Genomic DNA, 53,222 nt, shown 5'->3' on the forward strand with positions numbered 1-53,222 from the left:
CACCACGTCGCCGCCCTCCCCGGCGACGCCGAGGTCGGAGACGGTCGCGGCGTCCGCGGCGGTCGCGGCGGTGGGCGTCTGGGTGACGAGCAGGGCCGCCGCCAGGAGCAGGGGCCCGGCCCACGCGACTAATCGGCGGGGCAGATGAGCACGGGCAGAGGTCGATGTGCGCACAGGCACTCCGTTCTGGAGACGTCCCGGCATGACTGCAGGGCTCGCCTCCGTTGACGATCTTCGACAATCGAACACATATTCGCATATTGGTAGGCTGTCGTCCAGAACACTTCGATCACGGTGCTCCTCGAAGCAGGCGCTTGACTTACCAGGGCACGCGTCGGTTACTGGACATGACAACGGCGAGCGCGGGTGCGTCAGGCGGGAAGTCGATGAGCGCCGTCCGGGCCAGGCAAGGGGAAGGAACACCGTCATGACGGCCGCCCCAGATCAGGACATGTCCGGCTCGTTGCCCGAGTTCCCCGGCGTCAGGGCGGCGGCGTGCCCGTTCGACCCGCCGCCGGCCCTGCAGGCGCTCCGGCAGGACGCGCCGCTGACCCGGGCACGGCTGCGCGACGGCGGCACCGTGTGGCTGGTCACCGGCTACGCCGAGCAGAAGGCGGTGCTGAGCCATCCGCAGGTCAGCTCCGACGTCACCCGGCCCGGCTACCCGCTGCCGGTCCTGGCGCCCAACCGGCCCGACAGCGCGATCAGCTTCGTCTTCATGGACGACCCCGAGCACCACCGGCTGCGCCGCATGGTGCAGGGGGCGTTCACCGTCAAGCGGGTCGAGACCATGCGCCCGGCCGTGCAGCGCATCGTCGACCGTCTCATCGACGACCTGCTGGCGGGGCCGAGGCCGGTGGACCTGGTGGAGGCGTTCGCGCTGCCGGTGCCGTCGCTGGTGATCTGCGAGCTGCTCGGCGTCCCGTACGCCGACCACGGCTTCTTCCAGGACAACAGCCAGATCATCGTCAAGCGGGACGTGTCGGTCGAGGACCGGACGGCCGCGGGCGGGCGGCTGCGGCAGTACCTGGACGGGCTCGTCGGCGACAAGCTCGTCCGCCCCGGCGACGACCTGCTCTCCCAGGTGGCCGCCCGGGTCACGGCCGGTGAGCTGACCAGGCAGGAGGCGGCCCAGATGGGCGTCCTGCTGCTCGTGGCCGGCCACGAGACCACCGCCAACATGATCGCCCTCGGCACCCTCGCGCTGCTCCGCCATCCCGGCCAGCTCGCCCTGCTGCGCGGGAGCGACGACCCCGCGCTGATCGCGGGCGCTGTGGAGGAGCTGCTGCGCTACCTGAACATCACCCACGGCGGACGCCGCCGGGTGGCCAAGGAGGACATCGAGATCGGCGGCCAGGTCATCCGCGCGGGCGAGGGCATCATCGTGGCCAACGACATCGGCAACCGCGACCCCGGGATCTTTCCCGCGCCGGACGAACTGGACGTGCGCCGCGACGCCCGCCGGCACGTGGCCTTCGGCTTCGGCGTCCACCAGTGCCTGGGCCAGCCCCTGGCCCGGCTGGAGCTGCAGGTCGCCTACGGCACCCTCTACAGGCGCATCCCCACCCTGGCCCTGGCCGCCGAGTTCGAGAAAATCCCCTTCAAGCACGACGGCCAGGTGTACGGGGTGTACGAGCTCCCCGTGACCTGGTGACCGCACCAGCTCCGCGCCACCCCGTCAGGGAAGGGCGTCAGCCCTTGCGTTCTCAGGAACGAGACCTCACGGCCGACAGGCCGCCTCGCAGGGCGACGACCAGGAGCACGGTGGCGGCGACGTACAGGCAGAGCTCCACGGTCGAGCGGAGGCCGGCAGCCGTTCCCATGACTCCACCGGCCGCCGCTCCGATCGCCGTGCCGAGCTCGAGAACGAGAGCGCCGACGGCCATTGATCTCGCGACCGCGTCCGACGGGACGGATGCGGGTATCGCCGACATCATGAGGACGACGAAGACGCTGCCGCCGGCGCTGCCGACCAGTTCGTTGGATGAAGTCGTCGATCTGGAACCTGAGCCGGCGTCGGCGGGCCTCGGAGCTGTCATGCAGAGCGCTGTTCACGTGCGGGGCCAGTGCGGCGGCCAGCAATGTGGTGGTGACCGAGGCCAAGGTGGAAACGTCGTCGTGGGTGAAGTAGCCGGGATCCCGTACGAGTCCGGTCACCCAGCGGGCGAAGACCGCGCCCATGCCGTGCCGCGTGTCGAAGGCGACCGCGGTCAGCCGGTCGGCCACGTTCGACGGGAGGGGCATCATCAGGCGGGGGATCTGGAGCGTGAGCGTCGAGTGCGGTGCGCTCGACCGATCGCACCTGCGCCAGCCCTCGTAGGGGCGTGAGGTGTCGAGCACCACGAATTGCCCGGCGGTCATGGCGGCCTGCCGTCCCGCCTGGGACAACCCCCCGTCACCGGCGAGGAAGAGATTGATGTTGTACGCCTCCGGATCGAACTGCCTGATCAGCGACGTCGGCCGGCGTACCTGGATGGGGCCGTGGTTGAGCATGGCCACCTGCACGCCCTGCAGCTCCAGCACCCGCCCGGGAAGAACAGGTTCACCGGGTTCGTCGCTGTGAATGAGTGAAGGCGCGAGGTCCAGGACCCCTTGCTGCTGCCAGCGCGCCTGCGCGGCACTCGCGGAGCGGCTTTCTGCGGACCTGTCCGCGCCGAAATCACCAATGTGCACGCCGTTCCCTTCCGGTTAATCGGTCATGACATTCACGGAATCGCACACGTAGAAGCTGCTGGGCCCAGCGGGCGTCAGTCAAACAAATATGTGCGCGAAAAGGCGTGGCGCCGCGTAATCGGCTACCTCTGTTCATCGTCCTGAGCACGACGCCCCCGCCGGCCGCGACCAGCTAGCCGAGATACTGCTCAAAAACAAGCGGACGCGCGCAAGGAGCCGGGCGCAACGGCCCGCGCTGCATCCCGCCGACGTGCCCGCGTGAGCCGTGCCGGCTGCGGCGCGGCCCCGGTGCCCGTGGTCATCCGGTGGCCGGGCAGGTGGTGCCGGGCGGCGGGAGTCTCAGGCTCGTCAGGTAACGGTTGACGTGGGCGGTGACGCAGCCGGTGTCGCCGTAGAGGTAGAGCATGTGGCCGTGCCCCTCGTACCGGACGCTGGACGAGCCCGGCACCGGGCGGACGACCTCCGCGACCTCGTCGTGGTCCGTCCAGCTGCCGACCCCCAGGAACGGCGTCAGGCCGCGGGCGGGCAGCGGCGCCGGCGGGTTGGTGACGGGCGCGGGCCAGCCGACGCAGGCCAGCGGCCACCAGGCCCGCTGCCCGGCGAAGTCCGGCGACAGCTCCGCCGCCCTCCGGAGCGCCTCGCGGTAGGCGGCGTAGCTGCCGTATCCCGCGCCGTCCAGGCAGTGCGTCATGTTCTGCCCGGCGAGCGAGGGCACCTTGGGGCTGCCCGACGACTGCCGCACGTAGTCGGCGAACCCCGAGGCGTCGCCGCCGGCGGCCTTGTCGATCGCGGCGGCGAGCTGGGCCCAGCGCGGCACGTCGGGTTCCCGGCCCGGCGAGGTGAAGCTGGGGGCGGCGGCGACCTTCAGGTCGAACCCGCTGTAGGCGGCCCCGGACGGATCGTTCTTCACCGGCACCGGTGAGCGGTCCGCGGCGGTCACCAGCCCGCGCCACACCTCGCCGACGTCCCGGCCGCGCAGGGCGCAGGACGTGGCCGTGCGGCACCAGGCGGCGAACCGCCGCAGCTGCCGCTCGGCCCGCGCGTACATGCGGGGCTCGCCGGCCGCGGTGTCCTCGGCGTGGCCGGCGGCGCCGTCCATGACCATGGCGCGGACGCGGGAGGGGAACAGGCGGGCGTAGGCCGTCGCGGGGCGGCCCCCGTAGGAGTTGGCGAGGAAGCTCAGCCGGTCCTCGCCCAGCGCGACGCGGACGGCCTCGATGTCGCGGGCGACGGAGGCCGAGTCCATGTGGTCGAAGAGCTCCGGGTCGGCGGCACGGCACCGCTGGGCGTGCTCGCGGTTCGTCCGGGCGAGGGCGGCGTACTCGGCGCGGTCGCGCGGCAGGGTGATCCACGGACCGGTGGTCAGGCATGCGTACGGCAGCACGCCGCCGGGTTCGACCGTGTTGCGCGGGGCGAGGCTGACCACGTCGAAGCGGTCACGCAACGGCGTGAACTTCCCGTGGAACTGCTTCAGGTCGTCGATGCCCGACGCTCCGGGGCCGCCGGGGACGGAGAAGAGCGTGCCGATCCGGCGTGCGCCGCCGGAGGCGGGCAGGAGGCCGAGCGGGACGGCGATCTTCCGTCCGGCCGGCTTGCTCCAGTCCACGGGCACCTGGACGGAGGCGCACCGCATGTCCCGGGGGGCGTCCTTGTCCGCGCACGGCCGCCAGACCAGGGAGGACGGTCCGGCGTCCGCCGAGTCGCCGACGGCGGGCGCCGCCACCAGGCCCGCCAGCAGCGTCGCGGCGGCGCCGACGGCCAGGACCCTGCGCGTGCCGCCCCTCGACGCGGTGACCGCGGCGCCCGCCGTCAGCGCGGCGGCGAGGTAGGCGAGCAGCAGCGCGGCCGCCGCCGGCGGGGACAGCAGGCCGCCGCCCACCCCGGCGATCTGGCCCGGCAGGTTCTCGATCATGTACGACCCGGCCCGCGCCCGCAGCGGCGTCGGCAGGGTCTGGGCGGCGACCGGGAGCACCAGGAAGATCATGACGAGCGCGACCAGGCTCCCGGGGGTGGACCGCAGCGCCGCGCCCACCCCCAGCCCGATCAGCGCCGCGGCCGCCATGGACAGCCCGGCGGCCACCACCGAGGTGAGCACCCCGGGGTCGGAGAGCGGTGTGCCCAGGGTCCGCCCGTCGAGCAGCACCTGACCGGCGCGCTCGCCGAGCACGGCCTGGGCGGCCAGGTGCATGGCGAAGGCCAGCAGCTGACCGGCGACCAGGGTGACGGCGGCCAGTCCGGGGACCTTGGCGAACAGGAACAGCTGCCGCCGGGGCACCGCCACCAGGCTCGTCCTGAACATGCCGGTGGCGTACTCGGAGGTGATGGTGAGGGCGCCCAGCGTGCCGAACACGAAGTAGGCGACCGGCAGGCCGGTGCCCAGGCCGTTGCCGTTGCCGGTGAAGCGCAGCCGCTCCTCGGCCGTCTGGTGGTCGAACCCCCGTCCCATCAGGTACGCCACCCCGGCGCAGGCCAGCACGGCGAGCAGCGAGACGGCCAGCAGGTACGCGTTCGAGCGCAGTGAGCGCAGCTTGAGCCATTCGGCGGCGACGGCGTCCGTCGTCGGGGCCGTCATCGGGCCGCCTCCGCGGTGACGGGGCGGGCGCCGTACTCGACGCTGTCCTCGGTGAGCTCCAGGAACGCCTCCTCCAGCGACGCGCCGCGCGGGGTCAGCTCCCGCAGCGCGATCCCGGCCCGCAGCGCCAGGTCGCCGATCACACCGGCCTCCAGCCCCCGAACGGACAGGCCCTGGACGGGCAGGCCGCCGGTCCCGGGCGGGTCGTGCGCGGGCGGCTCCGCGGGCTCGGGCGGGTCGTGCGCGGGCGGCTCCGCGGGCTCGGCGGTGACGGTCGCGCCGTGCCCGCGCAGGATCTCCGTCAGCCGTTCCGAGTCGGTGGCGCGCACCAGGACGTCGCGCTGGAACCGGGCGGCGAGCGCGTCCGTCGTGGTGTCGGCGATCAGCCGGCCGCGTCCGACGACGACGACGTGGTTGGCGGTGAGCGCCAGCTCGTTCATCAGATGGCTGGACAGCAGGACGGCACGGCCCTGGGCGGCGAGCGAGCGCAGCAGGTCGCGGATCCACCGGATGCCCTCCGGGTCCAGCCCGTTCAGCGGCTCGTCGAACATCAGCGCCTTCGGGTCGCCCAGCAGCGCCGCCGCGATGCCCAGCCGCTGCTTCATGCCGAGGGAGAACCCGCCGATCCGCCGGTCCGCGACGTCCTCCAGCCCGACCTGGCCGAGGACGGCGGCCACCCGCCGCGGGCCGAGGCCGTTGCTGCGCGCCAGGCAGCCGAGATGGGCGCGGGCCGTACGGCCGCCGTGCACCGCCCCCGCGTCGAGCAGCGCCCCCAGCGTGTGCATGGGCCGGCGCAGCGACGCGTAGGGGCGGCCGTCCACCAGCGCCGCACCGGCGGCGGGCGTCTCCAGCCCGAGCACGGCGCGCATGGTCGTGGACTTCCCGGCGCCGTTCGGGCCCAGGAATCCGGTCACCAGGCCCGGTCTCACGGTGAAGGTCAGGTCGTCCACGGCGAGTGTGCGGCCGTAGCGCATGGTCAGTCCTCTTACCTCGATCACGTCTCCCCCTCGTCGGCTGGTCTCGTCGAGCCTGGCGAGCCGGGGCCGCGGCCTCCATGGGTGCGCGCCCACCTGCCGGGGTGGGAAATCGCCACCCCAGGGGGTGGGGCCGGCCCCACCGCCTTCTCCTCGCCGATTGGGCAGACTGCACCTGTGATGGCAAGACGACCCTCGCCCGGCGGGCCGGCGTGGCGGGTGGTGACCGGCCTGGCGGCGTACGCGCTGAACGCGGTGACCGGCCTGGCGCTGAACGCCGTCACCGGCGTGGCCGCGCTGGCGCTGCTCGTCCTGGTGCCGGTGAGCGCCGTCCTGGTGCCGGTGGCCGGTCTCGGGCGGGGGCCGCTCGGCCGGCTGCTCGCGGCCGCTCGCCGCCTGGCCGGGTTCCAGCGCCGCTGGGCGGGCCGGACGCTCGGCCTCGACGGCGACGGCGACGGGACCAGCACAGGGAACAGCACAGGGACCAGCGACGGGAACAGCGACGGGGACGGCGAGGGCAGGTGGCGGGAGCTGGGCTGGCTGGCCGTGCACGGCGTCACCGGACCCGCCCCGTTGGCGGCGGTGTGGGCGATGTTGTCCGCCCTGGACTACGTCTTCCTCCGGCTGCGGCCGGCCGAGACGAGCCTGCTCAACACGTTCGCCCTGAGCATGTCCACCGTGGCCATCGCCGTGGTGGTGCTCCTGGCCGTCCCGCTGTTCCGTACCGGGCAGGCGCGGCTGGCGCGGCGGCTGCTGGACGCGCGGCCCACGCCGGACACGCGGATCCGGGAGCTGACCGCGTCCCGGGCCGCGCTGGTCGACGCGCGCGCGGCCGAGCTGCGCCGCATCGAACGCGACCTGCACGACGGCGCGCAGGCCAAGCTGATCGCCATCCGCATGCACCTGGGGCTGGCCCGCGGCTCCGGCGACCCGGACGAGACCCTGCGGATGATCGACGAGGCCCGCGAGATCGCCGGCCAGGCGCTGAGCGACCTGCGCGACCTGGTGCGCGGCATCCATCCTCCGGTGCTGACCGACCGCGGCCTGGCCGGCGCCATCGAGGCGTCCGCGCTGCTGTGCCCGATGCCGGTCGAGATCGACATCGACCTGCCCGGCCGCCCGCAGCCGCCGGTGGAGTCCGCCGTGTACTTCGCCGCGGCCGAGGCGCTGACCAACGTGACCAAGCACAGCGGCGCCTCCCGCGCCTGGGTGCGGCTGCGGCACACCGCCGGCGTGCTCCGGCTGACCGTGGGCGACGACGGCGGGGGCCCGGTCCGCCGCGACCGGGGCACCGGCGTGCGCGGCATCGAGGACCGACTGTCCGCCTTCGACGGCTCGCTCACCGTCAGCAGCCTTCCCGGCGGCCCGACCGAACTGACCATGGAGGTCCCGTGCGCGTTGTCATAGCCGAAGATCTCGCGCTGCTGCGGGACGGCCTGGTCCGCCTGCTGTCGGCGCACGGCTGCACCGTCGTGGAGGCGGTGGACAACGGGCCCATGCTGCTGGCGGCGCTGGTCCGGCACCGTCCCGACGTGTCGGTGATCGACGTGCGGCTGCCGCCCGGCTTCACCGACGAGGGGCTGCGCGCCGCACTGGAGGCGCGCGCCCGGGTGCCGGGGCTGCCGGTGCTGATCCTGTCGCAGTACGTGGAGCAGCTGTACGCCAGGGAGTTGTTGTCCGACCGCTCCGGCGGGGTCGGCTACATGCTGAAGGACCGGGTGGGCGACGTCGACCGGTTCGTCGAGGCGGTGCGCCAGGTGGCCGCCGGCGGCACCGCGATGGACCCGGAGGTCGTCTCCCAGTTGCTGACCCGCCGCGACAGGGACGAACCGCTGGCCGCGCTGACACCCCGCGAGCGCGAGGTGCTGACGCTCATGGCGGAGGGCCTGTCCAACCTGGCCATCGCCGCCCATTTCCAGGTCACCGACAAGGCGGTCGGCAAGCACACGAACAACATCTTCGCCAAGCTCGGCCTGCCTCCCTCCGACGACCACAACCGGCGCGTCATGGCGGTGCTGACCTACCTGCAGGCCGTGCCCGCCCCGCCGAGATCAACGGGCCTGGCCGCCCGTGAGAGGATTTCCCCGCAAGACGGGTGAATCCTGGACGGAAAGGCAGCAATGTTCGCGATCTCCCTGGGCGACGACGGCGCGGAGCTGCGTCCGCTGGAACCCTGGCGGGCCGAGGAGTTCCTGAGCCACATGGACCGCGGACGCGAGTTCATCGGACGGTTCATCTCCCTGCCCGACCTCGTCACCGACCTGGAGTCCGCCAGGTCGGTGCTGCAGGCGTACGCAGACAAGGCCGCGGCCGACACCGGGCGGATCTACGGCATCTGGAACGGCGGCAGGCTGGTCGGCGGCGTGCTCTTCCGGACGATGGACGTCCGGCTCGGCACCGCCGAGGCGGGCTGCTGGCTGGAGCCGTCGGCGGCGGGCAAGGGCCTGGTGACCAGGGCCGTCCGCGTGATCATCGACTGGGCCGTCGAGGAACGCGGCATCCACCGCGTGGAGTGGCAGGCCGCGGCCGGCAACACCGCCAGCATCGCCGTGGCCCGGCGGCTCGGGATGAGCAGGGACGGCGTCCTGCGCGAGAGCTACCCCCACCGGGGCGTCCGGCACGACGTCGAGGTCTGGTCCGTGCTGGCCCCGGAGTGGCGGGCCGGCCGCCGGACGGGCTGAACCGCTCGCGCGGCTACCCGGCCTCGTCCAGTTGCCTGGTGGTCTGGTCGATCCGGCGGATGCGGCCGTCCGGGGCCAGGCGGCCGAACATGAAGACCTCCGCCGTGAAGGTCCTGCCCTTGCGCAGCCTCGTGCGCAAGGTCCACCGGGCGGCGATCCGGTCGCCGGAGACCAGCGTCTCGTGGATCTCGACCCCGGTCCCGTCGCCGGCGGCCATCGCCTCCTGGTCGACCTGCCGCCGGACAGGGCGGACGTGGTCGATCATGCGCTGCCGGTCGATCACGAGCCCGTCGTTGCAGTACTCGAAGTCCGGCACGAAGTAGCGGTCGATGATCGTGGCGGGCTCCTCGGGGGAGACGGCCATGTCCCGGGTGTAGGCGGTCAGGAAGTCGGCGAGGTCGCGCTCGCAGGTGATGCCCATGAAGCGTCCTTGAGGGAGTGGGGTGGCTGCCGTCCTGATCCTCGCCGCCCGTGCCCGCCGCCGTCGTCGTACGGCCGGAGACGGTCCGCGCTACTCCCGCCGTCGTACGCTCCCCCGCGGCTACGGCGCCGGGACGACACGACTGCCCGTCAGGGCCGGACCGTCACCTCGTTCACGGGGCTGCGCGGCGCCTGCCCGGTCAGGACCCGGACGGCCTCCTCCGCGGCGAACCGCCGCACCGTCTCCACCGCCTGCTCGGAGTAGTAGGCGGCGTGCGGGGTGACGATCACGCCGGGCAGCGTGAACAGCGGGTTGTCCGGACGCCAGTCGCGCTGCTTGGCCGGCTCCTCCTCCAGGTCGTCCAGGGCGGCGCCGGCGATCCACCCCTCGGCGAGCGCCTGGTACAGCGCCTCGTCCTGGACGATCGGGCCGCGCGCGGTGTTGACGAGGATCGCGTCCGGCTTCATCCTGCGCAGCGTCGCGCGGTCGAAGGCGTGGTGCGTCCCCGAGGTGAGCGGCGCCTGGATAACCAAATAGTCGGCGCCCGCCACGAGCTCGTCGAACGACACCGGCCGCACGTGGTGCGCCAGGATCTCGGCGTCGTCCAGGAAGGGGTCGTGCGCCCAGACCTCGACGCCGAAGGGCCGCGCGCGGGCGGCGATGAGCTGGGCGATGGCGCCGAAGCCCAGCAGCCCGAACACCCGTCCGCGCAGCCGCCGGATCGGCTCGCCGGTCTGCCATCGCCACACGCCCCGCCGGGTGGCGCGGTCGTACTCGCAGATCTTGCGGGCGGCGGCCAGCCAGAGCGCGACGGCGTGGTCGGCGACCTCCTCGGCGCACCACTCGTTCGGCGCGTTGGTGACCTGGATGCCGTGCCTGGTCGCGGCCTCGACGTCGACGATGTCCACGCCCGTGCCGTAGCGGGCGATCACCCGGCAGCGGGTGAACGCCTCGACGGCGCGGGAGCCGATCCGGGCGTACTGGGTCAGGACGCCGTCGGCGTCCCGGCCCTTCTCGATCACCTCGTCCTCGCTCTTGCACTGCTCGGCGCGGAGCTCGAACCCGGCGGCCTCGACGATCGCGCGTTCGATGTCCACGTCGCCGAAGTCGGAGTCGGCGATCATGACGGTGCCTCTGGCGTCAGTGCGAGTCACGGGGAATCCCCTTGGTGTGTACGAGGTCCTGGTACGACAGGGCCAGCTCCAGGCATCCCCCGCCGTCGAGCTGCCCGACCGTGGCGCGGTAGATCTCCTGCCACGGCGTCTGGTTCTCCAGCGCCGGCGGCGTGTGACGGGCCCACCGTGCGGCGATCTCCTCCTCCGTCAGCAGCACGTCGACGCGGGCGTTGTCCACGTCGACGCGGACGAGGTCGCCGGTGCGCAGGATGGCCAGGTTGCCGCCGGCGGCGGCCTCGGGGCTGGCGTTGAGGATGGACGGCGCGTCGGAGGTGCCGCTCTGGCGGCCGTCGCCGAGCGTGGGCAGCGTGGTGACGCCCAGCCGCAGCAGCGCGGACGGCGCCTCCATGTTCACCACCTCGGCCGACCCGGGGTAGCCGATCGGCCCGGTGTAGCGGATGACGAGGATGCAGCCCTCGTCCACGCCGAGCTCCGGATCCTGGATGCGGGCGTGGTAGTCCTCGGGCCCCTCGAAGACGATCGCGCGGTAGTCGCGGACCACGCGGAACTCCTCGCTGAGGACGGAGGTCTTCATGACGGCGGAGTCGAACAGGTTGCCCGTCATGATGAGCAGCCCGCCGCGCGCGGCGACCGGGTCGTCGTAGGGGCGGATGACCTCCGGGTCGCCGGGCGGGGCGTCGGCCAGGTTCTCGGCCACGGTACGGCCGGAGACGGTCATGGCCTCGCCGTGCAGCCGCCCGGCCGCCAGCAGCGTCCGCATGACGGCGGGCACGCCGCCCGCGCGGTAGAAGTCCTCGCCCAGGAACTCGCCGGCGGGGGCGACGTCGGCCAGCACCGGGACGTCGGCTCCGACGCGCTGCCAGTCGTGGATCGTCAGCGGCACCCCGGCGTGCCGGGCGATGGCGTTGACGTGGATGGGCACGTTGGTGGAGGCGCCGATGGCCGAGGCGACGACGATCGCGTTCTCGAAGGCCCGCATGGTCATGATCTTGCGCGGGGTGAGGTCCTCACGTACCAGCTGCACCGCCCGCAGGCCCGTGTCGTAGGCCATCTGCGCCCGGCGGCGGTAGGGCGCGGGGATCGCCGCGCAGCACGGCAGCGACATGCCGAGCGCCTCGGCCAGGCTGTTCATCGACAGGGCGGTGCCCATGGTGTTGCAGTGGCCGATGCTGGGCGCGGAGGCGGCCACGCGCGCCATGAACTCGTCGTAGTCGATCTCGCCGGTGGCCAGCAGCCGCTTCGACTGCCAGATCACCAGCCCCGACCCCGACGCGGCCATGCGCCTGCCCTGGTGGTAGCCGTTGAGCATCGGCCCGCCGGACAGGACGATCGCCGGGATGTTGACCGTCGCCGCCGCGGCCAGGCACGCGGGCGTGGTCTTGTCGCAGCCCGTCGTCAGGACGACGCCGTCGAGCGGATATCCGTAGAGCACCTCGACCAGCCCGAGGTAGGCGAGGTTGCGGTCGAGGGCGGCGGTCGGTCGTTTGCCGGTCTCCTGCAGCGGATGGACGGGGAACTCCAGCGGGATGCCGCCGCCGTCGCGGATGCCGTCCCTGACCCGGTCGGCCAGGGCGAGGTGGTGGCGGTTGCAGGGCACGAGGTCGCTGCCCGTCTGGGCGATGCCGATGATCGGCCGGCCGGACTGGAGCTCCTTCGGGGTCAGCCCGAAGTTGAGGAAACGTTCGAGGTAGAGAGCGGTCATCTCCGGATTGCCGGCGTTGTCCCACCATGCCTGGCTGCGCAGGCCGCCGCTCTCGGGATGCCCGGTCGGGCGCATCAGCTCGCTCCTCACTCGCGCGGGGCCGCCGGTCGGGTGGTGTCATGGCGCACCCCGGACGGGCGATGACTGGCCTACCCCGCCACCGTCACCGCGCAAACGCCTCAGATCATCGCCGCCATCACCTGCTCGACGCTGCTGACCTCGGGAAACTCGATGAGGCACCACGTCGCGCCCGCGTCCTCGTACGGGCCGGGATGCACCCCCGGCGGGACGCCGACCGCGACCTCGAAGCCTTCGAGCCCGCCCCGGTGCTCGGCGACGACGGCCAGCATCTCCCGCACCCCTACCGGGGTGGCCTCCGGACAGAGACCGTCGAAGCGGGCGGCGCGGCGGAGCGGCGCCTGCCGGACCGACTGGGCGGCGACCCAGATGGGGATCCGCGGCCGCTGCACGGGCTGCGGCTGGAACGCCAGGTCGTCGACGCGGTAGTGGCGGCCCCGGTGGCGGACGGGCAGGCCGGTCCAGAGCCGGCAGATGACGTCGAGGCCCTCGTCGAGCATCTCCGCCCGGACGCGCGGGTCGCCGGTCTCGCCGAGCCTGCTCAGCTCCCCGCCGTCGTCCGCGCCGAGCCCGACGCCGAGCACCATCCGCCCGCCGCTGAGCTGGTCGAGGGCGGCGGCCTGCCTGGCCACCTCGTACGGCCTGCGCCGCGACAGCGGCGTGACCCTGGTGCCGATGCGGACGCGCTCGGTGGCGGCGGCGATCGCGGCCAGGGCGATCCAGGCGTCGCAGACGGCCAGCCCCGGGCTCAGCGGGCGCACGACGTGGTCCCACAGGAAGACGCCGTCGAACCCGGCGTCCTCGGCGCGGGCGGCCAGCTCGGCGAGCACCCGCGGATCGGCCAGTTCCCCGAACGGCGGCAGGTACAGCGCGCGGCGCATCACAGCAGGCCCTTCAGGTGCGGCCCGGTACGGCTGCGCGGGCTGGCGGCCACCTGCGCCGGCGTGCCCGCGGCCACCACCGTGCCCCCGGCCGAGCCGCCTCCCGGCCCGAGGTCGATGACGTGGTCGGCGGTCGCCACCACCCGCATGTCGTGCTCGGCGACCACGACCGTGCCGCCGCCGCCGACCAGGTCGTGCAGCCGGTCCATGAGCACGTCGGTGTCGTGCGGGTGCAGGCCGGTGGACGGCTCGTCGAGCAGGTAGATCGTGGACTCGGCGCGGCGGCCCTGCAGCTCGGCGGCGAGCTTGATGCGCTGGGCCTCGCCGCCCGACAGCTCGGTGGCGGGCTGCCCGAGCCGCAGGTACCCGAGCCCGACCTCGTGCAGCGTCTCCAGCGGGCGGCGTACCGCGGGGACGTCGCCGAAGAAGCCGGTGGCCTCGTCGACCGTCATCTCCAGGATCTGGGCGATCGTGCGGTCGCGATAGGTCACCCGCAGCGTGTCGGGGTTGTAGCGGGCGCCGCCGCAGTCGGGGCAGGGCGCGTACGTCGTGGGCAGGAACAGCAGCTCGACCGCGACGTAGCCCTCGCCCTGGCAGGTCTCGCAGCGTCCGCCGGGCACGTTGAAGGAGAACCGGGCCGGGCCGTAGCCGTGAGCACGCGCGCCGTCGGTGGCGGCGAACAGCTTGCGCACCGTGTCGAACAGGCCGGTGTAGGTGGCCAGGTTGGAGCGCGGGGTGCGGCCGATGGGCTGCTGGTTCACCCAGACCACCCGCCGCTCCCCGGCGGCCTCGGCGACGGCCGCCAGCAGGCTGCTCTTGCCAGCCCCCGACACGCCGGTGACGGCGGTGAACACGCCCAGCGGCACGTCGACGTCCACGCCCCGAAGGTTGTTGCGGGTGAGCCCGCGCAGCTCCAGCCGGCCCGTCTGCCGGTGCGCCGGCCGTTCCGGCACGACGGTGTGGAACAGGTAGCGGCGGGTCACCGACCCGGCGACCTCGCGCAGCCCGGCGACCGGCCCGCTGTACAGGACGCGCCCGCCGTCGCCGCCCGCGCCGGGGCCGACGTCCACCACCCAGTCGGCCTGGCGCACGACGTCCATGTCGTGCTCGACCAGGCAGACGGTGTTGCCGGTGTCGCGCAGGCGGCGCAGCAGGTCCGACAGCGCGGCGGAGTCGGCGGGGTGCAGGCCGGCCGAGGGCTCGTCCAGCACGTACACGACGCCGAACAGCCCGGCGCGCAGCTGGGTGGCCAGCCGGATCCGCTGCAGTTCGCCGCTGGACAGGGTCGGCGCGGGCCGGGCCACGCTCAGGTAGCCCAGCCCCAGCTCGTCCAGCACCTCGATCCGGTCGAGGATGTCGCGGGTGAGCGCCCCCGCCGGTCCTGGTTCGTCCCGGTGCGGGCGGAGCACGCCGGCCAGTTCGCCCATCGGCATCGCGGCCAGCTCGACGACGGTGCGGCCCGCGTACGTGACCGCCAGCGCCTCGGGACGCAGCCGCCGCCCGCCGCAGAGCGGGCAGGTGCGGGCGGTCATGAACCGTTCGGCGCGCAGGCGGCTCTTCTCGCTGGCCGAGGACGCGTACGCCTTGAGCACCAGCCGCCGGGCGCTGGCGTACTTGCCCTGGTAGGGGCGGTGGATCCGGCCCGCCTCGCGTACGGGATGGACGGTGACCACCGGCTCCTCGTCGGTGAACAGGATCCAGTCCCGCTGCGCCCGCGGCAGGCTGCGCCAGGGCGCGTGGATGTCGTAGCCGAGCGTCGCCAGGATGTCGCGCTGGTTCTTGCCCTGCCAGGCGCCCGGCCACGACGCGATCGCGCCCTCCGCGATGCTCAGCGACGGGTCGGGCACCAGCGACTCCTCGGTGACCTCGTGCAACACCCCTTGCCCCTGGCACTGCGGGCACGCGCCGGTGACGGTGTTGGGCGAGAACGCGTCCGAGTCCAGGCGCGGCGCGCCCGGCGGGTAGGCGCCGGCGCGGGACATCAGCATGCGCAGCGAGTTGGAGACCCGGCTCAGCGTGCCCACCGTGGACCGCGCGGACGGCGTGGACCGCCGCTGGCCGAGCGCGACCGCGGGCGGCAGGCCGGTGATGTCGTCGACGTCGGGCATCGGCAGCTGCTGCAGCAGCCGCCGCGCGTAGGGCGCGACCGACTCCAGGTAGCGGTGCTGCGACTCGGCGAAGATCGTGCCGAACGCCAGCGACGACTTGCCCGACCCGGAGACCCCCGTGAACGCCACCAGCGCGTCGCGCGGGATCGCCACGTCGACGTCCCGCAGGTTGTGCACCCGCGCGCCGCGCACCCGGATGCCGCTGACCACCTCGTCTTCCACTCTGCGCAATCTACCCATCGCCCGCCGTGCGACCGCCGGGCGGCTCCCGTGCGGCTACCGGGGCGGGATCAGGCCGCCCGCAGCGGGCGCAGCGCCGAGCCCCAGGCGAGGACCTGGTCGAGGACGGCGTTCAGCCGGTCCTCGTGGGCGGCGGCGGGCTTGAAGCCGTCGGCGAAGTCGGTGTGGATCGACAGCCCGACCTGGTTGGACACGGTGGCCACGCCGAGCAGGCCCAGCACGTGCCGCAGGTGGGCGATGGCCCGGGGCGCGCCGTCCACGCCGTAGCCGACGAATCCGGCCGCCTTGTTGGTCCACTCGGCGTACAGGAAGTCGAGGGCGTTCTTGAGCGCGCCCGGGTAGGAGTTGTTGTACTCCGGGGTCACGATCACGAACGCGTCCAGCTCGGAGACCGTGGCCGACCAGCGCCTGGTGTGCTCGTGCAAATAGTTGCCCATGGCGGGGTGCTCGGGTTCGTCCAGGTTGCCCAGGTCGTAGTCCTTCAGGTCGATGAGCCGGTAGTCGGCGTCGCCCCGCTTGGCCGCCAGATCGCGGACCCAGTGGGCCACCGCCTCACCGTTGCGGCCAGGACGGGTGCTGCCGAGGATGATGCCTACCTTGAGCATGTCCCTCTCCCTCAGTTCGGTTACGGAAACCAACCGTAGGGAGAGCGGCTGAGATACTGAATGCGCTGCTATCCACCATTTATACGCGAGCGTCTCAGCCCTTAGACTCGATCCCCATGGACGTGCTGAGCGACGTGATGGCCTTCATGCGGTGCGGGCGCCCCACCTCCTCCCGCATCTCCTGGCGGGCGCCGTGGGGGGTGGCGTTCCGCTCGGTGCCGGGGTCGGCGGGGTTCCACGTGGTGCTGCGCGGGTCGTGCTGGCTGATCCCGCCGGACGGCGAGCCCGTCCCGCTCAGCGTGGGCGACGTGGTGTTCCTGCCGCACGGCGACGACTTCGGGCTGGCCGACGATCCCGCCCGCCCGCTGGCCGAGTCCGACTGCGAGCCGCACTCGGAGCTGTTCGCGTCGGCCGGGTTCGGCGGCACGGGGGCCGAGACGGTGGTCCTGTCCTGCGGCTACCGGCTCGAACTCGACCGGACCCACCCCATCCTGGGCTCGCTGCCCGGCGTGATCCACCTGCCCGCGACGCTCGGCAGCCGTCCGGAGCTGCGGGCCGCCGTCGAGCTGCTGGCCGCCGAGATCGACGGCCCGCGGCCCGGCACCGACACCGTCGTGTCGTCCCTGCTCGACATGTTGCAGCTTTACGTCCTGCGCGCCTACTTCGAGACCCAGGGTGAGCCCTGCACGGTCTCCGGCTGGGCCGCCGCGCTGGCCGACCCCGTCGTCGGCCGGGCGCTCGACGCCATCCACCGCGACCCGGCCCGCCGCTGGACCGTCGAGTCGCTCGGCGCGCACGCGGGCATGTCCCGGGCCGGCTTCGCCCGCCGCTTCACCGGGCTGGTGGGGCAGCCGCCGCTGGCGTACCTGACGTGGTGGCGGCTGATGAGCGCGGCCCGCCTGCTGCGCGAGTCCGACGCGCCGGTGGCGCGGGTGGCCGAGCAGGTGGGGTACGGGTCGGAGTTCGCCTTCGGCAACGCCTTCAAGCGCGAGTTCGGCGTCGCCCCCGGCCGCTACCGCCGGTCGGCGGCCTGACCTTCCGGCCGCTACCGCCTGCCGGCGGCCTGATCTCCCGGCTGCTGTCCCCGGTCGGCGGCCTGACCTCGGGCCCCACGAGCCGGCGGGTCAGGGCCCCCAGCGGTCCTGGGCGTACTGGCGGCGGACGCCGGCGGACTCGCCGATCCGGGTCCAGGAGCCGCCCTCCTTGCGGGCCGCGCGCACGGCGGCGTCCAGGTGGCCCTGGGCCCGGCGCACGGCCTCGGCGGCCTGGCGGACGGCGACCAGGCTCGGCGGGTCGAGGTGGGTCTCCCACTCCGCGCGGATCGCGACGGCCACGTCGTCGGGGGCGGCGCCGGACAGCAGGCATTCGCTCAGCGCGTAGATGCGCCGGGCCGCGAAGTCGTGGCGCGTCTGGGCCACGCGTTCCCACAGCGGCCCCTGCCATCCGCAGGCGCAGTGGCCGCGCCAGCCGATCGCGGTGCGGCCGTCCACGACGTCGCCGCGGCCGTAGCCGATGCGGCCGTCGGAGCCGATCGGGTGCACCCTCGCCCCGCCGTCGGCCGGGCCGGTGGAGACCCGCCCGTCCGGGAAGACGGCGGCATCCCAGCCTTCGTGGCGTCCGTCGTCGCCCTCCCACCACTTCATGACACGCCCCCTCCAGAGATCGTCCGGATCAGCTGGCGCCTCCATGGTGGCAGGCGGCACCGGCCCTTGCGAGGGCCCGCGAATTACGGTGTCACGCTGGGGGGATATCGGCCCGGCGGCGGGGCGCCGACTGGATCGGTCCACACGCTGACCAGGTCGTGCCTTCCGCCCGGGTGCCTCGTCCGGCCAGCCTGGGTGGCGTGATCAGCGCCCTCGTCGTCATCGACGTCCAGAACTCCTTCCTGCAGCTGCCCGACTGGCGGCACGCGTCCAGGCCGGACATCGTCCCGCAGGTCAACCGCCTGGCCGCGGCCGCCAGGCAGGCCGGGGACGCGGTCGTGTGGGTGCTCGGGTCGCGGCCCGGCTCGGGCACGGTCTTCGATCCGGCCCGCGGGTACGTCCAGCTGATGGACGGCCTGGAGCCCCTTCCGGACGAGCCCGTCCTCACCAAGTCGGCGCACAACGCCTTCACCACCACCAATCTCCACCAGTTCCTCACCCGGCGCGGCGTCAGGCGGCTGACCGTCTGCGGCATCCGGACCGAGCAGTGCTGCGAGACCACCGCGCGCCTCGCCTCCGACCTGGGCTTCGAGGTCGACTTCGCCATCGACGCCACCGCCACCACGCCGCTCCCCCACCGCGACGCGCCCGGCGACGCCCCCTTCGACGAGCTCGTGCGGGATCCGCGCACGCTCGGCGTGGACGAGATCCTCGCCCGTACCGAATACGCTCTGTCGGGTCGTTTCGCCACGATCAGGACCGTGGACGAGCTCACCGGGAACTGAGGAGGCGCCGGTCATGTCCCGAGTCGTCTTCCTGCTCATCCCGCGGGTGCACCTGCTCGACGTGGCCGGGCCCGCCCAGGTGTTCTCCACCGCCGCCGACCTCGGCCGGCCGTACACCATCGACTACGTCGCCGAGGAGCGCGAGGTGGCCAGCGTGCAGGGGCTGACGCTGCACGCGCGGACCTCGTGGCCGTCACTGACGCCCGACGACCTGATCGTCGTGCCGGGCTGGCGGGGGCCGGCCCGGCCGGCGAGCGGCGAGACGTTGCGCCGGCTGCGCGAACACCACGCGTCGGGCGGCACGGTGGCCGGCGTGTGCGCGGGGGCCGACGCGCTGGGCCGGGCCGGGCTGCTCGACGGCCGCCGGTGCACGACCCACCACACCGTCCAGGACGAGCTGGCCCGCCTCTATCCGCGGGCGAGCGTCGCCAGGGACGCGCTGTACGTCGAGGACGACCGGATCGTCACCTCGGCCGGCGTGGCCGGCGGGATCGACGTGGCGCTGCACCTGGTGACCACCCGGCACGGGCCGTACGCGTCGGGGCAGGTGGCCCGCGCGATGCTCGTGCACGCCCACCGCGACGGCACGGCGGAGCAGGTCAGCCCGCTGCTGCGACGGCGTTCGCACGTGGACGAGACGGTCCACCGCATCCAGGACCTGATCGAGACCCGGTTCACCGAGCGGCTGCCGCTGAGCCTGCTGGCCGGGGCCGCGGGATGCAGCGAGCGCACGGTGACCCGGCTGTTCCGGCGGGCGACCGGGCTCACCCCGCTGGCCTACCAGACCGCGCTGCGGCTGGAGCGGGCCGAACACCTGCTCGGCCGCGGCGCCACCGCCGAGGTCGCCGCGCGCGAGGTGGGCTTCGCCGACGCCCGGATGCTCCGCCGGCTGCGCACCCGCGCGGCCGCGCCCTGACCGTCGGGCGGGTTAGAGCGAGGTGGTGCGGTAGCGGGAGCGGAACTCCGCGAGCAGCTCGTCGGTGATCTGCGCGCCCGCGGCGACGGCCGCGTGCACCTCGCGGAAGTATCCCTCGTAGCCGGCGGGCGTGTAGAGGCACAGCGCGCGCACGGTGCCGTCGCCGGCGTTCCGGAAGCCGTGCGGGGTGCCGCGCGTCGCCGCCAGCAGGTGGCCGGGGCCGACCGTCACCTCTCCCGCGCCGTCGTGCAGGGTCAGCTCGCCGTCCAGGACGTAGAAGTACTCGTCGTGGCCGTGGTGGACGTGCGGGCGCGCCCCGACGACGCCCGGGTCCAGCGTGAACTCCTCGAACGCGAACCGGTCCCCGGTGTGCTCCCCGGTCAGCCGGAAGAAGTGCCGGACCCCGGCGACGTCGATGAGCTCGCCCTCGGCGGGACGCCGGAGCAGGGGACGCGGTTCCGGGCCCTCGTTCGCGATCATGCCGGGCATTCTGCCACCCGCGGGACCGACGCCTCTCACCCCCACACGAAACCGCGAAAGGGGATAATCCGGATCATGGGAAAGACCTACGACCGGATCGACGGCCGGTTGCGCACGTTCATCGAGTCCCAGCCCATCTTCTTCACGGCGACCGCTCCCCTGGCCGGCGACGGCACGGTCAACCTCTCGCCCAAGGGTCTGAAGGGCTCGTTCGCCGTCCTGGACGACCACACCGTGGCCTACCTCGACTTCGCCGGCAGCAACGCCGAGACCATCGCCCACCTGCGCGAGAACGGCCGCGTCACGCTGATGTGGTGCGCCTTCGACGGCCCGCCGAACATCGTGCGCGTGCACGGCCACGGCGAGCCGGTCTTCCGCGACGACCCCCGCTGGGCCGGGCTGCTGCGGCACTTCCCGGACATCGACCCGGCCCCGCACGGCCTGCGCGCGATCATCGTCGTGACCGCCCGGCTGATCCGCGACACCTGCGGGTACGCCGTCCCGTTCATGACCTACGACGCCGACCGCCCGCTGCACGGCTCCCGCTTCGCCCGCGAGGACGACGAGTCGCTCGACGCGTACTTCCACAAGAAGGAGCACGTGGCGACCAGCATCGACGGCCTTCCGGGGCTGCCGCTCCCGCTGCCCCCGCTGCCCCGCGAAGCCTGACCGGACGGGCCGGCGTCACAGGACGGCGAGGGCCTTGGCGATGTTCCATTCGGCCAGGTCCAGCATCCAGCGCCGGTTGGGGAAGTCGGTGTCGGCGATGCGCAGCGGGCCCTCGATCAGGGAGAGCACCTGCGCGTACCGGTAGAGCTCCAGCCGGTCGGGGTCGAGGGCGGGCGGGCGCAGCGCCGGGTAGGCGTCCTCGAAGCGCATGCGCAGCCAGGCGTGCTCCCACTCGGCGTCGAAGTAGGTCAGGCCCTCGAAGTCGATCATGACGGGGTCGCCCGCGGGCGTGACGAGCACGTGGTCCGGCCCGAGTTCGCCGTGCACGAGCCCGTACCGTTCGCGGGGGGCGACCGCGTGGCGCAGGCCGCGAACGTGGGCGGCGATCCGCTCGTGCGCCCGGCCCATCCGGGCGTCGCGGTCGGCGACGGCGGCGAGATGGGCGAGCGCGCGGTCCAGGACGACGTCCTCGGCGGGCCGGGACGCCCGGGTCCGGCCGTCGGCCAGGTGGGCGAGCTTGCCGTAGGACGGGCCGAGGGTGGTGTGCATGCGGCGCAGGGCGTCGCCGAGCGCGGCCAGCGGCCGGGCGGCGGCGGCCGGGTCGCGTTCCATCAGGGCCTCCAGCGTCGTGGCGCCCGCGTCCTCGACCAGGGCGAGGGCGGCGCCGAGGTGGCGGCCGCCGGGGTCGAGCGCCAGCAGCCGGGGCACCCGCACGTCCGCCGCGGTCAGGGCCGCGTGGCCGGCGGCGAACAGGTCGGCTCCCGACGCGTCGGTGAAGGGGTCGTCCTCGACCGCCGGGGACGGCGGCCAGTAGTTCTCGCCCTCCGCCCAGACGTAGAGGATCACGCTGGTCGCGTCGTCCAGCCGGAGCCGGTAGACGCCCTTCTTGCTGCCGCCGGTCAGCCGGTCGAGCGCGGCCGGCCGCCGGTCGGCGCCGAACTGCTCGGCGACCAGGTCGCGCACGTCGTCGGGCCGCAGGAATGTTCGGGTCATGATCGTTTTCTATCATCCCAGGCCAGTTGAAAACAAAACTCTGAGCTGGTTTTATGAATTTAGGACGCCGGAGAGGTCCCGGCCCTCCCCGCAAGGAGCGACGATGAAGCTCACCCAGGCCGCGGCCGCCACATTCGGACTCGACGACGAGGCATGGAAGCGGCACGCCAACCCGTGGAGCGTGTGGACCCGGATGGCCGGGCTGGCGCCCATCCTGCTGCCGATCTACTTCCGCGAGGCGCTCGGCTGGTGGTCCCTGGCCCCGATCGCGGCGGGCGTGATCTGGATGTGGCTCAACCCCCACGCGTTCGCACCGGTGCACGAGCCGCGCAGCTGGGCGCTGTGGCAGATCGACCGTTTCGTGGCCATCCACGAGGAGGGCCTGCGCCGCGCCGCCGCCGCGGGTTCGTGACAACATCTGATCGGCATAACTGGTCGTGCAGGAAGGTTGTCCCCGATGCCGCCCGCGTTCACCGCAGAGGAGAAGGCCCGCATCACCGCCCTGTTGCTGGCGAACGGCGAGAAGCTGTTCACCGGCCAGGGGCTGCGCAAGACCTCCCTGGAGGAGCTGATGGCTCCCACGGGGGTGGCCAAGAGCAGCTTCTACGTCTTCTTCGACTCCAAGGAGGCGCTGTACCTGGAGCTGATGCTGCGTCAGACCGGCGAGGTGCGGCGGCGGGTCATCGACGGCGCGCTGATGAGCGCCGACGACCCGCGCGAGGCGCTGCGCCGGTTCCTGCACGCCACCGTCGAGGAGTTGTCGGTCAACCCCCTGTGGCGTCGCCTGATGACCCATCCGGAGGAGATGCAGGCGGTGGCCCGCAAGCTCGACCCCGAACGGGTCGCCGCGATGTCCGGCAGCCCGGCCGCCGCCCTCACCGAGTACGTCACCGCGCGCCGGGCCGCGGGCGAGCTGGTCGACGCCGAGCCCGCGGTCATCATCGGCGTGCTGCAGTGCGTGCTGCTGGTGCCGATGTTCGCCGAGCGGCTCGGCGACCCGGACCTGCACCCCAGGATCATCGACCTGCTCATCGACATCGTCGCCGCGGGGCTGGCCCGTCCCGGCGGCTGACCTCCCCGCAGATGGCCTCCGCGCAGACGGCCTCCCCCCAGATGGCCTCCCCGCAGATGGCCTCCCGGGGGTGGAGATAACTACAGGGGGAGTCGAGAGTCAGCCGCAATGGCGGCCGCCGCGCGATCGGCGAGGCTCCTGTGCATGGCAAACACCGCAACCACGACAATCCCCCACCTGGCCGGCGGCCGGCGAAAATACGCCTGGCTGGCGGCGGGGATCGTGCTCGGGCTGTTCGGGACGAACAGCGAATGGTCGGTCCCGCTGGCCGGATGGCTGTTCTCCATCGGCCTCATGCGCTTCACCCGCAGCTCGGGCGTCCCGGCCGGGCTCGCGGCCGTGGGCCTGTCGGCCGCCGCGACGACGGTGGTCTTCGTCGCGGCGGCGGGCGGGCTCACCGTCCCGCCGATCCTGCTCGGCTGTCTGCTGCTCAGCCTGGTCCTGAGCCTGCCGCTGCTGGCCGACCGGCTGCTCGTCCGGCGGCTCGGCCCGATCGCCGGCACGCTGGTCTTCCCGGCCGCCCGGGTGACGGCCGAGTTCCTGATCGCCACGGTCAGCCCGCTGGGCACGATCTTCGGGCCGCTGGCCGCGACGCAGTCGGCGAACCTGCCGCTGCTCCAGACGGCGTCCGTCACCGGCGTCTACGGGATCAGCTTCCTGATGGCGTGGGCCGCGCCGGTCGTCAACCTCTTGCTGGAACGCCGGGTGGCCTGGCCGTCGGTCCGGGGCGTCACGCTGACGTACGTCTCGGTGCTCGTCCCGGTGCTGCTCGGCGGCGGCCTGCGGCTGGCGGCCGGGCCGGTCGCGCCGGAGCTGGTGCGCGTCGCCGGGATCAGCGCCTCGCCGGCCGCCGAGAAGCGCATGCGGGAGATCCACGACTTCCACACCCCGCAGGTCCTGCCCGAGCAGAAGCCGACGCTGCGCAAGGCGTTCGCGGTGATCGACGACGACCTGTTCGCCCGCACCCGGACCGAGGCCGACGGCGGCGCCCGGATCGTGGCCTGGGCCGAGACCGCCGCGGTCGTGCTCGGCGAGGACTACCCCGGCTTCCTGCGCAAGGCCCAGGACCTCGCCAGGGAGAAGGGCGTCTATCTCGACATGGGGGTGGCCGTCGTCCTCGACGGGGAGCCGCGCTCCCGCGACCTGGCCGTGCTGGTGACCCCCGAGGGGCGGGTGGCGTCGGTCTTCGACAAGGCGCATCCGGTGCCCGGCATGGAGAGCCTGCGGCCGGGCGACGGGGTCGTGCCGGTGACCGGCACTCCCTACGGGAGGCTGGCCCACGTCATCTGCTTCGACGCCGACTTCCCCGCCACGCTGCGCACCCGCGCCGACGTCATGTTCGTGCCGGCCAACGACTGGAAGGGCATCGAGCGCATGCACGCGGCGAACGCGGTGTTCCGGGCCGTGGAGAACGGCTACAGCCTCGTCCGGACGGCCAGCAACGGCCTGGCGATCACCGTCGACGCCTACGGCACCCCGCTGGCCAGGGCGAACTACTTCGGCACGGTGCGGCAGAGCATGGTCGTCTCCGTCCCGACCCGCGGCGCCTGGACGCTGTACGGCCTGGTCGGCGACCTGTTCGCCGGGCTGTGCGCGGCCGCCCTGGCCGGGCTGACCGGGCTCGCCGTGCTCCGGCGGGCCGCGTACCGGGGCTGACCATGGGATTTGCGGAGGAAGGTGCGATGATGCCACGGGCGCGGAACGCGAAGACGCGGACGACGGGGAGACGAGGGGTGAAGGCGAGACTCACGACGCCGGTGCGGGCGCTGGCCATGATCGGGCTGTCGGTGGCCGGCGTGCTCGCGGCCGTCCTGGTCGTGCTCAGCGCGGTGCCGGCGGTGGCCGGCGTGGGCCGGGGGGCGTTCCGGCAGGCGGTGACGCTGCAGCGCGCGGTCGCGGACGCGGCCCGGCGGCTGGCCGGCCGGCTCGGCGTGCGCGTCGAGCGTCCCTACGGTCCGGGGACGGACGCGTCCGCGCTGCTGAAGGACCCGGCGACCTGGCGGGACGTGCTGTGGGGCGTCCTCGACCCGCTCATGGGCACGTGGGCGTCCGCGCTGGCGCTGGGCATGCCGCTGTACGGCCTGTACGGCGTCGCGGTGCAGCCGTTCGTGTGGCGGGCCAACCTGCGGGCCGGCGGCGCGAACGCCTACGGCGTCATCCACGTCACCTCGACGGCCGCCGCGCTTGCGGCGATCCCGGTCGGGCTGGCGCTGATCGCGCTCGGCCTCTACATCGGCCCCCCGCTGCTGCGCCTGCGCGCCCGGTGGGCCGGCGCGCTGCTCGGGCCGTCGCGCAGGGCCGCGCTGGAGCAGCGGGTCGAGACGCTGGTGGAGACGCGCGCCGACAGCGTCGACTCCCAGGCCGCCGAGCTGCGCAGGATCGAGCGCGACCTGCACGACGGCGCGCAGGCCCGGCTGGTCGCCCTGGGCATGGGGCTGGGCCACGCCGAGCGGCTGTTCGACGAGGACCCGGAGGCGGCCCGCGCCCTGCTGGCCACGGCCCGCGAGTCCTCCTCCAAGGCCCTGGACGAGCTGCGCGACCTGGTACGCGGCGTGCATCCGCCGGTCCTGGCCGACCGCGGCCTCGCCGACGCGATCCGGGCCCTGGCGCTGGACTGCCTGCTCGACGTCGAGGTCACCGCCGACCTGGCCGGACGGCCCGCGCCGCCGGTGGAGTCGGCCGTCTACTTCGCGGTCAACGAGCTGCTCGCCAACACCAGCAAGCACGCCGGGGCGGCGACGGTCCAGATCACGCTCGCCTACCGGCACGGGATTCTGAGCTGCGACGTCGTGGACGACGGCGGCGGCGGCGTCGATCCGGCCGACGGCACCGGGCTGCGCGGCATCCAGAGCCGGCTGGCCGTCTTCGACGGGACGATCGCCGTCGACAGCCCGCCCGGCGGGCCCACCCGGGTGCATCTGGAGGTGCCGTGCGCGATCAGGTCCGAGTAGTCGTCGCCGAGGACCTGTTCCTCATCCGGGACGCGCTGGTCCGCATGCTGACCGAGCACGGCTTCACGGTCGTGGCCGCCGTCGACAACGGGCCGTCCCTGCGCAAGGCGCTGGCCGACGAGCGGCCGGACGTGGCGGTCGTCGACGTGCGGCTGCCGCCGTCGTTCACCGACGAGGGGCTGCAGGCCGCGATCCAGGCGCGCCGCGACCGGCCCGGCTTCCCGGTGCTGGTGCTGTCGCAGTACGTGGAGCAGCTCTACGCCCGCGAGCTGCTGGCCGACGGCGCGGGGGCGGTCGGCTACCTGCTGAAGGACCGGGTGGCCAACACCGGGCAGTTCATCGACGCGGTCACCTCGGTGAGCCGGGGCGGCACGGCGATGGACGCGCAGGTCATCGCCAAGCTGCTGACCCGCGGCGACGCGCGTGGCCGCACCGGCGAGCTGAGTCCGCGCGAGCGGGAGGTGCTGAGCCTGATCGCCGCCGGGCGGTCCAACACGGCCATCGCGCACCAGCTCGTGATCTCCGCCAGCGCGGTCAACAAGCACATCTCCAGCATCTTCGGCAAGCTCCAGCTGCCCGAGTCCGAGGACGACAACCGCCGGGTCCTGGCCGTCCTGGCCTATCTCAACCGCTGACCGGGGCGCGGCGGGCGTAGTCGCCGATGGCGGGCCGCAGCAGGTCGTAGGCCTGCCGCGCGGTGCGGGCGAGGGCCGCGAAGATCTCCTCGGACTCCTCCCCCGCCAGGACCCGGCGCTGGGCCTCGTCGAACAGCAGCCGCTCCACCCCGGCGAGCGCGGCGGCCACCAGGCGGGGCGTGACGCCGCCGTCGCCGGTCTCCTCGGCCAGGACGGCGGCCAGTTTGGCCTCGGCCTGGTCGTGCAGCTGGCGCAGACGGGCCCGCAGCACGGGCGTGTCGCGTACCAACCGCTGCCAGTCGGCGCCGGCGTCGGGGATCGCGCCGTCGCGGCGGCGCAGCCGTTCGTCGTAGTCGCGGTGGGCGGCCTCCAGGGCCGACTCGCCGGGCTCGCGCCGCGACACGGCCCTGGCCAGGCCGTCGACCACCTCCTCGTGCCGGTCGAGGATGAGGTCCTCCTTCAGCGGGAAGTGGTTGGTGACGGTCATCTTGGCCACACCGGCGGCGGCCGCGACGTCGGCGATGGTGACGTCGTCGTAGCCGCGCTCCAGGAACAGGCCGGTCGCGACGTCGGAGATGAGCTGCCGGGTCTGGTGTTTCTGGCGCTCCCGCAAACCCTTGGATCGTTCGGTCACGAGTTGTGCCCTTCCGCGCGTTCATTAGGTTTGACCTAACGAATAGGTCGGACCTAGTGTTTGGAGTCGTCCTAGTCAATCGATCCTAAGGGTGTTCGATGACCGCCACCTCTGCCGCCGGGGCCGCGCGCGACCGGCTCGACCCGCACCTGCTGCGCATGGGGATCGTCCTGATCGCGGCCCCGATCCTGGCCACGATCGACGCCACCGCCGTGGGCATCGCGGCCGACGCGATGGCGGCGCACTTCCGCACGTCGCTGACCGACGTGCAGTGGGTGGCGGCCGGCTACCTGCTCGCGATCGCGGTGGTCATGCCCCTGTCGGGCTGGCTGAGCCGGCGGTTCGGGGCCAAGCGCACGTGGATGGCCGCCGTGGCGGTCTTCACCGCCGGCTCGGCCCTGTGCGGCCTGGCCTGGTCGCTGCCGGCCCTCATCGCGTTCCGGCTCGTGCAGGCGGTCGGCGGCGGGCTGATGAACCCCGTCGGCCAGGCGATCCTGGCCCAGGCGGCCGGGCCGTCCCGGATCGGCCGGGCCATGAGCGTGCTGACGATCCCCGTCATGTTCGCCCCGGTGCTCGGGCCGATCGTGGGCGGCCTGGTCGTCCAGCAGCTCGACTGGCGCTGGATCTTCTACCTCAACCTGCCCGTCTGCCTGCTCGTCCTGCCGGTGGCCGCCCGCGTCCTGGCCCGGGACGAGGACGGGGACGGGGACGGGCCCGGCGGCGCGCCCAGGCTCGACCTCCTCGGCCTGGCGCTGCTCTCCCCCGGCCTGGCGGCGGTGGTCTACGGGCTCACCATGGCGGGCGGGCGCGAGGGGGCGTGGACGCCCGCCGTGCTGGTCGGCGCGGGGCTGGCACTGGTCGCCGGCTACCTGGTGCACGCGCTGCGCACCCGCCGTCAGCCGCTGATCGACGTACGCCTGTTCGCCAAGGGCGGGTTCACCGCGGCCTGCGTGGCGCTGTTCCTGCTCGGGGCCTCGCTCTACAGCTCCATGATCCTGCTGCCGCTGTTCTTCCAGCACGACCGGCACGCCGACACGCTCTCGACGGGCCTCCTGCTCACCCCGCAGGCGCTCGGGGCCGCCGTCGGCTCGTTCGCCGCCGGGCGGCTGGCCGACCGCCACGGCCCGCGCGCCGTCGTGACGGGCGGGCTCGTGCTCTCGCTGGCCGGGCTGCTCGCCTTCACCCAGGCCCCCGCCCGTCCGGACACCTGGCTGCTGACCCTCTGCCTGGTCCTGTACGGCCTGGGCATCGGCGGCGTCTCCGCGCCCACCATGGCCGCGGCGTACGCCTCGGTCGACCGGCAGCAGACGCCGGGCGCCGCCGGCGCGCTGAACGTCGTCAACCGGCTCGGCGGCTCGCTGGGCACCGCCATCCTCACCACCGTCCTGGACAGCGGGCTGCGCCAGGGCGACGGCCCGGCGCACGCCTATGGCACCGCCTTCTGGTGGGCCTTCGGACTGTGCCTGGTCACCCTGGTTCCGGTGGCTTTCTTCCGCTCGGCGCGGCGTGATGGTCGGCCAGGCGGGTGAGCAGGTCGACCAGGCGCTCGCGGTCGGCGGGGGGCAGCGGGGCGAGGAACTCGTCCTGCGCGCGGGCCAGCAGGCGGTCGAGCTCGGCCAGCCGGCGGCGGCCCTCCGCCGTGATGGTGACGATGTTGCGGCGGCGGTCCCCCGGGTCGGGCGCGCGTTCGACGAGCGCGCGCCCGGCCAGGTCGTTGACGGTCGCCACCATGTCGCTGCGGTCGATGCCGGTACGCCGGCCGAGCGCGGCCTGGCTCGCCGGGCCGTACTCCTCCAGCGCGGCGAGCAGCGCGTAGTGGTAGCGCCGGACCTGGGCCTGGGCGAACGCCTGGTCCACGATCCGGTTGGCGGCCAGCGCCGCGTGGTTGGTCAGCCTGCTCGGCAGCGCGCGCAGCCGCTCCGGCGGCCTCCCCTCCGGGATGTTCACAGAGGCAATCTAACAAGTCGTTGGCACCACCCACGAATGTCTGTATTGTTGGCCGAACCAACGTTGGCCCGACCAACTATTGAGTGAGGTGCAACATGACCGACGTCCGGACCGGCCCGACGCACGACGTGGCGACCCTGGCCACGCTGATCCGGGGCCGCACGCTCCTGCCGGGCGACGAGGGCTTCGCGGACGCCTGCTCCGGCTGGCTCCTGACGGTCCAGCACCGGCCCGCGGTGGTCGTGGTCGCCGCCGACGCCGGCGACGTGGCCACCGCCGTCACGTACGCGGCCCGGACGGGACGCGCGGTCGCGGTGCAGTCCACCGGGCACGGCAAGTCGCTGCCCGCCGACGGAGCCGTCCTCATCGCCACCGGCGAGCTGCGCGAGCTGTCGGTGAACCCGGACGCCCGCACCGCGCGGATCGGCGCGGGCCTGCGCTGGGGCGAGGTGGTCGCCGCGGCGGCCCCCCACGGGCTCGCGCCGCTGTGCGGATCGTCGGCCGAGGTCGGGGTGATGGGCTTCCTGACCGGCGGCGGGCTCCCGCTGGCCGCCCGCACGTACGGGTTCGCCGCCGACCGCGTCCGCTCGCTGGACGTCGTCACCGCCGACGGCCGGCTGCGGACCGTCTCGCCCGGCGCGGAGCCCGACCTGTTCTGGGCGGTACGCGGCGGAAAGGGCAACTTCGGCGTCGTCGTCGCGGCCGAGATCGAGCTGCTGCCGCTGCGCACGGTCCACGGCGGCGAGCTGTACTACCCGGGCGAGGACCCCGGGCACACCGCCCACGTCCTGCGCTCCTACCTGGCCTGGGCGAAGGAGCAGCCGGAGGAGATGTCGTCCTCCGTGACGCTGGTGCGCTTCCCCGACGCGCCGCAGTTGCCGCGGGAGTTCCGCGGCCGCTCGATGGTGCAGGTCCGGACGGTGTACGCCGGGGACGAGGAGCAAGGCGCCTGGCTGGTGCGGCCGTTGCGCGCGCTCGGCCCGGAGAAGGACACCTGCGCGGCCATGCCCTACAGCCGGATCACCGAGATCTACCAGGACCCCCGTCACCCGGTCTCGGCGCACCTGCGCAGCGCGCTGCTGCACGAGCTGGACGACGACGCCGCCGCGGAGCTGGCCTCGTTCATCGACCCGGCCCGGACGCAGGGCCCGTTCCCCGGCATCCAGCTGCGCCACCTGGGCGGGGCGCTGGACCGGCCGCCCGCCCGCCCGCACGCGGCCGGCACCAGGGGCGCGGCCTTCCTGCTGTGGCTGCGGCTGCCGGCCCCGCCCGGACGGGCCGAGGCGGCACGCTCGGCCGCCGACGAGGTGCTGGACCGGCTGCGGCGCTGGGACACCGGCGCCCTGTTGCCGGGCTTCCTGTTCGACCACGACGCCACCCCGGACGCGGTCAGGCGGGCCTACTCCGAGGCGGACCACCGGCGGCTGTCCGCGCTCAAGGCCCGGTACGACCCGGACCGGCTGTTCCGCGTCAACCACAACATCGCCCCGGCCGCGTCGTGAGGCGGCGCCGGCCCGGAGGGAGCCGGGCCGGCGCCGTCCGGCCGGGTCACACCGGCCGGAAGTACCACAACTGCTGGCCCGCGTACTCGTCGCAGGTCCACTGCTGGATGTTGGCGCCGTTGTGCGTCCAGCCGTGGTCGACGTCGAGGCACTTGCCGCTCTTCTGGTTCTCCAGGAAGTAGAAGGTGTTCCACCACGCGTCGGTGTAGGCGTACTTCCAGCGCCACATCTGCTGCGGGACGTTCACGCACTCCCACTGCTTCACGTTGGCGCCGTCGAAGGTGTAGCCGTTGTCGACGTCCAGGCACTTGCCGCTGTGCTGGGCGCGCAGGAAGAACCACTCGCTCCCGGGGGCCACCCGCTGGTACTGCCAGTGCTGCTGCGGGACGTTGACGCACTCCCACTGCTTCACGTTGGCGCCGTCGAAGGTGTAGCCGTTGTCGACGTCCACGCATTTCTCCGGCGCGGGGAAGCGCCGGCGGATCTCGAACAGGTTGGACCAGGGCTCGGCGAGCGTGCGCCCGCGGGCCGCCACGGCCCCGGAGGCCGGGGCCGCCGCCGACCACAGGGGCACGGCGACCGACACGACCATGATCACGGCCAGCAGCCCCCGGCGGCCGATCCGTCGAAGATGTACGCCCTTGCGCACCGCATGCTCCTTTCCGGTGTTCCGTCCCTTGCAGGGTGCGCCGGCGGCGGTGGGAGGGCATGAGTACCGCCCTACTCAGGTGGGCGGGCTGGCCATCGAGGGGCAGAAGCGTCCATGATCGGCTCATGCTCAGCACCAGTGAGGGCGCGCCGACGAGCGCCTACGTGACCCGCCGGCCGCTGCTGGCCGGCGCCAACCCGTACGTCACCCTCTACGACGGCGACGTCCCCACCGGGTACGCCTCCCTGTGGCAGGTCGACTGGTCGACGCACGGCGCCGGCGCGGTGATGGTGGTGTGGACGCCCGCCGGGCTGCGCGTCGTGAGCGACGACCCGGAGCTCGGGACGTGGATCGAGGAGCACTTCGTCCGGCACTTCGACGAGGCCGCCGCGCTGCCGTCCTGGCCCGCCGCGCGGGTGCAGCGGGCCGCCGTGGACCTGCGTGTGGACCCCGCGACGGGCACGCACGCGACGGCGGCCGGCCTGGCGGTCAGCATCACCGGGCCGCTGGACGCCAGGCCGTTCTCGATGGCCGACTTCCCGCTGCTGGGCGTCAGCCACGGGCTGTCGATGCAGATCATCCCGTGCGAGCACGCCTCGATCACCGTGGACGGCGTCCCCGTGCCGGGCCGGCCGGCCGTCACGTGGCCCGGCGGCCGGCCCGTCTCCTCGGCCATCACCACCGTCCACGAGGCGTGGAGCAGGTGAGACCGGACGCCCGCCGCGTCCCCGCTCCGGGTGGGCGGCGGGCCAGCAGGGCGAAGCGGTGGGCGTGGGCGGTCAGCGGCCGGCCGCCCGCCATCCGGTCGTGCAGGGCGCGCAGGCGGTGGCCGTACCGGACGGCGTCGAAATCGGGGACCTGCCACGGCACCATCCGCAGGAACAGCACGAGCGCGCCGACGTCGTGGAACGTCGTCCGCACCCGCGCCCGCGCGGTCCACGTCACGGTGAGCCCGGCCTCGGCCGGCCCGGCGGCGGCACGGGCGAGGTCCCAGCCGCGGTACGCGAGCGGCGGCGCGCCCAGGGCCCTGTTGACCTCTTCGAGATCGCGGCCGCCCACCTGCTGGGTGACGAAGACCCCGTCGTCGGCCAGCACGCGGCGGACCTCGCGCGGGTCGTAGGACTCGTGCCGGTTCGCCACCACGGCGAACGCGTCGGCGGGGAACGGCAGCACGTCGCCCGCCAGGGCGGCGACGACGGTCAGCGCCAGCCAGGCCACGACGGTCGCGTTCGCCCGCAGGTGCCAGGACGCGCGGGCCCACCTCGGCGGCGGCAGGTCGATCGGCCTGCCGCTCTCTATCCGGACGTCGACCGGCATCCCGGGCACCTTCCTGTCTGCGGCCGCCGAGGGCCGGTGGATCGGGGGCCGCGCCGCTCAGGCACGCCGGGCCCCCGTCCGGTCGAGGACCTCGTACACCGGGCGCCGGGGGACGCGCGGGACCGGCGGCCCGTACCCGAGCCTGATCAGCATCTGCACGTGCCCGAACGGGCCGGGACGGTCGCCGCGGTGCTGCGGCGGGCGCAGGTCGAGCGGCTGGCTGAACATCGAGGCCGCCACGCCGTGCGCGGTGGCGGTGAGCAGGACGCGTTGCAGGGCCTGCCCGGCGCGCAGCCAGTCGTGCGGGCCGTCCCCCTGGGTGAACAGGGCGACGAGCTGCGGCTCGGCCTCGAAGTCGGCGACCTCGCCGCCGCCGAAGCCGCGCATGGGCAGTTCGCCGGAGCGCGGGCGCGGGCCGAAGGCGTGGGCGGGGACGCCGTCGGGGCCGCCTGCCGGCCGGGTCCAGCGGGCCAGCTCGGCCCGGTAGGCGGCGTCGGCCGTCAGCGTGTCGTCGGCCAGGGCGACCATGTCCAGCACCCGCCTGGCCGTCCCGCCCTTGACGAGGAGCAGCGTGGCGTCCTCGTCGTGAGCGGCGTTGACCAGGTCGAGCAGGACGTCCCTGGGCAGCGGGCGGCGCTCGAAGGGGAAGCGGTTGGTGCGCCGGTGCGGGATCATGTCGTGCAGCAGCCGCTCGTCGGGGGTGGGCGGCCCGCCGGGCGTGGCCCGTACGGTCGCCAGCAGCTCGGGCCGGCCGCCCGGGTCGGGCAGCGGCAGGACGCCGGGGTCGTGCCCGGTCATCCGGACCGCCAGCCGCAGGTTGAACAGCGCGGCCCCGCAGCTGATGCCGAGGCCGCGTCCCAGGGGGTCGGTGACGGCGAGCAGCCGGTCGAGGTCGGCGTACTGCTCCATGGTGGTGTCGTCGAGGCGGCGGAAGCGCCAGGGCTGGGTGTTGTGCACCGAGGGCGCCGCGACGGCGGCGGCGACGATCCGGCGCACGCCGGCATGTGAGGCGAAGGGTCCGTCCCAGGGGCGGGCGAGGCCGGCGCCGGTCATCGCGGGGCTCCCGGCACGACGGTTGCTGCGGGCATGTCTCCACGATGGCGCGGCCGGCGGTGCCGCCGTCAGGGACCAAAGTCCCTTTCCGCGCCTCCGATCGGCCATGATCAGGTGGCGGGCAGCGCGGCGGCCAGCAGCACGACGCCGATCGACCCCACCAGGGCGCTGACGGCCATCGTCCGGGCCAGGCGGGGGCGGGCGCGGGCGGCGGCCCAGCCGTGCAGGGCGGCGGCGGCCATGACGGCGCAGAACAGCAGGAGTTTGGCGGCCAGGACGCGGCCGTAGCCGGGTTCGGCGAGCGAGGCCCAGGTGACGCCCTTGTGCCAGGCGATGGCCACGCCGGTGGCGAGCTGGAGGGGCAGGAACAGGGCGGCGGTGAGCAGCCCGAACCGGCGGCCGACGGCGCCGAGCACCAGGGCGCGGCGCTCGTCGTCCAGCAGGCGCCGGGCCAGGGGCAGCAGGACGAGGGAGACGGCGAGCTGGCCGCCGACCCACAGCGCGGCCCCGAGTACGTGCAGGAAGCGCACCACCGCCCACCAGGTCATCGCGCGGCCGCCCGGTCGCCGGGCGCCGGCCGGCGGGGGATGCCGGTCGCGCCGAGGTGGAGCCGGGCGTAGAAGTCCTCCAGCGCGGCCAGGGTGCTGTTGATCGTGCTGGGTGCGTAGCGGCCGTGCAGCTCGCCGTGGTAGGCGTGGGCGGTGCGGACGGCCACCGTCGTGTCGGCCAGCGGCTCGCCCGCCAGCAGGCCGCGGTCGGAGGCGGCGGCGACCCAGGTCAGGTAGCGGCCGACGCGGCGCAGGTAGCTGGCCTTGCTGGAGGCGGCCAGCGGCGAGCCGGCCAGCGCGGCGGCGTAGGCGGCCAGCATCGTGTCGTAGGGCGCGGCCAGCGCGCCGGCCCTTCTCCTGTCATGCACGGGCGGCTCATACATGGGCGGCCAGTTCCTTCTGGTAGGGGAAGCTGCCTGGCTCGTAGGCGCACCACGGCTCCTCGCCGAGGACGTCCCCCGAGCAGGCGTAGGCGCGGGAGCGGGACCCGCCGCAGATCGTGCGGAACTCGCACGCGCCGCAGCGGCCGGTCAGCCGGTCGGGGTCGCGCAGCGCGGTGAACAGCGGCGAGGAACGGTAGATCCCGGTCAGGGGCCGGTCGCGCACGTTCCCGGCGGCCAGCGGGAGGAAGCCCGAGGGGTGCACGGTCCCGGTGTGGGAGACGAAGACGAACCCGCGTCCGGCGTTGACGTCGACGGGCGGGCGGCGGGTGCGCCGCTCCTCGATCAGCCCGGCCTGTTCGGCGCGTCGCCGCAGGGCGCGGTAGAGCGGGCCGAGCCGGAGCGCCTCGGCGTGGTCCACGCCCTGTCCGGCCAGAATCAGCCGTTGCACGGCGACCCGCCGGAAGTGGTGCGCCTCGGTGGTCTTGACCGGGATCGCGGTGCCGACGTCGTGCACGAAGTGCAGCACGTCCTCGGTCTCCTGCGGGGTCAGGGCCGACAGGTCGCGGCCCCGGCCGGTGGGCACGAGGAAGAACACGCTCCACAGCAGCGCGCCCTCCCGGCGTACCAGGGCGGCGATGTCCGGCAGGCTCGTCAGGTTGTGGCGGGTCACGGTGGTGTTGATCTGCACCTTGAGCCCGGCTTCGCGGGCCGCCCGCCAGGCGCGCAGGGTGCGGGTGAACACGCCGTCGTAGCCGCGGAAGGCGTCGTGGACGGGCGCGGTCGCGCCGTCGAGGCTGAGCGAGACGGCGGCGGCCCCGGCCTCGCGCAGCCGGGCGAGGTTGGCCGGGTCGAGGGCGGGGGTGGCCGACGGGGACACGGCCGGGGCCAGGCCGCGGGCGCGGGCGTGGCGGACCAGGTCGAGCAGGTCGGGCCGCTCGAACGGGTCGCCACCGGTGATCACGAACAGCGGCGGGGGCGTGCCGAAGTCCGCCACCTGGCCGATGAGCCGGTACGCCTCCTGGGTGGTCAGCTCCGCCGGGTGCCGGTCGGGCACGGCTTCGGCGCGGCAGTGCAGGCAGGCCAGCGGGCAGGCGCGGGTGACCTCCCAGATCACGATGAACGGGCCGGCGGCGACGTCGCGCCGGACGCGGCGCAGCGGCCGCCCGCCGGGTGGTGCGGTCATGCGGGTGCTCCTCGCAGGAGGTGGTCCACGACGTCGGCGGCCGAGTGGTCGTCGGGCAGGCCGTCCAGGAAGGCCAGGTCCTGGCCCAGGGTGAGCAGGGCGGGCTCGCGGTAGCCGTCGGCGCGGTGCTGGCCCAGGCCGATGGCGGCGGTCAGCCCGTTGCACAGGCACTGGCGGCCCTCGGCCTCCTCGGCGGGCCGGCCCTTGCGGACGTAGGCGTCCACGGGTTCGGCGGGGCAGCGGTAGCCGATCGCACCGCCGGGCCTGACGTACGGGGTGCGCAGGTAGCCCAGGTCGCACAGCCGGGGACGCCGGTCGAACACCTCGGGCTCCGACAGGGTGCCGGGCAGGCCCGCGACCTTGAACGGGAAGCCGGTGGGCGAGGCGCGCGGGTCGTTGCGCACCTCCAGCGCGCCCCGGCGGGCCCGGCTCAGCATGCGCCGCCGCAGGCCGTCGTCGAGGCCCGACTCCCGGCACAGCGCGAACGCCGTCCCGACCTGGATGCCGGCGGCGCCGGTGGCCCGCGCGCCGGCCGCGCCGCCGGGGGTGGCGTAGCCGCCGGCCAGCCAGAACGGCAGCCCGATCGCGGCGACCTTGGCGGTGTCGGCCTCGTCGCGCGGCCCGTAGACGGGTTCGCCGCGCTCGTCGAGCACCAGCCGGCCGCGCGGCGGCGCGCTGTGCCCGCCGGCCACCGGCGTCTCCAGGACGAACCCGTCGGGCCTGGTCACCGGCGAGCGGGCCAGGTAGGCGGCCAGCACGTGCGAGGAGACGATCGCCAGCAGCTTGGGCCGCCGCAGCGGCTCGGCGGGGGCGGCCCCGGGCCACAGCGCGGCCGGGTCGAGGCCGACCGTGTGGCGGGCGTCGCCGGCGTCGGCCACGGCGACGGTGAGCTCGGCCGGGCGGTGCGCGGCGAAGGCGTCGAGCAGCGCCGGTATCTCCGCCGGGATGCCGGCGCCCATCAGCACGTAGTCGACGCCGGCCAGCATCGCGCCGTAGGCGGCGGCGGGCGTGGCGAGCTGGATCTTCTCCAGGTAGTTGACGCCGACCGGCCCGTCGTGGCCCTGCTTGGCCAGGAAGACCTCGGCGAAGTTGGCGACCACGGCCAGCTCGTCGCGGGCCCGGCTGGGCCGCAGTCCGAGCCGGGGCACCGGCCGGTAGGGCGTGCCGGGCGCGATCCCGCCGGGCACGAACCAACGTCCGAGCACCCGTTCGGCGATCTCGGGGATGGGGAAGCCGGCCAGTGCCCGGCGCAGGTCTCCGCCGGGGTCGCCGCGCTGGAGGCGGCGGGCCAGGGCGACGTCCAGGGCGGTGCCCGACACCACGCCGAGCTGCCCGGTACGGGCGACCGCGCGCGCCAGCCGCCAGCCGGACACCGCGACGCCCATGCCGCCCTGGATCAGGACGGGGAGCCCGGCCTCAGACACGCCGCGCCCGCAGCGTGCCGGCCCAGGTGAGCACGTCGGCGTTGATCTCCCTGGCCACCTCGCGGGTGGCCAGGATGTGCACGACGTCGTCCTCGGGCAGCGTCTCGACCATGAGCGACAGGCCATCGCAGTCGCTGACGTGCGGCAGGATCTCCCGTGCCAGGGCGACGCCCCAGGCGGCCTGGTTCTCGTCGATCTCGCCCAGGCCGTCGACCGCGGCCAGGTCGGCCAGCTCGGCCAGCTCGCGGATGTTGCGGATCGTGTCGTCGTGGTCGCTGAGCAGCTTGTCCACGTAGTGCGCGCCGAGGACGGACGTCAGGCCGGGGTACATGGCCTCCTCCTCGTAGCGGAAGTGCGGCCCGACGGCCGCCGACAGCGCCGCCACCAGTTTCCCGGCCCGCGCCGCGTCGCCGGCGCCGAAGGCGTCGATCAGCGCGAGCAGCAGGTCCCTGACCTCGCGGTGCTCGGCGTGGAAGGTCTCGGTGAAGTGATGGCCGATGGACAGCACACAGTCCTCCAGCTGGATGGTTCCGGACGTCGCCGGTCGCATGGTTCCCGTCCCCTGTCACTCGTCGGCGGCGAGGGTGGCGCCGCAGGTCAGCAGGGCGGCGCCGGTGAGCGTCAGCAGCCCGCCGAGGCCGATGGCCAGGTTGCCGAGCTGCCAGGCCTGGTAGGCGTTGAGCAGGGAGGCGCGCAGCATCTGGCCGGTGAAGGCGGTCTGCCGCAGGCTCTCCAGCTCGGCGTCCGCGCCGCCCGCCGCGAACAGCTCGGCACTGACCTGCGCGTACGTCCGGCCGCCGGTGGCGATCAGCACGTTGCGGCCGATCACCTGGGCGTAGGCCCTGGCCTGCGGGCCGGTCAGGACGGCGCGGCCCTCGTGGGCGGCGAGCTCGGCGGGCAGCCCCTTGCCGGGGAAACTGATGGCCTGCCGGCGCAGCTCGTCGCGGATCTCGCCGCGCGCCTGGACGCCTCGGGCGGCCATGACGGGGCCGGCGGCCGCCATCGCGGCGCCGGCGGCGCCCAGCAGCGCTCTCGCCGCGCCTCGGACAACGCTCATCTCATCCTCCTGGTCACGTGGATCGCCGGTGGACCGGCGGGTGGGCCGGCGGGCGGGCCGCCGGGGCGGGCGGTCAGCCGGCGGCGAGCCACAGGTCGGGCCCGAAGACCTCGTAGTGCACGTCGCGGGCCGCCACGCCGGCCTTGAGCAGCGCGGCGCGCGCCTCGCGCATGAAGGGCAGCGGCCCGCACAGGTAGGCGACCGCGCCCTGCGGGATCGGCACGCCGCCGAGGTCCATCAGGCCGTCGCGGTCGGGGGCCTGGGCGCCGTGCTCGTACCAGAAGACGTGCTCGGGGGCCAGGCGGGTCATGTCCTCGCGCAGCGCGTGCCGGTCGGGCGAGCGGTCGGCGTGCAGGGCCAGGACGCGGCGGCGGGAGCCGGTGGCGGCGAGGTGGTCGAGCATGGCCACCATGGGGGTGCCGCCGATGCCGGCGCTCACCAGCACCAGCGGCGCCTCGGAGTCGTCCAGGGTGACGTCGCCGAAGGGCGCCGACAGGGTGAGCTCGTCCCCCTGGCGCACGGTGGCGTGCAGCAGGGTGGACACCTCGCCGGCGGGGTCGCCGTCCACGCGCTTGACGGTGATCCGGCGCAGGCCGTCGCCGGCGTTGGACAGCGTGTACTGGCGCAGCTGGCGCACGCCGTCGGGCATCTCGACCTGGACGCTGACGTACTGGCCGGGGCGGGCGGGCGGCGGGGGCTCCTCGCCGAGCGGGGTGAGCAGGAAGGAGGCGACGTCGGGCGTCTCCTCGCGGCGGCCGGCCACCCGCCAGCGCCGCCACGTGCGGCCCTCGACGGCGCCGGCGTCGGCGTAGAGGCGGGCCTCCATCGCGATCAGGGCGCCGGCCATCAGCCAGTACACCTCGTCCCAGGCGGCGGCGACCTGCGGGGTGACGGCCTCGCCCAGCACCTCGGCGATCGCGCCGAACAGGTACTTGTGCACGATCACGTACTGGTCGTCGGTGACGCCGACCGCGGTGTGCTTGTGCGCGATGCGCGCGAGCAGGTGGTCGGGCCGCTGGTCGGGGTGGTCCAGGAGAGTGGTGGCGAAGGCGGCGACGGAGGCGGCCAGCGCCTTGCGCTGCTCGCCGCTGGCCTGGTTGCCGCGGTTGAACAGGCCGTCCAGCAGCTCGGGCCGGTCGGCGAACATCGTCGCGTAGAACCGCTCGGTGATGGCGTCGAGCGAGGCGCCCACGACGGGCAGCGTGGCACGGACGACGGCGGCGGATTCCGCGGACAACATTGTGACCTCCACAGGTCCCAGGGGTGAGACCCGCGACCGCGGGCCGGTTCCCAGGCTAGGGAGCGGGGCCCGGCCGCTGACCGGGGCGAACGTCCGCTTTTGAAGGGCCGAAGGTCCCGGACGGGACATCCGGCGTCCGCGGGCCGGTCGCGGGGGAAGATGGGACTTTCGTCCCTGCCGCGGGCGGGGGCGGGTGGGGGATCCTGGAGAGCATGCAGCTCGACTCGTCCGGACTGCAGGTGCTCTCCGAGGAGGAGTGCTTCCTGCTGCTGTCCTCGATGCCCATCGGGCGGATCGTGTTCACCGATCGTGCCCTGCCCGCCGTCCAGCCGGTGAACTTCTGTCTCGACGGGCGGTCCATCGTGATCCGCACCGCGACGGGGTCGAAGCTGGCGGCGGCCACCCGGCGGGCCGTGGTGGCCTTCGAGGCCGACGACTTCGACGCCGGGCGGCGTACCGGCTGGTCGGTCACGGCGGTGGGGCACGCGCGCGAGGTGACCGACGCCGCCGAGCTGGCCCGCCTGGCTGAGCTGCCGCTGACGACGTGGGCGCCGGGCGACCGGGACCACTACATCGTGGTGGAGGCCGAGCAGATCTCCGGCCGCCGCATCGCGGCCGCCCGCGCGGCCGTCGTGTGACGGGTCCTTGAACGGGCGGCGCCGCCCCCCCCCCGGGGGGGGGCCGGGGCCCCGCGGGGGGGGGGGGGGGGGCCCCCGGGGGGGGCCCCCGCGGCGCGGGGGGGGGGGGGGGCGCCCCCCCCCCGGGGGGGGGCGGCGGCCAGCCGGCCCGCCGCCCGGCTCCGCGGCCCGCCCGGGGGGTGGGGTGTGGGGGGGCGGGGCGCCGCGCCCCCCCCCCCCGGGGGGGGGGGCGCCCCCGGCGCTCAGTCCTGGTGCGCGGTGGTCACCAGGCCGTAGTCCCCGTCGTCGCGGCGGTAGAGGAGGCAGCCCGCCCCGGTGGCGGAGTCGGCGAAGAAGACGAACGGGAAACCGGTCAGCTCCAGCCGGTCGAGGGCCTGCCCGGCGGTGAGGCGGGGGGCGGGCAGCGGGCTGACCGAGATCCCCGCGCAGGTCGGCGCCGGCAGGTCGGGACGGGGGTCGAGCTGGGCGAGGCGGTAGCCGTCGCCGGTGCGGTAGATCACGCTGTCCTGGCCGGTCGCGGTCTCGGTGAACAGCAGGAAGTCGTAGTCGAGGTCGTCCAGGTCCACCGCCGCCTCGTCGGGCACGGCGCGGGCGGCCGTGCAGGTCCGGACGATCCGGCGTTCCCCGGCGGGCGGGGCGGGGTGGGGCGGACGGGGGTGGCGGCCGCGCCGGTTCTCCCAGTCCCGGGTGCTCTCCAGCAGCCGCGCCCGCAGCCGGTCGCCGAGCAGGTGGATGGCGGCGCGGGTGGAGCCGGCGCCGGCCCGGGCCCTGATGAGCCGGCCCTGGACGTCCACCACGGCCTCGGCCGTCCGCCGCTCCCCCGCGACCTGCGGCGTGGCGGCGAGCTTGACCGTCGCGCCGAGCACCGGCTCGTGGGCGAGCCGGGTCAGGTCGGCCACGGTGTGGCGGGCACGCCGCACGTCGGCCGCGCGCACGCCGCCGCCGCGGATCCTGACCTGCACGTCGTCGGCGTCAAGGGCGATGGGCCTGTGCCTCATTCGTGAACACCTTCTTCGCATCCGGTGGTGATGATCCAAGCCTCTGGCCTGGGCGGACGCGGCGGCCAGAGCCGTAGGTCCTCCCGCGCGGGGACCTACGGCCCGCCGCGCGGCGGGCGGCCTCAGGAGCGGCGGTAGCCGGGATGCACGCCCGGCGTCAGGCCCTGGTCGGCGGCGACCAGCTCCAGCAGGGCGAGCAGCTCGCCGCGCTGGTCAGGGCTGAGGCACGAGGTCAGGTCGGCCTCGTGCGCCATCGCGGTCTTCCTGATGTCCTCCATCACCTTCGCGCCCTGCTCGGTCAGGTGCAGCTCGTGGTTGCGGCGGTCGCCGGCCGAGCGGCGCCGCTCCACCAGGCCGGCCCGGTCGAGCGGGTCGAGCAGCGCGGTGACCCGGCTGGGCACGACGCCGAGGTCGGCGGCGAGCGACTGCTGGCTGCGGCCCGGCTGGAGGGCGATCATCCGCAGCAGCCCGACGTCGGACGGCGACAGGCCGAGCTCGGCGACCCGCGCGGCGAACCGGCCGGCGGCGTGCGCGCCGAGCTGCGCGAGCAGGAAGGCGACGCCCATCGGGCGGTTGCGGGACGCGGACACAGCGCATACTGTACTCCGCACAGAACCTTTCACAAGGGTGAACCTTTCTCTAGAGAGAAGCAATATGCGATGACCACCGACCGGCCTGACTGGCCCAGACATCCAGGACTGGAGGGCAAGGTCGCCCTCGTCACCGGCGGTTCCCGCGGCATCGGCGCGGCGACCTGCCACGCGCTGGCCGCCAACGGCGTCCGGGTCGCGGTCACCGGCCGCGACACCGAGGCGGTGGACCGCGTCGTCGCCTCGATCACCGCCGAGGGCGGCCGGGCGCTGGCCGCGCCCGGCGACGTGACCGACACCGGCGCCCTGGCCCGCATCCGCGCCGAGGTGGAGGCCGCGCTCGGACCGGTGGAGATCCTGGCCCCGTTCGCCGGCGGGCAGGGCGCGCCCGCGCCGACCGCGGGGCTCGACCCCGGCCGCTGGCGCGCCGTGCTGGAGTCCGACCTGACCTCGGTGTTCCTCACCGTCCACGAGTTCCTGCCGGGCATGCTGGAGCGGCGCGCCGGGTCGATCATCCTGATGTCGTCCACCGCGGGCCGGCAGCCCGGAGGCGCCAACGCCGCCTACGCCGCCGCCAAGGCGGGCGTGGTCATGTTCGCCCGGCACCTGGCCGCCGAGGTGGGCGGCGACGGCGTGCGGGTCAACTGCCTGGCGCCCTCGGCCGTGCTCAACGACAAGCTCGCCGCGCTGCCCGCCGAGCGGCTCGCCCAGCTCGCCGCGGCCTTCCCGCTCGGGCGCGTCGGCCGTCCCGCCGACGTCGCCCAGGCCGTCCTCTACCTCGCCTCGCCCGCCGCCTCCTGGGTGACCGGGGCGACCCTCGACCTCACCGGCGGACGGGTCTCGTGATGAACGCCGTGCTCCGCCCGTCCCCCGCATCCACCGTCCAGACGGAGGCCCTGTCATGACCGACCCGATGACCGAACGGCTCGTCCGGTTCCAGCGGCCCGGCGCCCTGCCGTACCTGATCGGCGCGGACGAGGCCCGCCTCGCCGCCCTGTTCGGCCTCGACGCCGACGCCTACCGCGCGCTGCTGGACGCCTTCGACCACCAGACCCGGCAGGCCGCCGAGACGCTGCTGGCCCGGCCCGGCCTCGCCGACGCCGTCGACCGGCTGCCGCTGCGCCCCGAGGGCTCCCGCGACGCCTTCCACGTGGTGGCCCTCGGCGAGAGCACCACCGCCGACCGCCTGTCCTGGTTCGAGATCCTGCGCCAGCTGGTCGCGCTGCGCCGTCCCGGCGACGCCGTCCGCTTCACCAACCTGGCGATCACCGGCAGCACCACCACCCAGGCGATCACCCAGCTCCCCGCCCTCGGCTTCCAGCGGCCCGACCTGGTGCTGTGCATGATCGGCGCCAACGACGCCCAGCACCTCGCCCCCGACGCGCCGACCCTGGTCAGCGCCGCCGAGACCGAGCGCAACCTGGCCATGCTGCACGACCTGGCCCAGCAGCGCGGGCCCGTCCGCTGGGTCTGGCTCACCCCGAGCCCCTTCGACGAGCCGCGCGCCGCCGCCTACCCGCACTTCCGGCGCGCCGGCATCACCTGGGCCGGCAAGGACGTCGACGCCACCGCCGACCACCTGCTGGGCCGTCCCGAGCCGACCGTGGACACCAGGCTCGCCGTCCGCGAGGACCACCACTTCCTCGACGACGGCGTGCACCTGAGCATCGACGGCCAGCGCGAGATCGCCGAGGCCGTCGTACGGGCCCTGGCCGGTGCGGCATGAGGCTGATGGTCCTCGGCGCGACCGGCGGCACCGGACGCCAGGTGGTCGAGCAGGCGGTCGCCGCCGGGCACGACGTCACCGTCCTGGCCCGCGACCCCGCCCGCGTCCCGGCGGGCGAGCGGGTGAGCGTGATCGGCGGCGACGTGCTGACCCCCGGCCCCTGGCGGGAGGCCGTCGCCGGGCACGAGGCCGTGCTGTCCTGCCTGGGCAGCACCGACCGCGGCCACCCCACCACCGTCTACTCCCAGGGCACCGCCAACGTCATCGCCGCCATGCGCGACAGCGGGGTGCGCCGCCTGCTGTGCCTGTCGTCGGCGGGCCTGGACATCCCGCCGGGCACGCCGCTGGGCCGCCGCCTGGTCACCCGCTTCGTGATCCAGCGCCTCTACCGGCACGGCTACGCCGACATGAGACGCATGGAGGCCGCCGTCACCGCCGCCCACGACATCGACTGGACGATCGTGCGCCCGCCGATGCTCACCGACGGGCCCCTGACCGGCCGCTACCGCACCGCCGAGAACGCGCCCCTGGCCAAGGCGGGCTCGATCTCCCGCGCCGACCTGGCCCACTACCTGCTCGACCACCTCACCGACGAGCACAACCGCCACGCCGTCGTCGAGATCGCCGGCGGCTCCTGACCTGGCAGGCGAACGCCGGCGAAGGCGACATTCCGGCTGACTCGCGCCCGTCCGGCGTGTCAGACTGCGGCAGACGACGCAGCGGGAGGCGGGCATGTGGCCGTTCGTGGGCAGGGAGTCCGATCTGGGCCGCGTCACCACCGCCCTGCGCGATCCGGCGGCCGGCGCGCTGGCGATCACCGGCCCGCCGGGCGTCGGCAAGAGCCGGCTGGTGTACGAGGCGCTGGCCACGCTCGATCCGTCCCGGTTCGTCGTGCATTCCGTGCCGGCCACCTCGGGCAACTCCGACGTGCCGCTCGGTCCGCTCGGCGTGCTCGTGCCCGACGGCGTCGTGGGCGTGGCCAGCCGCGGCGTGCTGGTGCGGGCCATGGTCGCGGCCCTGACGGCCGGGTCGCGGCGCGCGGTGGTCGTCGTGGACGACGCCCACCTGCTCGACGACGAGTCGGCGGCCGTGCTGCGCCACCTGGCCCGGACGCGGGCCGCGTTCGTGCTGGTGGTGCTGCGCGCCGGCGAGCCGTTCTCCGAGTGGCTGGCCGCGTTGTGGACCGAAGGGCTGGCCGAGCGGATCGAGCCGGCCGCGCTGTCGCCGTCCGAGGTGGGCCAGGTGCTGCACGAGGTGCTCGGCGGCCAGGCGGCCGAGCTCACCGTGCGCCGTCTGCACGAGCTGACCGCCGGCAACCCGCTCCTGCTGCGCGAGGTCGTGCTGGCCGGCATGCAGGCCGGGACGCTGGCCGAGACCAAGGGCGTGTGGCGGTGGGAGGGCCCCTGGCTGGTCGCCCCCCGGCTGACCGAGCTGGTGGCCAGGCGGCTCGGCGCGCTCGCCGACCAGGAACGGTGGGCGCTCGAACTGCTCGCCCTGGCCGAGCCCGTCTCGGTCGGCGTGGTCACCCGGCTCGTCCCCGAAGACCTGCTCACCCGCCTGGAGGCGCGCGGGCTGCTGTGGATCCAGCGCGACGGCCGCCGCTCCCTGCTCCGCCTGGCCCACCCCCTGTACGGCGAGGCGCTGCGCGACGGCTGCCCGGAGCTGCGCACCCGCAGGGCCAAGCGCGTGCTGGCCGAGGCCATCGCCGCCACGGGGGCCCGCCGCCGCTCCGACGCGCTGCGCATCGTCCGCTGGAGCCTCGACGCCGGCGTCCAGCCGCCGCCCGGCATGCTGCTGACCGCCACCCGGCGCGCCTGGACGCTGCTCGACCTGCCGCTGGCCGAACAGCTCGCCCGCGACGCGGCCCTGACCCCGGAGCACGCCGAGGAGCGGGCGGCCCTGAGCTCGGTGTTCGCGGCGTTCTCCGGCGACCTGCGCCCGGCGCTGTCGGAGCTGCCGCCGCTGTTCCGGGCGGGGATGGTCAACAACGAGGCCGAGGTCAAGGCCCGCCTGGCGCACGAGCTGGCCGGCGCCTACGGCGGCCGGCCGCCCGCGCCGCCGCACGACGCGCGCGATCCCGTGCTGGCCGAGGCGGTGGAGAACATGCCGTGGCTGCCGCCGACCACCGCGCTGGTCCAGGTGCAGGGCGCGCTCCTGGCCTGCCGTGCGGACCTGGCCGCGCGGCTCGCCGGACGCGAGCACGAGGCCGCCCTCGCCCACGGCTGGGAGTACGCGCTGATGGTGGCGGCGATCGCGATGGCGGCGTACGCGACCGGTGGGCTGGCGGTGCTCGCCCCCCTGGGCGACGCGCCATGGTCTTCCTGCACCACGATGGTGGCCGCGCCGCGGGTCCCCTGTCGTGAGCACGCACGTGCTCAGCCGCGCCCGCCCGTACTCATCGGCGGCCCGCCGGCCGGGACGGCCACCCGGCCGGCGGCGGCCTCAGGCCAGCCGGTCGGCGAGGAAGCGCAGGGCGCTGTCGATCTCGAAGTCCGGCACGTCCGCGTGCCCGCCGGGGTTGGCGTGCAGGGTCTTCTCGGCCGAGGCCAGGGCGTCGAACAGGGCCAGGGCCTCGGCCCGCGGCACCCGTTCGTCGTCCCACTGCAGCAGGAACCGCACCGGGACGGTGATCCCGGCGGCGGCCTGGACCGAGGCGAGCGAGGTGCCGCTCAGCCCCAGGACCGCCGCGCCGATCCGCGGCTCGGCGGCCACCAGCGGGATCCCCAGGGCGCAGCCCAGCGACACGCCCCAGTAACCCACCGGCCCCTGGTCGCCGAGCGCGTCCAGGACCGACCGCCACTCCGGCACGGTCTGGGCGGCCAGCAGCGTGTGCAGCTCGGCCAGCAGCGGGGTGGGGTCGCCCGCGCCGGCCATCCGCTCCCGCATCGCGGCGATGATCCGCTCGTGTTCGGCGCTTCCGGGCCGGTCGCCGTGGGCCGGCGCGTCGATGGCCGCCGCCGCGAAGCCGCGTTCGGCCGCCAGCCGGTGCGCGCGTCCCACGACGCCCGGGGCCTGCTTGTGCTGCCCGCCGCCGTGCCCGATGAGGACCAGGCCGCGGGGTTCGGCGTCCTGCGGGGTCCACAGGACGCCGGGGATGTCGCCGAGGGCGAAGGATCGTTCGATGACGCCGTCGGCCGACGTCCGGGAGAGAAAACGCATGCGCGTCCTGAGCCTTTCGGGATGCCTTGTGCGGGCGCTCCCTAGGCGATGCGCGTGAGGGAGCCCCGACCTGTCACAACGTTGATCGGTCTCACCCCCTCAGTTCGAATGCGTGGCGAAAACGTACCACACCATCAGATTTCGGCTGCGGTGAAGGAGATCCACACGTCCGGCGGGACGTCCGGGCGGTTCGGGACGGGCCGGCGCTCCTCCGTCCACGCCTCGCCGGCGAACTCGGTCGCGACGCGCCGCCAGAACGCCACGCCCGCCGTGTTGGCGTCCTGGAAGGCGATCCGCCACGGCCCGGGATGCCGGGAGATCACCTCCCGGACGACCCGCAGCCCGATCCCCGACCGGCGCGCCCCGCGGACCACGAAGAAGCTGTTCAGCACCCGGACCGGGCCGGCCGCCGCACGCACGAACGCGAACCCGACCGGCCGGTCGCCGCTGGTGAACAGGTAGGCCGTCCAGTCGTCGTCATCGAGGGCGGTGCGCAGGCGGTCGCCGTGGTAGGTGCCGTCGGGGTCGGGGAGCCCGCCCTGGAAGTCCGCCATGTCGTGGCGGAACATGAGCCAGAGGCGTTCGACGGTGGGGTGATCCGCGGCCTCGACGGGCCGCACGTTTACCGGAGAAATGGTCATACAAGCACTCTCGGCCAGATGCAACATCCGGCCGGAAGGTACAAACTAGCAGAAGACGATCATCGCAGGGGACCCGCGGGCGTCAGCCGTGCAGCAGGTCGAGGATGTGCGGCCAGGCGTCGGCTCCGAGCCCGGCGTCGGCGACCGGGTCGCCCCCGTAGAGGAAGTCCGGCGACTCGGGGGCGGGCCCCTCCCCCGGCAGGCGCGGACGATGACCGGCCTCGGCCCGGCTGACCACCCGCACCGGGCGGCCGGCGGCACGACGCCGCGCGGCCAGCCGCCGGGCGAACGGCAGGGACGGCCACATGGCGTCATCCCCGCCCGCCACCAGCAGCACGTCGGCCGCCGCCGCCTCGATCGGGATCTCCGCGGCCGGCAACAGATCGGCGAACGTGCGCTGGCTGAGCTCGTACAGCTCGCGCAGGGCCAGCGGGCCGTGCTCGGGCTCGGCCTCGGCCCAGTCGTCGTCGTACGGGACGAACGGCAGCGGCCGTCCCTTCCACGTCCAGGACGACCGGTAGGGACGTTTCTCCCCGTCCGGCCCCGGCCCGACGTTGCCCCACACGAGCGAGGTCGGCGACAACGCCACCACCCCGCCGATCCGCCGGTCCCGGACGGCGGTCAGCAGCGCGGCCTCGGCCCCCTTCGACATGCCCAGCACGCAGACCCGCCGGACGCCGGTGGACTCCAGCAGATCGACGGCCGACACGAACGTCTCCAGCGGGATCTCGCAGATGCCCGGCGGCTGCCCCGGCCCGCCGAACCAGCGGATCGACAGCGCGGTCACCCCCTCCGCGGCCAGCAGGCGGGCCCTGTCCCGCTCGATCCGCCCGCTCGACCCCGCCAGCACGAGCACGCCCGTGCGAACGGCCGGGCCCGGTGTGACCAGGACGCCTTCCCACGGGCAGCTCAGTTCGCGCTCGTCCATCACCGTCACCCCTCGGCACTCGGCGGAACGGCATTCTACTGAGACGGCGCACCCACCGAAATGGTGCATCATGGCCGCAACACCCCATGACGAGCGGAGAACACCATGTCCTTCCAGGCTTACCTGGACAACATCGAAGGCAAGACCGGACTGACCCCCCGTGAGTTCATCGCCCTGGCCAGGGAACGCGGCTTCGACGCCCCGTCCACCAAGGCCGGGACGATCATCGACTGGCTCAAACAGGACTACGACCTCGGACGCGGCCACGCCATGGCCCTCGTCCACGTGATCAAGAAGGGTCCGCGGATCGACGCCAAGCACGTCGGCACCACCGGTTCCCACCGCGACGAGTCCGACGTCCTCTGGCTGGACGGCAAGGACAACCGCCCGGAGCCTGCCTGACCCGCGCGGCGGGGGCGAACCCCGCCGCACGACTTTACGTTGTAGATCTGTAAGGGTCAGAAGTCGGCGTCGAAGCTGACCGAGCCGGTCACCCCCACCTGGTACGCCGACACCCGCCGCTCGAAGAAGTTCGACAACTCCTGCACGTCCTGCAGCTCCATGAACGCGAACGGGTTCTTCGCCCCGTACAGCGGCTCGATGCCGAGCTGGGCCAGCCGCCGGTCGGCCACGTGCTCCAGGTACGACCGCATGTCCGCGGTCGACATGCCGGGCACGCCCTGCCCGAGCAGGTCCTCGGCGAACTGCGCCTCGCAGTCGACCGCCTCGGCCAGCATCTCCCTGACCTGGCTCGCCATCTCCGCGTCGAAGAGGTCCGGCTCCTCCTGCCGGACGACGTCCACCACGTCGAAGGCGAAGGCCATGTGCATGGACTCGTCGCGGAAGACCCAGTTGGTGCCCGAGGCCAGCCCGTTCAGCAGGCCGCGCGAGCGCAGGAAGTAGACGTAGGCGAACGCGCCGTAGAAGAACAGGCCCTCGATGCAGGCGGCGAAGCAGATCAGGTTGAGCAGGAACGCCCGCCGGTCCTCGCGGGTCTCCAGCCGCTGGAGGCTGCCGATGGAGTCGATCCAGCGGAAGCAGAACTCGGCCTTGCGCCGGATGGAGGGGATGTTCTCCACCGCCGCGAACGCCGCGAACCGCTCCTCCTCGTCCGGCACGTACGTGTCCAGCAGGTTCAGGTAGAACTGGACGTGCACCGCCTCCTCGAACAGCTGCCTGCTCAGGTACAGGCGCGCCTCGGGGGCGTTGACGTGCTGGTAGAGGTTGAGCACCAGGTTGTTGGCCACGATCGTGTCGCCGGTGGCGAAGAAGGCGACCAGGCGGCTGACCAGGTGGCGCTCGGCCGCCGACAGCTTGGGCAGGTCGCTCAGGTCGGAGTGCAGGTCCACCTCCTCGACCGTCCAGGTGTTCTTGATCGCGTCGCGGTAGCGGTCGAAGAACAGGGGGTAGCGCATGGGCCGCAGGGTCAGGCTCATGCCCGGGTCGAGCAACATCGGATTCTCCTCGGGGGTCACTGGCAGGCCTCGCACGACTCGGGGTTCTCCAGGGAGCACACCAGGGCCTCCTCGGACTTGTTCGCGAGGGGCGCGGGGTGCGCGAGGGGCACGGTGGCCTGCTGGATACGGGTGGCCGGGCGCGAGCGCAGGTAGTAGGTGGTCTTCAGGCCGGACTTCCAGGCGTACAGGTACATCGAGGAGAGCTTGTCGATCGTCGGCGCGCTCATGAACAGGTTGAGCGACTGGCTCTGGTCGATGAACGGCGAGCGCGCGGCGGCCATGTCGATCAGCGCCCGCTGCGGCAGCTCCCAGGCGGTGCGGAACAGCCGGCGCACGTCCTCCGGCAGCTCGGCGATGCCCTGCACCGAGCCCTCGGCCTGCTTGATGGCCGCCCGGACGCGGTCGTTCCACAGGCCGCGCGACTTCAGCTCGGCCACCAGCGCGTTGTTGATCTGCAGGAACTCCCCGCTCAGCGTCTCGCGCTTGAACAGGTTGGACACCTGCGGCTCGATGCACTCGTAGCAGCCGACGATCGAGGCGATGGTGGCGGTCGGCGCGATCGCGATCAGCAGCGAGTTGCGAAGGCCGTGGGCGGCGATGCGCTCGCGCACCGCGTCCCAGCGCCCGGCCTGGGTGCCGCTCTGACCCCACAGGTCGTGCTGGAGCCGGCCGCGGGCCGCCCACGTCTGGTCGTAGGCGGGGTGGGCGCCGAAGCGCTCGGCCAGGCCGGCGGAGGTCTCCAGCGCCGACAGGTAGATCTCCTCGGCGATCCGGGTGGACAGCTCCTTGGCCTCGGCCGAGTCGAACGGCAGGCGCAGGGCGAAGAAGACGTCCTGCAGGCCCATCACGCCGAGGCCGACCGGGCGCCAGCGCGGGTTGCTGGCCGCGGCCTGCTCGCTCGGGTAGTAGTTGATGTCGATCACCCGGTCGAGGAAGGTGACCGCGGTGCGGACGGTGGCGCGCAGCCGCTCCCAGTCGATGCCGCCGTCGATGTCGCCGCCGGGGCCCGTGCCCGCCAGGTGGGCGGCGAGGTTGACCGAGCCCAGGTTGCAGACCGCGGTCTCGGCGTCGCTGGACACCTCGACGATCTCGGTGCACAGGTTGGACAGGTGCACGACGTTGCCGGGCTCGGCCGCCTGGTTGCACAGGCGGTTGGCGGCGTCCTTGAAGGTCATCCAGCCGTTGCCGGTCTGGGCCAGGGTGCGCATCATCTTGGCGTACAGGTCGCGGGCCTTGACCTGCCGGACGTACCGGCCGTCGCGCTCGGCGGCGCGGTAGGCCTCCTCGAACGCCTCGCCCCACAGGTCGGGCAGCTCGGGGACCTCGTCGGGGTCGAACAGCGACCAGGTGCCGTCGGCCTCGACCCGGCGCATGAACTCGTCGGGGATCCAGTTGGCCAGGTTGAGGTTGTGGGTGCGGCGGGCGTCCTCGCCGGTGTTGTCGCGCAGTTCCAGGAACTCCTCGACGTCCGGGTGCCAGGGCTCCAGGTAGACGCAGGCCGCGCCCTTGCGCCGGCCGCCCTGGTTGACGGCGGCCACGGACGCGTCGAGCGTGCGCAGCCACGGGACGATGCCGTTGGAGTGCCCGTTCGTGCCGCGGATCAGCGCGCCCCGGGAGCGCACCCGCGACCAGGAGATGCCGATCCCGCCGGCGAACTTCGACAGCTGCGCCACCTGGGCGTAACGGTCGTAGATGGAGCCGATCTCGTCACGGGGCGAGTCGACCAGGTAGCAGGAGGACATCTGGGTGTGCCGGGTGCCGGAGTTGAACAGCGTCGGCGAGCTGGGCAGATAGGCCAGCGACGACATGAGCCGGTAGAAGCCGACCGCCTCGGCGGGCGTCTCGGCCAGCCCGCAGGCCACGCGCAGCAGCCAGTACTGCGGCGTCTCCACCACCAGCCGGGTGGACGGGTGGCGCAGCAGGTAACGGTCATAGACCGTGCGCAGCCCGAAGTACTCGAACCGCAGGTCGGCGGTGACGTCGATGGCGTCGTCGAGCTTGCGGGCGTTGGCGTTGACGAACTCGGCGGTCTCGTCGCCGATGAGCCCCTCGGCGTGGCCCAGCCGGATCGCCTGGCTGAAGGAGGCCACGCCCTGCCCGCGGACCTCCTTGTCGATGTAGCCCGACAGCAGCCGCGCGGCCAGGCGCGAGTACTGCGGCTCCTCGCCGATCATCTCGGCGGCCGTCTGGATGGACAGCCGGTCCAGCTCGGCGGTGGTGGCCCCGTCGTAGAGGCCGCTGATCGTCTTGGTGGCCACCCGCATCGGGTCGATGTCCGTCAGATCGGTCGCCCAGTGCTCCACCGCACGTACGATCTTGTTGACGTCGACCGGCTCCGCGGTGCCGTTGCGCTTGCGCACCTGCATCTGGACGCGCCGCGGCGCGGACCTGTCGGCGTCCGCCCGCGCCGTCCCGGCCAGGTCCGTCATCGGGTCCCCTGTGACCGTCACTGCGCTCTCCCCTCGTGAACTCGGTCAGTGGCCGAGAACGCGCGCAGGAGGCGGACGGCGAGGCGCCACAGCCCTCTCGCCGGTGCCGTCCACCGTCCCGCGCGGCCTCGGACCAGCCGCGCGCGCATGATCGCGCGCGGCGCGCCGGCAGGTCTTCGGACTCATGGGCATGCTGTCGCTGCCTACTGGCCGTCGCTTCCCGGGCCTTCGGCCCAGTGCGTCTGACGGCGGTCGTTCCCACTCACCGCTGCGGGGCAGTCCCGGATTCCCACCGGGTTCCCTCTTGCCTCGGCCGCCCTGGCGGGGCGACCGAACCGGCTGCGGGAGACACCATATATAGGGCGGATCAAAAAGTCACACCCAACATCTCGTGTTGCGAAGAACCCACGCTCCGATCCGGCCGTCCGCCACGGGGCCGCGCCCGCCGGCCTGGCGGCCCGATTGTGATCGACGCCACAGGCCCGCGACGCCCCGTTTTCGCTACCTTAGGTATCGATACTTCAAGTAGCGAAAACCTGAGGAGACGAGCATGAGCGAAACCACCGGCCTGCGTCCGGTCACGCCGGACTGGGACACCGTCACCCCCGCCGAACTGGCCGCCTACGTCGAGGCGGAGAACCGGCTGCGCGCCTCCGTCGAGGCACAGGCGATCACCGGCCGGCCGGATCCCGGCGCCGCCATCGACTGGCGGACGGTGGCGCTGCCCGGCCGCGACATCCGCGTCCGGGTCCACCGGCCCCGAGCGGCCGAGCCGGGGGACGTCCTGCCGCTCGTGTTGCACGTGCACGGAGGCGGCTTCGTCGGCACGGCGCCGCAGAGCGACTGGGTCAACAGCCACCTCGCCGCCCACCTGCCCGCCGTCGTCGTCTCGGTGGACCACCGCCTGCTCGACCGGCACACGCCGCTGGCCGCCGCCGCCGACGACGGCTGGGACGTGCTCCGGCACGTGCTGGAGCACGCCGCGCAGTGGGGCGTCGACCCGGCGCGGGCCGTCCTGTTCGGCGAGAGCTGCGGCGGCCTGATCTGCGCCCTGGCGGCGATCAGGGCCCGCGACGCCGGTCTGCCCCTGAAGGCCCAGGTGCTGGTCAACCCCGCCGTGGAGGTGGCCGGGACGATGTTCGACCACCCGTCGACGGCCCAGTACGCCGACACCCCGACGCTCAGCGTGCCGGTGCTGCGGCTGTTCCACCGGCTCGCCGTGCCCGAGGGGACGGACGCCCGCGCGCTCTCCCCGCTGCACGCCGGCGACCTGGGCGGGTTGGCCCCGGCGCTCGTGGCGGTGCCGACCCACGACCCGATCGCCGACCACGGCCGCCGCTACGCCGAGGCGCTGCGGGCCGCCGGCACCCCCGCCCGCCTGGCCGAGTACCCCGGGGCCGGGCACGCCTTCCTCAGCATGCCGGTGCTGGCCCCCCAGGCCGAGGACGCGCGGGCGGACATCCTGGGCTTCCTCCGCGACGCCCTCACCGCGTAACCCGCGACC

The 53,222-nt window shown here is 74.1% G+C and carries 54 protein-coding genes and 1 riboswitch (1 of these 55 running past the window's edge); of the genes, 23 read left to right on the forward strand and 31 right to left on the reverse strand.

Annotated features, from left to right (window positions below):
• Nucleotides 1–174 carry the beginning of a hypothetical protein gene (locus ACIBK9_RS35080; RefSeq protein WP_397162927.1) on the reverse strand. 1,506 nt of this gene lie to the left of the window's left edge, so 174 of the gene's 1,680 nt are visible here — the first part of the coding sequence; its start codon is at nt 172–174; its stop codon lies beyond the left edge, outside the window.
• 253 nt (nt 175–427) lie between these two features.
• On the opposite strand from ACIBK9_RS35080, the gene ACIBK9_RS35085 reads away from it, so the two are divergent.
• Nucleotides 428–1,654, forward strand: coding sequence for a cytochrome P450 (locus ACIBK9_RS35085; protein ID WP_397162929.1), 1,227 nt, complete (start codon nt 428–430; stop codon nt 1,652–1,654).
• Here the strand turns inward: ACIBK9_RS35085 and ACIBK9_RS35090 are convergent.
• The 3 genes from ACIBK9_RS35090 to ACIBK9_RS35100 form a co-directional block, all read right to left on the reverse strand.
• Nucleotides 1,549–2,673, reverse strand: a complete 1,125-nt coding sequence (locus ACIBK9_RS35090) for a hypothetical protein (RefSeq protein ID WP_397162931.1) — start codon at nt 2,671–2,673, stop codon at nt 1,549–1,551. The two genes, ACIBK9_RS35085 and ACIBK9_RS35090, sit on opposite strands and share 106 nt — an antisense overlap.
• 298 nt (nt 2,674–2,971) lie before the next feature.
• Nucleotides 2,972–5,245, reverse strand: a complete 2,274-nt coding sequence (locus tag ACIBK9_RS35095; RefSeq protein ID WP_397162933.1) for an alpha/beta fold hydrolase — start codon at nt 5,243–5,245, stop codon at nt 2,972–2,974.
• On the reverse strand, nt 5,242–6,243 hold the full coding sequence (locus ACIBK9_RS35100; RefSeq protein ID WP_397162934.1) for an ABC transporter ATP-binding protein: 1,002 nt from the start codon (nt 6,241–6,243) through the stop codon (nt 5,242–5,244). The genes ACIBK9_RS35095 and ACIBK9_RS35100 overlap by 4 nt, the downstream gene beginning before the upstream one ends.
• Before the next feature lie 156 nt (nt 6,244–6,399).
• Between ACIBK9_RS35100 and ACIBK9_RS35105 the strand changes: the two genes are divergently transcribed.
• From ACIBK9_RS35105 to ACIBK9_RS35115, 3 genes are read left to right on the forward strand one after another with little or no spacing between them, the layout of a single operon-like run.
• Nucleotides 6,400–7,626 carry a sensor histidine kinase gene (locus tag ACIBK9_RS35105; RefSeq protein ID WP_397162936.1) on the forward strand — a complete coding sequence of 409 codons (1,227 nt, stop codon included), beginning with the start codon at nt 6,400–6,402 and terminating at the stop codon, nt 7,624–7,626.
• Complete coding sequence (locus ACIBK9_RS35110; RefSeq protein WP_397162938.1) at nt 7,611–8,318, forward strand: response regulator; 708 nt, start codon at nt 7,611–7,613, stop codon at nt 8,316–8,318. The genes ACIBK9_RS35105 and ACIBK9_RS35110 overlap by 16 nt, the downstream gene beginning before the upstream one ends.
• Before the next feature lie 21 nt (nt 8,319–8,339).
• Entirely contained in the window at nt 8,340–8,900 is a 561-nt protein-coding gene (locus ACIBK9_RS35115) for a GNAT family N-acetyltransferase (protein ID WP_397162940.1), read from the forward strand.
• 13 nt (nt 8,901–8,913) lie between these two features.
• Here ACIBK9_RS35115 and ACIBK9_RS35120 read toward each other — a convergent pair whose 3' ends face one another.
• From ACIBK9_RS35120 to ACIBK9_RS35145, 6 genes are all read right to left on the reverse strand, one after another.
• On the reverse strand, nt 8,914–9,321 hold the full coding sequence (locus ACIBK9_RS35120; RefSeq protein WP_387680738.1) for a nuclear transport factor 2 family protein: 408 nt from the start codon (nt 9,319–9,321) through the stop codon (nt 8,914–8,916).
• Between the two features lie 149 nt (nt 9,322–9,470).
• Complete coding sequence (locus ACIBK9_RS35125) at nt 9,471–10,475, reverse strand: C-terminal binding protein (RefSeq protein ID WP_397162942.1); 1,005 nt, start codon at nt 10,473–10,475, stop codon at nt 9,471–9,473.
• Nucleotides 10,462–12,234 carry an IlvD/Edd family dehydratase gene (locus ACIBK9_RS35130; RefSeq protein WP_397162944.1) on the reverse strand — a complete coding sequence of 591 codons (1,773 nt, stop codon included), beginning with the start codon at nt 12,232–12,234 and terminating at the stop codon, nt 10,462–10,464. Before ACIBK9_RS35130 ends, ACIBK9_RS35125 begins: the two co-directional genes overlap by 14 nt.
• A 104-nt stretch (nt 12,235–12,338) precedes the next feature.
• On the reverse strand, nt 12,339–13,118 hold the full coding sequence (locus ACIBK9_RS35135; protein WP_397162946.1) for an LLM class flavin-dependent oxidoreductase: 780 nt from the start codon (nt 13,116–13,118) through the stop codon (nt 12,339–12,341).
• Nucleotides 13,118–15,448 carry an ATP-binding cassette domain-containing protein gene (locus ACIBK9_RS35140; RefSeq protein WP_397162948.1) on the reverse strand — a complete coding sequence of 777 codons (2,331 nt, stop codon included), beginning with the start codon at nt 15,446–15,448 and terminating at the stop codon, nt 13,118–13,120. The genes ACIBK9_RS35135 and ACIBK9_RS35140 overlap by 1 nt, the downstream gene beginning before the upstream one ends.
• A gap of 68 nt (nt 15,449–15,516) precedes the next feature.
• Entirely contained in the window at nt 15,517–16,071 is a 555-nt protein-coding gene (locus tag ACIBK9_RS35145) for an NADPH-dependent FMN reductase (protein ID WP_397162950.1), read from the reverse strand.
• Nucleotides 16,072–16,187: 116 nt separating this feature from the next.
• Here ACIBK9_RS35145 and ACIBK9_RS35150 point away from each other — a divergent pair, with 116 nt between their 5' ends.
• Nucleotides 16,188–17,105 (forward strand): AraC family transcriptional regulator, encoded by a 918-nt coding sequence (locus ACIBK9_RS35150; RefSeq protein ID WP_397162951.1) that lies wholly within the window; start codon nt 16,188–16,190, stop codon nt 17,103–17,105.
• A gap of 90 nt (nt 17,106–17,195) precedes the next feature.
• Here ACIBK9_RS35150 and ACIBK9_RS35155 read toward each other — a convergent pair whose 3' ends face one another.
• The gene (locus ACIBK9_RS35155; protein WP_397162953.1) at nt 17,196–17,714 is read right to left on the reverse strand and encodes a hypothetical protein; all 519 of its coding nucleotides are present in this window, start codon (nt 17,712–17,714) and stop codon (nt 17,196–17,198) included.
• A gap of 200 nt (nt 17,715–17,914) precedes the next feature.
• On the opposite strand from ACIBK9_RS35155, the gene ACIBK9_RS35160 reads away from it, so the two are divergent.
• Together ACIBK9_RS35160 and ACIBK9_RS35165 are read left to right on the forward strand one after the other, a co-directional pair.
• A complete protein-coding gene (locus tag ACIBK9_RS35160) occupies nt 17,915–18,499 on the forward strand; it encodes a cysteine hydrolase family protein (RefSeq protein WP_397162955.1) in 585 nt (194 codons plus the stop codon).
• 13 nt (nt 18,500–18,512) lie between these two features.
• Nucleotides 18,513–19,415 (forward strand): GlxA family transcriptional regulator, encoded by a 903-nt coding sequence (locus tag ACIBK9_RS35165; RefSeq protein ID WP_397162957.1) that lies wholly within the window; start codon nt 18,513–18,515, stop codon nt 19,413–19,415.
• A gap of 12 nt (nt 19,416–19,427) precedes the next feature.
• Here ACIBK9_RS35165 and ACIBK9_RS35170 read toward each other — a convergent pair whose 3' ends face one another.
• Nucleotides 19,428–19,895: a cupin domain-containing protein gene (locus ACIBK9_RS35170; RefSeq protein WP_358300548.1), complete on the reverse strand. Its 468-nt coding sequence runs from the start codon at nt 19,893–19,895 to the stop codon at nt 19,428–19,430.
• A 75-nt stretch (nt 19,896–19,970) separates the two neighbouring features.
• On the opposite strand from ACIBK9_RS35170, the gene ACIBK9_RS35175 reads away from it, so the two are divergent.
• Nucleotides 19,971–20,564, forward strand: a complete 594-nt coding sequence (locus ACIBK9_RS35175; protein ID WP_364341678.1) for a pyridoxamine 5'-phosphate oxidase family protein — start codon at nt 19,971–19,973, stop codon at nt 20,562–20,564.
• Nucleotides 20,565–20,579: 15 nt separating this feature from the next.
• Here ACIBK9_RS35175 and ACIBK9_RS35180 read toward each other — a convergent pair whose 3' ends face one another.
• Nucleotides 20,580–21,557 (reverse strand): phosphotransferase family protein, encoded by a 978-nt coding sequence (locus ACIBK9_RS35180; protein WP_397162958.1) that lies wholly within the window; start codon nt 21,555–21,557, stop codon nt 20,580–20,582.
• A 103-nt stretch (nt 21,558–21,660) separates the two neighbouring features.
• On the opposite strand from ACIBK9_RS35180, the gene ACIBK9_RS35185 reads away from it, so the two are divergent.
• The 5 genes from ACIBK9_RS35185 to ACIBK9_RS35205 all read left to right on the forward strand — a co-directional run bounded on the left by ACIBK9_RS35185 (nt 21,661) and on the right by ACIBK9_RS35205 (nt 26,215).
• Entirely contained in the window at nt 21,661–21,969 is a 309-nt protein-coding gene (locus ACIBK9_RS35185) for a DUF6653 family protein (RefSeq protein ID WP_397162959.1), read from the forward strand.
• Nucleotides 21,970–22,014: 45 nt separating this feature from the next.
• Nucleotides 22,015–22,629, forward strand: a complete 615-nt coding sequence (locus tag ACIBK9_RS35190) for a TetR/AcrR family transcriptional regulator (RefSeq protein WP_387680773.1) — start codon at nt 22,015–22,017, stop codon at nt 22,627–22,629.
• Between the two features lie 144 nt (nt 22,630–22,773).
• Complete coding sequence (locus ACIBK9_RS35195; protein WP_397162961.1) at nt 22,774–24,285, forward strand: nitrilase-related carbon-nitrogen hydrolase; 1,512 nt, start codon at nt 22,774–22,776, stop codon at nt 24,283–24,285.
• A gap of 77 nt (nt 24,286–24,362) precedes the next feature.
• Nucleotides 24,363–25,580 carry a sensor histidine kinase gene (locus tag ACIBK9_RS35200; RefSeq protein ID WP_397162962.1) on the forward strand — a complete coding sequence of 406 codons (1,218 nt, stop codon included), beginning with the start codon at nt 24,363–24,365 and terminating at the stop codon, nt 25,578–25,580.
• 44 nt (nt 25,581–25,624) lie between these two features.
• Entirely contained in the window at nt 25,625–26,215 is a 591-nt protein-coding gene (locus ACIBK9_RS35205; RefSeq protein ID WP_397163089.1) for a LuxR C-terminal-related transcriptional regulator, read from the forward strand.
• Here the strand turns inward: ACIBK9_RS35205 and ACIBK9_RS35210 are convergent.
• Nucleotides 26,205–26,849 (reverse strand): TetR/AcrR family transcriptional regulator, encoded by a 645-nt coding sequence (locus ACIBK9_RS35210; RefSeq protein ID WP_397162964.1) that lies wholly within the window; start codon nt 26,847–26,849, stop codon nt 26,205–26,207. The genes ACIBK9_RS35205 and ACIBK9_RS35210 overlap by 11 nt on opposite strands.
• A 98-nt stretch (nt 26,850–26,947) precedes the next feature.
• Here ACIBK9_RS35210 and ACIBK9_RS35215 point away from each other — a divergent pair, with 98 nt between their 5' ends.
• Nucleotides 26,948–28,378 carry an MDR family MFS transporter gene (locus ACIBK9_RS35215; RefSeq protein ID WP_397162966.1) on the forward strand — a complete coding sequence of 477 codons (1,431 nt, stop codon included), beginning with the start codon at nt 26,948–26,950 and terminating at the stop codon, nt 28,376–28,378.
• Here the strand turns inward: ACIBK9_RS35215 and ACIBK9_RS35220 are convergent.
• Entirely contained in the window at nt 28,317–28,796 is a 480-nt protein-coding gene (locus ACIBK9_RS35220) for a MarR family winged helix-turn-helix transcriptional regulator (protein WP_397162968.1), read from the reverse strand. The two genes, ACIBK9_RS35215 and ACIBK9_RS35220, sit on opposite strands and share 62 nt — an antisense overlap.
• Before the next feature lie 95 nt (nt 28,797–28,891).
• On the opposite strand from ACIBK9_RS35220, the gene ACIBK9_RS35225 reads away from it, so the two are divergent.
• Nucleotides 28,892–30,298: an FAD-binding oxidoreductase gene (locus ACIBK9_RS35225; protein WP_397162970.1), complete on the forward strand. Its 1,407-nt coding sequence runs from the start codon at nt 28,892–28,894 to the stop codon at nt 30,296–30,298.
• Between the two features lie 46 nt (nt 30,299–30,344).
• Here the strand turns inward: ACIBK9_RS35225 and ACIBK9_RS35230 are convergent, their stop codons facing one another.
• Complete coding sequence (locus ACIBK9_RS35230) at nt 30,345–30,947, reverse strand: RICIN domain-containing protein (protein WP_397162971.1); 603 nt, start codon at nt 30,945–30,947, stop codon at nt 30,345–30,347.
• A gap of 125 nt (nt 30,948–31,072) precedes the next feature.
• Between ACIBK9_RS35230 and ACIBK9_RS35235 the strand changes: the two genes are divergently transcribed.
• On the forward strand, nt 31,073–31,654 hold the full coding sequence (locus ACIBK9_RS35235) for a hypothetical protein (protein WP_397162972.1): 582 nt from the start codon (nt 31,073–31,075) through the stop codon (nt 31,652–31,654).
• On the opposite strand, the gene ACIBK9_RS35240 is transcribed toward ACIBK9_RS35235, so the two are convergent.
• From ACIBK9_RS35240 to ACIBK9_RS35280, 9 genes are all read right to left on the reverse strand, one after another.
• Complete coding sequence (locus ACIBK9_RS35240) at nt 31,623–32,264, reverse strand: class I SAM-dependent methyltransferase (RefSeq protein ID WP_397162973.1); 642 nt, start codon at nt 32,262–32,264, stop codon at nt 31,623–31,625. The two genes, ACIBK9_RS35235 and ACIBK9_RS35240, sit on opposite strands and share 32 nt — an antisense overlap.
• 57 nt (nt 32,265–32,321) lie before the next feature.
• On the reverse strand, nt 32,322–33,317 hold the full coding sequence (locus ACIBK9_RS35245) for an Acg family FMN-binding oxidoreductase (RefSeq protein WP_397162975.1): 996 nt from the start codon (nt 33,315–33,317) through the stop codon (nt 32,322–32,324).
• A 110-nt stretch (nt 33,318–33,427) separates the two neighbouring features.
• On the reverse strand, nt 33,428–33,865 hold the full coding sequence (locus ACIBK9_RS35250; RefSeq protein ID WP_358300499.1) for a hypothetical protein: 438 nt from the start codon (nt 33,863–33,865) through the stop codon (nt 33,428–33,430).
• Nucleotides 33,862–34,233, reverse strand: coding sequence for a hypothetical protein (locus ACIBK9_RS35255; protein ID WP_397162976.1), 372 nt, complete (start codon nt 34,231–34,233; stop codon nt 33,862–33,864). The genes ACIBK9_RS35250 and ACIBK9_RS35255 overlap by 4 nt, the downstream gene beginning before the upstream one ends.
• A gap of 7 nt (nt 34,234–34,240) precedes the next feature.
• Entirely contained in the window at nt 34,241–35,431 is a 1,191-nt protein-coding gene (locus ACIBK9_RS35260) for a TIGR04053 family radical SAM/SPASM domain-containing protein (protein ID WP_397162977.1), read from the reverse strand.
• Nucleotides 35,428–36,855: a nitronate monooxygenase gene (locus ACIBK9_RS35265; protein ID WP_397162978.1), complete on the reverse strand. Its 1,428-nt coding sequence runs from the start codon at nt 36,853–36,855 to the stop codon at nt 35,428–35,430. The genes ACIBK9_RS35260 and ACIBK9_RS35265 overlap by 4 nt, the downstream gene beginning before the upstream one ends.
• The gene (locus tag ACIBK9_RS35270) at nt 36,848–37,405 is read right to left on the reverse strand and encodes a hemerythrin domain-containing protein (RefSeq protein ID WP_358300487.1); all 558 of its coding nucleotides are present in this window, start codon (nt 37,403–37,405) and stop codon (nt 36,848–36,850) included. The genes ACIBK9_RS35265 and ACIBK9_RS35270 overlap by 8 nt, the downstream gene beginning before the upstream one ends.
• Before the next feature lie 15 nt (nt 37,406–37,420).
• Nucleotides 37,421–37,912, reverse strand: a complete 492-nt coding sequence (locus tag ACIBK9_RS35275; RefSeq protein ID WP_397162980.1) for a hypothetical protein — start codon at nt 37,910–37,912, stop codon at nt 37,421–37,423.
• Between the two features lie 73 nt (nt 37,913–37,985).
• Nucleotides 37,986–39,152: a globin domain-containing protein gene (locus tag ACIBK9_RS35280; RefSeq protein WP_358300482.1), complete on the reverse strand. Its 1,167-nt coding sequence runs from the start codon at nt 39,150–39,152 to the stop codon at nt 37,986–37,988.
• A gap of 212 nt (nt 39,153–39,364) precedes the next feature.
• Between ACIBK9_RS35280 and ACIBK9_RS35285 the strand changes: the two genes are divergently transcribed.
• The gene (locus ACIBK9_RS35285) at nt 39,365–39,790 is read left to right on the forward strand and encodes a pyridoxamine 5'-phosphate oxidase family protein (RefSeq protein ID WP_397162982.1); all 426 of its coding nucleotides are present in this window, start codon (nt 39,365–39,367) and stop codon (nt 39,788–39,790) included.
• Between the two features lie 242 nt (nt 39,791–40,032).
• On the opposite strand, the gene ACIBK9_RS35290 is transcribed toward ACIBK9_RS35285, so the two are convergent.
• Together ACIBK9_RS35290 and ACIBK9_RS35295 are read right to left on the reverse strand one after the other, a co-directional pair.
• Entirely contained in the window at nt 40,033–40,788 is a 756-nt protein-coding gene (locus ACIBK9_RS35290; RefSeq protein ID WP_397162984.1) for a sigma 54 modulation/S30EA ribosomal C-terminal domain-containing protein, read from the reverse strand.
• Between the two features lie 122 nt (nt 40,789–40,910).
• Nucleotides 40,911–41,378 carry a MarR family winged helix-turn-helix transcriptional regulator gene (locus ACIBK9_RS35295; RefSeq protein ID WP_387680820.1) on the reverse strand — a complete coding sequence of 156 codons (468 nt, stop codon included), beginning with the start codon at nt 41,376–41,378 and terminating at the stop codon, nt 40,911–40,913.
• A gap of 69 nt (nt 41,379–41,447) precedes the next feature.
• Here ACIBK9_RS35295 and ACIBK9_RS35300 point away from each other — a divergent pair, with 69 nt between their 5' ends.
• The 4 genes from ACIBK9_RS35300 (at nt 41,448) to ACIBK9_RS35315 (ending at nt 46,308) form a co-directional block, all read left to right on the forward strand.
• On the forward strand, nt 41,448–42,224 hold the full coding sequence (locus ACIBK9_RS35300) for an SDR family NAD(P)-dependent oxidoreductase (RefSeq protein WP_358300470.1): 777 nt from the start codon (nt 41,448–41,450) through the stop codon (nt 42,222–42,224).
• Between the two features lie 55 nt (nt 42,225–42,279).
• Complete coding sequence (locus tag ACIBK9_RS35305) at nt 42,280–43,104, forward strand: SGNH/GDSL hydrolase family protein (RefSeq protein ID WP_397162986.1); 825 nt, start codon at nt 42,280–42,282, stop codon at nt 43,102–43,104.
• Nucleotides 43,101–43,742 carry an NAD(P)-dependent oxidoreductase gene (locus ACIBK9_RS35310; protein WP_397162987.1) on the forward strand — a complete coding sequence of 214 codons (642 nt, stop codon included), beginning with the start codon at nt 43,101–43,103 and terminating at the stop codon, nt 43,740–43,742. Before ACIBK9_RS35305 ends, ACIBK9_RS35310 begins: the two co-directional genes overlap by 4 nt.
• Before the next feature lie 94 nt (nt 43,743–43,836).
• The gene (locus tag ACIBK9_RS35315; RefSeq protein ID WP_397162989.1) at nt 43,837–46,308 is read left to right on the forward strand and encodes an AAA family ATPase; all 2,472 of its coding nucleotides are present in this window, start codon (nt 43,837–43,839) and stop codon (nt 46,306–46,308) included.
• A gap of 89 nt (nt 46,309–46,397) precedes the next feature.
• Here the strand turns inward: ACIBK9_RS35315 and ACIBK9_RS35320 are convergent, their stop codons facing one another.
• Both ACIBK9_RS35320 and ACIBK9_RS35325 read right to left on the reverse strand, forming a co-directional pair.
• On the reverse strand, nt 46,398–46,904 hold the full coding sequence (locus ACIBK9_RS35320) for a GNAT family N-acetyltransferase (protein ID WP_397162990.1): 507 nt from the start codon (nt 46,902–46,904) through the stop codon (nt 46,398–46,400).
• An 82-nt stretch (nt 46,905–46,986) separates the two neighbouring features.
• Nucleotides 46,987–47,832, reverse strand: a complete 846-nt coding sequence (locus ACIBK9_RS35325) for an acyl-CoA thioester hydrolase/BAAT C-terminal domain-containing protein (protein ID WP_397162992.1) — start codon at nt 47,830–47,832, stop codon at nt 46,987–46,989.
• Between the two features lie 105 nt (nt 47,833–47,937).
• Here ACIBK9_RS35325 and ACIBK9_RS35330 point away from each other — a divergent pair, with 105 nt between their 5' ends.
• Complete coding sequence (locus tag ACIBK9_RS35330; protein WP_397162994.1) at nt 47,938–48,234, forward strand: DUF4287 domain-containing protein; 297 nt, start codon at nt 47,938–47,940, stop codon at nt 48,232–48,234.
• Between the two features lie 56 nt (nt 48,235–48,290).
• On the opposite strand, the gene ACIBK9_RS35335 is transcribed toward ACIBK9_RS35330, so the two are convergent.
• Both ACIBK9_RS35335 and ACIBK9_RS35340 read right to left on the reverse strand, forming a co-directional pair.
• Nucleotides 48,291–49,286 (reverse strand): ribonucleotide-diphosphate reductase subunit beta, encoded by a 996-nt coding sequence (locus tag ACIBK9_RS35335; protein ID WP_397162996.1) that lies wholly within the window; start codon nt 49,284–49,286, stop codon nt 48,291–48,293.
• A 17-nt stretch (nt 49,287–49,303) separates the two neighbouring features.
• Entirely contained in the window at nt 49,304–51,739 is a 2,436-nt protein-coding gene (locus ACIBK9_RS35340; protein WP_397162998.1) for a ribonucleoside-diphosphate reductase subunit alpha, read from the reverse strand.
• A gap of 128 nt (nt 51,740–51,867) precedes the next feature.
• Nucleotides 51,868–52,073: riboswitch (cobalamin riboswitch) on the reverse strand.
• 195 nt (nt 52,074–52,268) lie between these two features.
• Between ACIBK9_RS35340 and ACIBK9_RS35345 the strand changes: the two genes are divergently transcribed.
• Complete coding sequence (locus tag ACIBK9_RS35345) at nt 52,269–53,213, forward strand: alpha/beta hydrolase (RefSeq protein ID WP_397163000.1); 945 nt, start codon at nt 52,269–52,271, stop codon at nt 53,211–53,213.
• The last annotated feature ends 9 nt before the right edge of the window (nt 53,214–53,222 follow it).

The organism is Nonomuraea sp. NPDC050227, assembly GCF_044459705.1.
Taxonomy (GTDB): Bacteria; Actinomycetota; Actinomycetes; order Streptosporangiales; family Streptosporangiaceae; genus Nonomuraea.

Excerpts from the sequence above, each read along its gene's own strand:
- ACIBK9_RS35085 (WP_397162929.1), top strand. The coding sequence starts at position 428 with ATGACGGCCGCCCCAGATCAGGACATGTCCGGCTCGTTGCCCGAGTTC.
- ACIBK9_RS35095 (WP_397162933.1), bottom strand. The coding sequence starts at position 5,245 with ATGACGGCCCCGACGACGGACGCCGTCGCCGCCGAATGGCTCAAGCTG.
- ACIBK9_RS35105 (WP_397162936.1), top strand. The coding sequence starts at position 6,400 with ATGGCAAGACGACCCTCGCCCGGCGGGCCGGCGTGGCGGGTGGTGACC.
- ACIBK9_RS35115 (WP_397162940.1), top strand. The coding sequence starts at position 8,340 with ATGTTCGCGATCTCCCTGGGCGACGACGGCGCGGAGCTGCGTCCGCTG.
- ACIBK9_RS35120 (WP_387680738.1), bottom strand. The coding sequence starts at position 9,321 with ATGGGCATCACCTGCGAGCGCGACCTCGCCGACTTCCTGACCGCCTAC.
- ACIBK9_RS35130 (WP_397162944.1), bottom strand. The coding sequence starts at position 12,234 with ATGCGCCCGACCGGGCATCCCGAGAGCGGCGGCCTGCGCAGCCAGGCA.
- ACIBK9_RS35135 (WP_397162946.1), bottom strand. The coding sequence starts at position 13,118 with ATGCGCCGCGCGCTGTACCTGCCGCCGTTCGGGGAACTGGCCGATCCG.
- ACIBK9_RS35145 (WP_397162950.1), bottom strand. The coding sequence starts at position 16,071 with ATGCTCAAGGTAGGCATCATCCTCGGCAGCACCCGTCCTGGCCGCAAC.
- ACIBK9_RS35150 (WP_397162951.1), top strand. The coding sequence starts at position 16,188 with ATGGACGTGCTGAGCGACGTGATGGCCTTCATGCGGTGCGGGCGCCCC.
- ACIBK9_RS35155 (WP_397162953.1), bottom strand. The coding sequence starts at position 17,714 with ATGAAGTGGTGGGAGGGCGACGACGGACGCCACGAAGGCTGGGATGCC.
- ACIBK9_RS35165 (WP_397162957.1), top strand. The coding sequence starts at position 18,513 with ATGTCCCGAGTCGTCTTCCTGCTCATCCCGCGGGTGCACCTGCTCGAC.
- ACIBK9_RS35170 (WP_358300548.1), bottom strand. The coding sequence starts at position 19,895 with ATGATCGCGAACGAGGGCCCGGAACCGCGTCCCCTGCTCCGGCGTCCC.
- ACIBK9_RS35175 (WP_364341678.1), top strand. The coding sequence starts at position 19,971 with ATGGGAAAGACCTACGACCGGATCGACGGCCGGTTGCGCACGTTCATC.
- ACIBK9_RS35180 (WP_397162958.1), bottom strand. The coding sequence starts at position 21,557 with ATGACCCGAACATTCCTGCGGCCCGACGACGTGCGCGACCTGGTCGCC.
- ACIBK9_RS35185 (WP_397162959.1), top strand. The coding sequence starts at position 21,661 with ATGAAGCTCACCCAGGCCGCGGCCGCCACATTCGGACTCGACGACGAG.
- ACIBK9_RS35190 (WP_387680773.1), top strand. The coding sequence starts at position 22,015 with ATGCCGCCCGCGTTCACCGCAGAGGAGAAGGCCCGCATCACCGCCCTG.
- ACIBK9_RS35195 (WP_397162961.1), top strand. The coding sequence starts at position 22,774 with ATGGCAAACACCGCAACCACGACAATCCCCCACCTGGCCGGCGGCCGG.
- ACIBK9_RS35205 (WP_397163089.1), top strand. The coding sequence starts at position 25,625 with ATGCTGACCGAGCACGGCTTCACGGTCGTGGCCGCCGTCGACAACGGG.
- ACIBK9_RS35215 (WP_397162966.1), top strand. The coding sequence starts at position 26,948 with ATGACCGCCACCTCTGCCGCCGGGGCCGCGCGCGACCGGCTCGACCCG.
- ACIBK9_RS35225 (WP_397162970.1), top strand. The coding sequence starts at position 28,892 with ATGACCGACGTCCGGACCGGCCCGACGCACGACGTGGCGACCCTGGCC.
- ACIBK9_RS35235 (WP_397162972.1), top strand. The coding sequence starts at position 31,073 with ATGCTCAGCACCAGTGAGGGCGCGCCGACGAGCGCCTACGTGACCCGC.
- ACIBK9_RS35240 (WP_397162973.1), bottom strand. The coding sequence starts at position 32,264 with ATGCCGGTCGACGTCCGGATAGAGAGCGGCAGGCCGATCGACCTGCCG.
- ACIBK9_RS35245 (WP_397162975.1), bottom strand. The coding sequence starts at position 33,317 with ATGACCGGCGCCGGCCTCGCCCGCCCCTGGGACGGACCCTTCGCCTCA.
- ACIBK9_RS35250 (WP_358300499.1), bottom strand. The coding sequence starts at position 33,865 with ATGACCTGGTGGGCGGTGGTGCGCTTCCTGCACGTACTCGGGGCCGCG.
- ACIBK9_RS35260 (WP_397162977.1), bottom strand. The coding sequence starts at position 35,431 with ATGACCGCACCACCCGGCGGGCGGCCGCTGCGCCGCGTCCGGCGCGAC.
- ACIBK9_RS35270 (WP_358300487.1), bottom strand. The coding sequence starts at position 37,405 with ATGCGACCGGCGACGTCCGGAACCATCCAGCTGGAGGACTGTGTGCTG.
- ACIBK9_RS35275 (WP_397162980.1), bottom strand. The coding sequence starts at position 37,912 with ATGAGCGTTGTCCGAGGCGCGGCGAGAGCGCTGCTGGGCGCCGCCGGC.
- ACIBK9_RS35280 (WP_358300482.1), bottom strand. The coding sequence starts at position 39,152 with ATGTTGTCCGCGGAATCCGCCGCCGTCGTCCGTGCCACGCTGCCCGTC.
- ACIBK9_RS35285 (WP_397162982.1), top strand. The coding sequence starts at position 39,365 with ATGCAGCTCGACTCGTCCGGACTGCAGGTGCTCTCCGAGGAGGAGTGC.
- ACIBK9_RS35290 (WP_397162984.1), bottom strand. The coding sequence starts at position 40,788 with ATGAGGCACAGGCCCATCGCCCTTGACGCCGACGACGTGCAGGTCAGG.
- ACIBK9_RS35300 (WP_358300470.1), top strand. The coding sequence starts at position 41,448 with ATGACCACCGACCGGCCTGACTGGCCCAGACATCCAGGACTGGAGGGC.
- ACIBK9_RS35305 (WP_397162986.1), top strand. The coding sequence starts at position 42,280 with ATGACCGACCCGATGACCGAACGGCTCGTCCGGTTCCAGCGGCCCGGC.
- ACIBK9_RS35310 (WP_397162987.1), top strand. The coding sequence starts at position 43,101 with ATGAGGCTGATGGTCCTCGGCGCGACCGGCGGCACCGGACGCCAGGTG.
- ACIBK9_RS35315 (WP_397162989.1), top strand. The coding sequence starts at position 43,837 with ATGTGGCCGTTCGTGGGCAGGGAGTCCGATCTGGGCCGCGTCACCACC.
- ACIBK9_RS35320 (WP_397162990.1), bottom strand. The coding sequence starts at position 46,904 with ATGACCATTTCTCCGGTAAACGTGCGGCCCGTCGAGGCCGCGGATCAC.
- ACIBK9_RS35325 (WP_397162992.1), bottom strand. The coding sequence starts at position 47,832 with ATGGACGAGCGCGAACTGAGCTGCCCGTGGGAAGGCGTCCTGGTCACA.
- ACIBK9_RS35330 (WP_397162994.1), top strand. The coding sequence starts at position 47,938 with ATGTCCTTCCAGGCTTACCTGGACAACATCGAAGGCAAGACCGGACTG.
- ACIBK9_RS35335 (WP_397162996.1), bottom strand. The coding sequence starts at position 49,286 with ATGTTGCTCGACCCGGGCATGAGCCTGACCCTGCGGCCCATGCGCTAC.
- ACIBK9_RS35345 (WP_397163000.1), top strand. The coding sequence starts at position 52,269 with ATGAGCGAAACCACCGGCCTGCGTCCGGTCACGCCGGACTGGGACACC.